This is a genomic window from Gemmatimonadota bacterium (assembly GCA_016713785.1).
GTDB lineage: Bacteria > Gemmatimonadota > Gemmatimonadetes > Gemmatimonadales > GWC2-71-9 > JADJOM01.
The window spans coordinates 906,859-960,981 of the sequence record JADJOM010000001.1 but is presented as its reverse complement, the minus strand read 5'-3'; the positions used below and the strand labels follow the sequence as shown (position 1 = coordinate 960,981).

The window sequence follows — 54,123 nt, the reverse complement described above, 5'->3', positions numbered from 1 at the left end:
CAGCTGGGCGATCTCGGCGAGGACCAGTTCGAGATCCTCCAGCAGGGCGCGAAGCCGTACGTCTTCGGCCACCGGAGAATCGAGCAGCAGGCGCGCGGTGCCGAGGAGCCGGCGGGCCTCGGTCGTCACGTCCTGGTCGGGCTGCCCCGTGCGGGCGGCCACCCGGAAATCAGTGAGGAACGCCTCGGTGCGCCCGAGGTACTCGGCCGCCACCAGGCGGTGGGCGGGGCTCGTGGGGCGGCGGCCCGGCTCGGTGGCGGGTGCCTGCGCCACCGGGGTGGGCTCGGGCGCCGTGAGGCGTCCGATGCCGAAGGCCAGCGCGAGCAGCGCCGCGATCCCCACCGGCCAGGCCAGCGGCGCCCAGCGCCGCTCGACTGCCGGTACCGCCGTTACCGCCCCGACCGCCTTGCCCTCGCGTGCGGCCTGGATCCGCGCCCACAGCTCTTCCCGGGGGACCGGGGGGGGCTGGAGCTGGTCCTGCGCCAGGCGGCGGATCATGGCATCCCGTTCGTCGTCGTTCATGGTGTCCTCAGGCGAAAGCCGCGAGGGCTTCGCGGAGCCGGGCGCGGGCGCGGGAGAGGCGGGCCTTGGAGGTCCCGGTCTCCACGCCGAGGAGCCCGGCGATCTCCTCGTGGGTATAGCCTTCGACATCGTGCAGCAGGAACACCAGCCGGTAGTGCTCGGCCAGGTCGGCGACGGCCGCCTTGAGGCGGGCGGCCAGGTCCGGGTCGGCGCGCCGCTCGGCGCGGGCCGGGTGATAGTCCTCGAGCGGGGTCTCCCGCTCGCTCCGTCGCTTGACCTGCCGGAGGCCGGTCAGGGCCACCGAGATCGCGATGGAGCCGATCCAGGTGCCGAGGGCGGCCTCGCCGCGGAAGTCGCGGAGCCGGGCGAAGACCCGGACGAAGGTCTCCTGGGTCCAGTCGGCGGCGCGGTCGGTGTCGCCGGCCATCCGGTGGACCATGCCCCACACCCGGTCCACGTGCGCGTCGTACAGCGCGCGCTCCGCCGCCGGGTGGCCGGCCAGCACCCCCTCGATCATCTCGCGTTCGGTCACTCGGGTTCTCCGGGGGCGCCCACGGCGGCGCCGGTTCGGATGCTCTGACGCGGGTCGGGCCGAAAGGGTTGCCGGGGCGTCGGGGCGAGGTCGGGCCGCCCAGCCGCCGGGCCGCGGACCCCCTGCTCTAAGTTGTTGCCCGGGCGCGATTTGCGGCGGCTGCGGGCGATTGCATCCCGGCCCGGGTACGGGCTATATTTGTGCCTTCATCGGCGGCCCGCCGACCCGACCCACCCTGACAAGACGGACCCGCATGACCGGCCCCTCCCAGCACGAGCGTATCCTGCCGCGTCTCATTGAAGAGGAGATGCAGCAGTCGTTCATCAATTATTCGATGAGCGTCATCGTCTCGCGCGCGCTGCCCGACGTGCGCGACGGCCTCAAGCCCGTGCACCGGCGCATCCTCTACTCCATGAGCGAGCTGGGCCTGATCCCGGGCCGGCCGTACAAGAAGTCGGCGACGGTGGTGGGCGACGTGCTGGGCAAGTACCACCCGCACGGCGACAGCTCGGTGTACGACGCGCTGGTGCGCATGGTGCAGGACTTCTCGCTGCGCTACCCGCTGGTGGATGGGCAGGGGAACTTCGGCTCGGTGGACGGCGACCCGGCGGCGGCGTACCGGTACACCGAGGCGCGGCTGACCGACATCGCGGTCACCATGCTGGAGGACATCGACAAGAACACCGTCAACTTCCAGCCCAACTTCGACGACCGGCTGCAGGAGCCGTCGGTGCTGCCGTCGAAGGTGCCGAACCTGCTGATCAACGGCTCGAGCGGCATCGCGGTGGGCATGGCCACGAACATCCCGCCGCACAACCTGCGCGAGGTGGCCAAGGCGGCGCAGGCGCTGATCGACAATCCCGAGCTGACCATCGCGGACCTGGCCCGGCACATCAAGGGCCCCGACTTCCCCACCGGCGCCTTCATCTACGGGCGCCAGGGCATCAAGGAAGCCTACGAGACGGGCCGGGGCCGGATCCAGATGCGGGCCCGGGCCCGCATCGAGGAGAAGGAGTCGAGCGGCCGCAGCCAGATCGTCATCACCGAGATCCCCTACCAGGTGAACAAGGAGAACCTGGTCAAGAACATCGCGGAGCTGGTGATCGACAAGAAGCTGGAGGGGATCAGCGGGGTCAACGACGAGTCCGACAAGGACGGCATGCGGATCGTGGTGGACCTCAAGCGCGACGCGATCCCCAACGTGGTGCTCAACCAGCTGTACAAGCACACCGCGATGCAGTCCACCTTCGGCGTGATCATGCTGGCGCTCGACAACGGCGCCCCGAAGGTGATGGACCTCAAGACCATCCTCTCCCGCTTCATCGACCACCGCCACGAGGTGGTGGTCCGTCGCACCCAGTTCGACCTCGACGCCGCGCAGGCGCGGGAGCACATCCTCGAGGGTCTCAAGATCGCCGTCGACAACATCGACGAGGTGGTCGAGATCATCAAGCAGTCCAAGGACGTGCCCGACGCCGATGCCCGGCTGCGGAAGCGCTTCGGGCTGTCCGAGAAGCAGGCCGACGCCATCCTCAACATGCGGCTGGCCAAGCTCACCGGCCTCGAGATCGAGAAGCTGGAGGCCGAGCTCAAGGAGGTCCGGGCGCTCATCAAGGAGCTCAAGGGCATCCTGGCCAGCAAGCCCCGGCGGATGGAGATCCTCAAGGAGGAGATGGACGAGGTCGTCAAGAAGTTCGGCGATGACCGGCGCACGGAGATCGTGGCCGACCAGGGCGACTTCTCGGTGGAGGACCTGATCGCCGAGGAGGACATGGTCATCACCATCTCCCACACCGGCTACATCAAGCGCATCGCGGTGAGCACCTACCGCCGGCAGCGGCGCGGCGGGCGGGGGCTGCAGGGGGCCACCACCAAGGAAGAGGACTGGATCGAGCACCTCTTCATCGCGAGCACGCACGACTACCTGATGTTCTTCACCAACACCGGCCAGGTGTACTGGCTCAAGGTGCACGAGATCCCGCAGGGCGGGCGGGCCAGCCGGGGCAAGCCGGTGGTGAACTGCATCAGCATCAAGCCCGACGAGCACGTGGCGGCCACCGTGGCGGTGCGCGAGTTCAGCGCCGAGCAGCACCTGATCTTCGCCACCAAGAATGGCACGGTGAAGAAGACCAGCCTGGCGGAGTACGGCAACGTCCGCTCCACCGGCATCCGGGCCATCAACATCGAGGATGGCGACGAGCTGATCGACGTGCAGATCTGCGACGGCGCCAGCGACATCGTGCTGGCCACCGCCGACGGCATGAGCATCCGGTTCCACCACGGCGACGTGCGCGAGATGGGCCGGGTGGCCACCGGGGTCAAGGGCATCGAGCTCGAGGGCCAGGACGCCGTCATCGGCATGGTGGTCATCCGCCGCGACGCCACCATGCTCGTGGTCTCGGAGAAGGGCTTCGGCAAGCGCTCCGAGCTCTCCGACTACCGGGTGCAGAAGCGCGGCGGCAAGGGGATCATCACCCTCAAGAAGACCGACAAGACCGGCGCGCTGGTCAAGCTGCTCGAGGTGCAGCCGGAAGACGAGCTGATGCTCATCACCAAGCACGGGGTGATCATCCGGCAGCCGGTGGGCGGCCTGCGGGTGATCAGCCGCAACACCCAGGGCGTCAAGGTGATGAACCTCGACGGGGGCGACACGGTGGTGGACGTGGCCCGGGTGGTGAAGGAAGACGAGGAGGGCGCCGAGGAGGCCCCGGCGGCCGAGGCGGAGGAGTAGGCGCGCGGTTGTTGTCCACCACTCTTGGGGGTAGAATAGCGCCGTGACCGTTCCGCCGGCCGCCGTACCCACCGTCTCCCTCCAGGACATCCGGGAGGCTGCGCGCCTCCTCGACGGGGTGGCGCTCCGGACGCCGATGGTCGAGGTGGCCGGCCATCCCCTGTTCCTCAAGTGCGAGCACCTGCAGCCCATCGGGGCCTTCAAGGTGCGCGGCGCGCACACCGCCATCGCGCGGCTGGCGCCCGGGCGCCGTGCCGCCGGGGTGGTCACCTCCTCGAGCGGCAACCACGGCCAGGCGGTGGCCTGGGTGGCGCAGCGCTTCGGGGTGCGCAGCGTGGTGGTCATGCCGGAGTCGGCGCCGGCGGTGAAGGTGGCCGGGGTCCGGCGCCACGGCGGCGAGGTGGTCTTCGCCGGCCGCACCCGCTCCCCCGAACAGCAGGCCCGCGCCGACCAGTACGCCGCCGCCGACGGGCTCGCCATGATCCCGCCCTTCGACCACCCCGACGTGATCGCCGGGCAGGGCACCGCCGGGCTCGAGATCCTGGAGCAGGTCCCCGCCGTGGCCACGGTGCTGGTGCCGGTGGGCGGCGGCGGGCTGCTCTCCGGGATTACCACCGCCATCAAGGCGCTGGCCCCGGGGGTGGAGATCATCGGCGTGGAGCCGGCCGGCGCCCCCAAGCTCGGCGCCGCCCTCGCCGCCGGCCGCCCCGCCACGCTCACCGAGACCGCGAGCGTGGCCGACGGCCTGCTCACCCGGTCCATCGGGCAGCTCCCCTGGGCGCTGATCCAGGCCCACGTGCATCGCGCCATCGCGGTCACGGACGAGGAGATCGCCCGCGCGGTGCGCTACCTGTACGAGCGGCAGGGGCTCCGGGTGGAGCCCTCCGGGTCGGTGACCGTCGCGGCATGGCTCGCCGGCCGGGTGCCGGCCACGGGCCCGGTGGTAGCGGTGCTGAGCGGAGGCAACGTGGACCCGGACCTGTTCGCGCGCATGATCGCGGGATGACCCACCAGCCCCGGATTCTCGTCGCCGACGACGACCAGGCGCTCACCCGCACCCTCTCGTGGATCCTCAAGGAGCACGAGTACGACGTCGTGGTGGTGAACAGCGGCGAGTCGCTGCTCGACCGCCTGGCCGCCGAGCCGTACGACCTCCTGATGCTCGACATCATGATGCCGGGCTCCGACGGGCTGGTCCTGCTCGAGCGGGTGAAGGCCGACCCCCGCGTGCGCGACGTGCCGGTGCTGATGATCTCGTCCATGCCGCCCGAGGAGGCCACGGTCCGGGCGCTGGGCCTCGGCGCCGCCGACTTCATCTCCAAGCCGTTCCGGGTGCGCGAGCTGCTGGCCCGGGTCAAGGCGCACCTCCGGGTGGGCCGCGAGCTCAACCAGGCCCGCGCGGAGGCCCGCAGCCGCTCCGAGATGGTGGACATCCTCCAGGAGGTGACCGCCTCCCTCAAGCCGGAGGAGATCTACCACATCCTGGTGCGCCGGGTGGCCCGCGGGCTCAAGATCTCCAAGTGCTCGCTGGTCTTCGCCAACCCCGGCGAGGAGACGGCGGTGGTGGTGGCGTCGTACGAGAACCCGATGCTGCGCGACCTGCCCATCGAGCTCCGGCGCTACCCCGAGATCCGCCGCGCCCTCGACGCCCGGCAGACGGTGCTGGTCACCGACGTGGCCACCGACCCGCTCTACGCCGAGGCGCGGGAATCGTGGGAGACCGGCGGGGTGGCGGTGCCTACCCGCTCGGCCATCGCCATCCCGTTCGTGATGCGCGACCAGCGGGCCGGGGTGTTCTTCCTGCGGACCACCGCCGAGGACACCCCGCTCAACCAGTCGGACCTGACCTTTGCCGAGCAGGTCATCCGCGCGGCGGTGCAGGCCCTCGAGAAGGCGTACGACCTGGAGAGCGCGGTGCTCGGCCGCGAGCACATGAAGACCCTGGCCGAGACCGACCCGCTCACCGAGACGTTCAACCGGCGGGCGCTGGCCGACAAGCTGGTGCAGGAGATCGAGCGCGCCAACCGCTACGGCACCCAGCTGGCGTGCCTGATGGTCGACGTCGACAACTTCAAGCAGATCAACGACGCCCACGGCCACCTGGCGGGCGACGTGGTGCTGCGGCAGCTGGGCGGCATCCTCCGCCGGGAGCAGCGCGCCGTCGACATCGTGGCCCGCTTCGGCGGCGAGGAGTTCGTGGTGATCCTGCCCGAGACGGTCTCCGGCGGCGCCCGCATCTTCGCCGAGCGCGTCATCCGCAAGGTGGCCGGCCATCCCTTCGGGGAGGGCGGCCAGGCCATTCACGTGACGGTGAGCGTGGGGATCGCCTGCTACCCGGACGACCGGGTGCAGGACTCCGAGTCCCTGCTCAAGCTCGCCGACCAGAACCTCTACAAGGCCAAGCAGGACGGCCGCAACCGGTACCGCGATTGAGCAGCCGACGCTGTCCCCGCTGCAACCGGATGTACGCCGACCCCGCGCGCTTCTGTCCCCAGGACGGCAGCCCGCTGGTCGAGGTCGCCGGCGGCAAGCCCGCCTCCGAGACCAGCGCGGGCCTCCGCACCATGGTGCGCCAGGCCGCCAAGCGCGGTCCCGGCATGGACCGGGCAAGCACCCTCAGCAACACCCTGCTCGACGAGCGCTACGAAGTGGGCAAGCGGCTGGGCGAGGGCGGCATGTCCTACGTCTACCTCGCCAAGGACCTCTCCAACGCGGAGACCGTGGCGATCAAGGTGCTCACCCCCAAGCTCAAGGAAGACAAGAGCTCGGTGGAACGGCTCCGGCGCGAGGCGGGGCTCGCCATGCGCCTCGACCACCCCAACGTCTGCCGCATCTTCCGCCTCGGCGAGACCGAGGACGGGCTCATCTACCTGGTGATGCCCTACCTGGCCGGCGAGCTGCTCTCCGACCGCGAGGTGCGGCAGGGCGCGCTCCCCCTCGACCTCGGCGTGCCGCTCCTGGTGCAGATGACCCGCGGGCTGCAGCACGCCCACGACCTGCAGATCATCCACCGCGACCTCAAGCCCGAGAACGTCATGCTGGTCCCCGACGACCAGGGGCCGGGCGGGGTGCGCGCGGTGGTCATGGACTTCGGCCTGGCCAAGGAACGCCGCCAGGAACCCGAGGTGGCCAAGCTCACCGCGACGGGCATCGTGCTGGGGACGCCGGAATTCATGAGTCCCGAGCAGATCCGCGGCAAGCCGCTCGACGCCCGCAGCGACATCTACGCCCTCGCCATCGTGGCGTTCGAGATGTTCACCGGCCAGCTCCCCTTCCAGGGCCGCAACGCGCAGGAGATGATGATCGCCCGCCTGCGCGGCAAGCCCAAGATGCTGCGCGAGGTGAAGCCCGACCTCCCCGGCCGCCTGGAGCAGGTGCTCACCAAGGCGATGGCCCTCGATCCCGCCGACCGCTTCACCACCATGGGCCAGTTCGCGGAGGCCCTGGAGGGTGCGGAGGACAGCGGAGTGTTCGCCAAGCTCTTCCGAAAGTAGGTTCGGTCGCCGACCACGGAGCCACGGAGTGCTCCGTGCCTCCGTGGTCGGCCCCTCAAGGGAGCACCTCATGCGCCGCGGAGCCGTCCCCACCCTCCTCATTGCTGCCCTGGGCATCGCCCTCGGCGCGGCCGGAGCCGTTGCCCTCAACGCCGGCCGCCGTGCCGCCGAATCGCCGAGCCGCCAGGTCACCACCCACGGCGAATGGGTGAAGATCGCCAGCCCCTCGGGTGATTCGCTCCGCGCCTACGTGGCTTACCCCGAGCGCAAGGACAAGGCGCCGGCGGTGATCGTGATCCACGAGATCTTCGGCCTCACCGAGTGGGAGCCGACCGTGGCCGACCGGCTGGCCGGCGCCGGGTATGTGGCCATCGTCCCCGACCTGCTCTCGCCCCGCTTCGGCGTGACCCCCGCCTCCCCCGACAGCGGCCGCAAGCTCACCGCGCTGCTCGAGCCGGAGGCGGTCAACCGGGACCTCGACGCCGCCTACGCCTACCTCAACACCCTGCCGGCCGTCCGGAAGGACCAGATCGGCACCATCGGCTTCTGCTGGGGCGGCGCCCGGAGCTTCCGCTACGCCACCCACAACCCGGCGCTCAAGGCCGCGGTGATCTGCTACGGCAGCGCCCCCGACTCCTCCCTCATGCCGAACATCCGCGCCCGGCTGCTCGGTGTCTATGGCGAGGAAGACGCCCGCATCAACGCCGCCCTCCCCGACGTGGAGCGCCGGCTCGCCGCGGCCAAGGCCCGCTTCAGCTACACGATCTACCCTGGCACCGGCCACGGCTTCCTCAAGCCCGGCCGCAAGGGCAGCGACACCCCCGCGGTGGACTCGGCCTGGGCGGATGTGCTCGGGTTCTACACCGAAGCGTTGCGGTAGGGCGTCCATGATCCACCACATCGTCTGCTTCCGATTCAAGCCGGGCACGCCCGACGCCGCCATCGAGGCCGCGGGTGCGGCGCTGCGCGGGATGCAGGGGCAGATCCCCGAGGTGCGCGAGGTGCGCTGGGGACCGAACCTGGCACCGAGTGCCGGCGAATACCCCTGGGTGCTCATCGTGCTGCTCGACGACATGGACGCCGTGGAGCGCTACACCCTGCATCCGGTCCACCAGCAGGTCGTGGGTGAGTTCCTGGCCCCGGTGCGCGAGGCGCGGCTGGCGGTGGACGTGGAGGTCTAGGAGGTTGGGGAAAAAAGGGAAAGGGGAAGAGGGAAACGGGAAGGGGAACAGCCAACTACCGAACCGCCGAACCGCCGAACCGCCGAACCACCGAACCGCCGAACCACCGAACCGCCGAGCCGCCCAACCCCCTACATTCCCCCCATGCTGACGCTCCTCCTGGCCCTCCAGGCCCCGCTCGCGGCACGGGCCGACACGATCCCGTCCCGCCATGACGCGCTGCACCACGACATTACCATCGTCCTCGGCGACACCGGCCGGCACATCGTCGGGGTGATGACCACCACCTGGCGGCTGGCCTCCGCGGAGCCGGTGGAGGTGCAGCTCGACAGCGCCTTCCGGGTGGTCCGGGTGCTGACCGACGGTGAAGGTGAAAGCCGGATGGCGCGAATCACCTTCGCGCGCAACCCGGGCGGCGGGGTGTACATCCCGCACAAGAAGGGCGCCGGCGACACCCTTCACACCACCATCCGCTACCACGGCCCGGTGCGCGACGGGCTCATCATCACCGACGACTCCGCCCGCGGCCGCACCTGGTTCGCCGACAACTGGCCCGACCGCGCCCACCGCTGGCTGCCGCTCGAGGACCAGCCGGGCGACAAGGCGACGGTGGACTTCCACGTCGAGGCGCCCCCCGGCGTGCGGGTGATCGCCAACGGGGTGCCGGGCAAGGTCGACACGCTGCCCCGCGGTCGCGCCCTGTGGCACTTCCGGCAGCGCCAGGCGATCCCGCCCTACGGCATGGTGCTCGGCGCCGGGCCGCTCGTCACCACCACCCTCCCAGACGCCGCGTGTGAGACTCGGTGCGTGCCGCTGGCGGTGGTGACCTTCGCGGAGGATTCCGCGTGGGCCGTGACGGGGCCGTTCCGCCGGGCTGGCCACATGCTCGACTTCTTCTCCCGCTACGTCGGGCCCTTCCCGTACGACCGGCTGGCCCACGTGCAGTCCACGACGATCTTCGGCGGGGCCGAGAACCCGACGGCGATCTTCTACGACTGGAAGGCGTACCGGGACCACCGCCTGGGCGAGCAGACCGTGGCGCACGAGACCGCGCACCAGTGGTTCGGCGACGCGGTGACCGAGGACGACTGGCACCACCTCTGGCTCTCCGAGGGATTCGCCACCTACTTCGCCGCCCTGTGGCGCCGGGAGGCCGACGGCGACAGCGCCTTCCGGGCCGAGATGCAGCGCCAGGCCCGATCGGTGTTCGGCTCGCGCGCCACCGAGCGACCCATCCTCGACACCGCCGCCACCGACCTCATGGGGCTGCTCAACAGCAACAACTACCCCAAGGGCTCGTGGGTGCTGCACACCCTGCGGGGCCTCATCGGCGACGCCCCGTTCCAGGCCGGCATCCGCGAGTGGTACGCCACCTACCGCGACGGGTCGGCGCTCAGCAGTGACTTCGCCCGGGTCATGGCGAAGGCGGCCGGCCGGGACCTCGAGTGGTACTTCCATCAGGCGCTGCTGCAGCCCGGTTACCCGAAGCTCGACGTCCGCTGGCGGCACGCCGGACGCCGCCTGCTGGTGACCATCCGCCAGGTGCAGCCGGCGGGGTGGGGCACCTTCCGGATGCCCGGACTGGTGCTGCGGGTGGATGGGCGGGACGTGCCGGTGGAGGTGACCGGGCAGGAGACGGCGGTCACGATCGAGGACGTGCGCGCCGCGCCCAAGGGTGTCGAGGTGGATCCCGCCGGCTGGTGGCTGCTCGAGGCCACCGTGGCGGAGGGCCGCTGATGCGCCGCGCCACGCTCGCCGGGATGCTGCTCTGCCTGGTGGCCTGCCGGGGGACCCTCTCGCCGCTCTCCAACAAGCTCAAGGTGGGTGAGGAGGCGTACCTGGTCTTCAGCGCCCCGGGGGAGGACGGCGTGGGCGACCTCTTCGCCTCCGCGACCGTGGGGGGCGCGATCCACCAGGTCACGTTTTCCCGGGTGGATGAGCGGCTCCCGGCCCTCGCCCCCGATGGGGTGATGCTGGCCTTCACCCGCAGCCGCCTCCCCGGCGATACCGTGGGCGTGCACGTGGTGGTGATGAACCTGCTCAACGGGAAGGAACGCCGGATCGAGGGGGAGCTGGGCGGGCCGCCGGCCGCGCTCGCCTGGAGCGACGACGGCGCCACGCTCTACGCCCGCCCGCCGTCCGGCGTGCAGGCGGTGGCGGCGCCGCCGGCGGCGGGCACCTGGCAGGCGTCGCCGGTGGGCGATTCCGTGTTCGCGGTGCGGGTGGGGCAGCCGGTGTTCGGCGTGGTCACCGGCTGCGCGGACAGCGCGCCGGGCGGCGCACTCTGCATCCGCCTGCCAAGCGATTCCCTGGTGCCGCTCGCGCCTTCGGGCGTGGCACCGGCGCGGTGGCGCGGGGATTCGGTCGCCTATCGTGACGGGGACGACTGGGTGGTGCGGCCGCTCGCGGGTGGCAAGGCGCGGCTGCTCCGCTGGACCCGGACGATCACTCCGCCGGCGGCGCTGACGGTCTATCCGGGGCCGCAATAGCGTCCCACGCCGCATGGACGGTGAGGGCCAGGTTGCCGCTGTCCGGCGTCCAGTCGCCGGCGGCCACCCGGCTCACCCCGAGCTCGATCACCGCGAGCCACACCGCGGCCCACACCTCCGCCGGCCCCGACCTCACCAGCCCGTCCGACTTCCCCATGGCCATCAGCTGCACCAGCGCGTCGCCGAAGGCCCGGCGCAGCCCGCGGGTGGGCTCATCCAGGAACGGTTCGTGGTCCTCGGCGAAGAGCACGCGGATGGTGGGCGGGTGCTCGGTGGCACGGGCCACCAGCTCCCCCGCGAACGCCGCGAGCCGCTCGGGAGTCCGGGCCCCGCGCTCCCCCTCCGTGCCCTTGAGCGCCTCGATGGCCCAGGTGGCCGTCAGGCGGTGGCACTCCGTGAGCAGCGCGTCCTTGCTCTTGAAATGACGGTAGATCGTCCCCTCGGCGATCCCGGCGTGGGCCGCGAGGGCGGGGGTGGTGGTGCGGAGGAACCCGGTGGTGGTGAACAGCGTGAATCCCGCCTCGAGCAGGCGAGCCCTGGTGGCGGCCCCGGTGCGGGGTCCCGGCGTGCTGTTCATGGTTTCAATCTAAGTGCCCCGACCTGCACCCGCCGTTCATGGGAACTTTATGGGCTGGTGCTAGATTCCCGCCCCGTATGGAACACCATTCTCGGGGGTCGGACATGCAGATGCGGGACTACTGGGAGCTCGGCGTGCCCTTCGCCGAGTTCGTGCAGGCGGCGGCGCCGGAGCATCGCGGGCTGTGGGATGGGCTCTACCGCACCGCGCGGGCGCCGGCGTGGGCGGCGAAGCCGCTCGCCGCGCCGCGCAACCTCCTGGCCATCGCCGAGGACTGGTGCGCCGACACCTCGAGCGCGCTGCCGGTGCTGGCGCGCTGGGCCGAGGCGGCGCCTGGCCTGGTGCTCCGGGTGATCCGCCGCGACGCCCACCCCGAACTGATGAACCGCTACCTGACCCTGGGCACCCGCTCCATCCCGGTGATCATCGTGCTCGATGCCGACCTCCAGGAGCTGGGCCACTGGGGCCCGTACCCCGCGCCGCTCGAGGAGTGGGTACGGGGCCACAAGCCCCCGGCGATGCCCAAGGAGGAGTTCGTGAAGGGGAAGCGGAGCTGGTACGCCAAGGACCGCGGGGAGACGATGCTGCGGGAGCTGGGGCCACTGGTGGGGGTGTAGATGGCCGAGAAGCGGGAAGCGGAACCATGTCTTCCGCTTCCGGCCTCTCGTCTGTCAGAACGACCACCCGCTCCCGGCCGTGAACTGGAAGCCGTCGGGGCCGGTGGCGAAGTTGAAGGTCCAGATGGTGAAGCGCATCAGCCGGATGGCCAGCCCGCCGCCGCCACCCACCTGCATTCCCTTGGTGGTCAGCGCGAAGTCCCGCCCCTCGAACACCCGCCCCGCATCCACGAAGCCGATCAGCGTGAAGGCGCCGAGGTCGCCCAGGTTGAGGAGGTCGTGGCGGACCTCGGCGCTGCTCACCAGCACCCCGCGACCGATCAGCCGCTGGTAAGCCAGGCCGCGGTTGGAGTAGGCGCCGCCATACACCGCGGTGGCGCCCTCCCAGGTGGGCACGTCGAGCCGCGCGTTGAGCGGGGCGTCGGCGCTCACGTTGGAGCCCGCCACCCGCACCGCCACCACCGTCCCCTCCCGGAGCGGCAGGTACCCGCGCACGTCGCCGGTGACGCGGGTATAGCCGTCGCCGCCGGAGCCGGTGCCCACCGAGCCCTGGGCGTAGACGCCGCGGGCGGTGTTGAACTCGTTGTCGCGGGTGTCGACCACCAGGGTCAGGCGGCCGGTCACGTCGGTGTCGGTGAGGTCCCCGGTGCCGAACTGGGTGCGCCACAGCGAGGGCTTGCTGAGGTCGCTGAAGTTGCTGCGGTCCACCGCGCCGCTCAGGGAGAGGTACACCGGCCCCGCGACGTGGCGCGACACATCCACGCCGCCGAAGTAGCGGGAGCGGCTGGCGCGGTACCAGTGGGGCTGCTGGTCGGTGACCAGCGATTCGTCGAACGCGGCGCCGTTGCCGAGGCCGTACCAGCCCAGCCGCGACTCGCGGGTGGCGCCGGCGGTGACCGCCAGGCGCCAGTCCTTCTTGAGCAGCGGGGCGTGGAGCCGGCCCACCAGCATCCGGGCGCCGGTGAAGCCGAGCCCGGCGTCCACCGTGAGCAGGCCGGCGTAGGGGGTGCGGGCGAAGTAGTCGCCCGGGCGCCGCTCCTCGAAGTGCAGGGCGATCAGGGGGAAGTTGTTGCCGAGCGAGGGGAAGAAGGGATAGAAGCTGTCCTTCCACGGTCCCGACGGGCCTTTCCACTCGCTGCTCCCCTGCGCCGCGAGCGGGGCGCCGGCGGCGATCGTGAGCAGTGCCGCGCCACCAACCAACCGCCGCAGGGCCGAACCGACCTGGGATCGCATCACGTCGCCTTGTCAAAGAGAAACGCCGTATCCAGCTCCACGGCCTCGGTGCCGGTGAAGGTGGCGTACTTGCTGGGATAGATCGAGGCCGCGCCCGACACGCCCCGCTTGTTGAGCGCGTAGAAGTTGAGCTGGAACTTCGGCCGGCCGTTGGGATGCAGCCAGCGCGCCGGCGCCAGCGCGATGACCCGCTTCAGGGTCTCGAGGGCGGCGTCGGTGGGCTTCTTCCCCTGGCGCATGTGCTCCACGGTGAGGAACCCGCCGCAGGCCATGATGTTCGCCTCGCCCAGGCCAGTGGAGCCGGCGGCGCCGATCTCGTTGTCGGTGTACTGGCCGGCACCCACGATGGGGGAGTCGCCGGCGCGGCCCGGGATCTTCCACGCCAGCCCGCTGGTGGTGGTCACCGAGGAGATGTCGCCCTGGGCGCTGACCAGGTTCAGGTTGCAGGTGCCGGTGACCCGCGCCATCGCCGGCTCGCTGAGCGGCACGTCCACCCAGTCGTCTTCCGCCCCGCGGTTGGCCCGCCAGCGCAGCCACAGCTCCCGGGATTCCTGGGTCAGGAGCTCTTCCTCCTTGAAGCCGTAGCTCAGCGCAAAGCGCTTGGCGCCCTCACCCACCAGCAGGATGTGGTCGGTGTACTTGAGCACCAGCCGCGCCACCTCGCTCGGCGTCTTGATGCCTTCCAGCGCCGCCACCGCACCGGCCCGCCGGCTCGGGCCGTGCATGCAGGAGGCGTCGAGCTGGACCACGCCCTCTTCGTTGGGGAGACCGCCGTAGCCGACCGAATTGTCGCTCGGGTCGAGCTCGGTGATCTTGACCCCCTCGACGATGGCGTCGAGGGTATCCGCCCCCCCCGACACCAGGCCGGTGGCGAGCGCGATGCCGCGCTTGGCATTGCTCGAGCCGACGGCCATGAGCTTGGTGGGACCGCGGAGGTGCAGGGCCGGGGCGCCGGGGAATGCCGTGGCGGCCGGGGTGAGGAGGCTGCCGCCGGCCAAGGCGGCGCTGGCGGTGCCGAGGAAATCGCGCCGGGAGAAGGCGTCAGACAACGGGGCCGAAGACCTTGTCTAAGGGAAGGGGAAGGTTAAACGGGGGCGGGAGAGGCGGTAAAGGCGGTAGGGGCGGCCCCCGTTCCCGCTTCCCTCTTCCCTCATCCCTCTTCCCGCTTCCCGCTTCCCTCTTCCCCGTTCCCCTGCTACTTCGCCGCCGGCTCCTGCCACAACACATGGCGGATCATCCAGCGGCCCTCGTACCGCCCCAGCAGGAAGTAGTCGGTGCCCCACCAGGCCCGGACCTTGGCGGCGGCGGTCTGGTCCTGGACGTCGAGAATCGTCACGTCCTTGGGGGCGTTGGGGGGCGTCTTGATCTTGCCCGCGCGGACGTTGCGCGCAAAGCCGAAGAACTGCTCCCAGGTGAACGGGCCGCCCTTGTAGGTGCCGTCCTTGTCGTGCCAGAAGCCGAACTTGTCCACCTCGGGGCGGACGCTCCGGAGGAAGCGGGTGGAATCGCCCTCGTAGAAGCCCTCGACGTAATCGAGGACGGCGAGGCGAACCCCGGCGGTATCAGGCGCGGCCTGGGCGCTGGCGCGGGTGCTGAGGGCCAGCAGGCTGAGTCCGGCGGCGAGCAGGGCGGGGCGGAGGTGCATGGATGGCCTCGAGGGGGACGGTGGAGGGGCTGCGGCCGCTGGCCGGCCCGGGATCGGTACGGGCTGTGACGTGGCGGAGTTTCCGTCACCCCGGCCCGTGCTCCGGCGCCGCCGCTTCCCGTTTCCCGTTTCCCGCTTCCCCCCAATTACTCACCGACCCCGACTCGCACCGCCACCTCCACATCCCTCCGCGCCTCCACCCGGGCTACGCTGGTGGCCTGGGCCGCCAGGGAGTCGGGCGGCCCGCTGACCTGCAGCGTGTAGGTGCCCGGGGGGACGACCAGGAAGAAGTTGTCAGTGGGGCAGCGGCTGTCGCTCGTCTCCACCGGGTGGCCGGTGCTGTCCGTGGCCAGCACGCGGATCCGGGCTGCGGGATGGCTCGTGCAGATGGAGGCGCCATCGGGGCCCAGGATCGGTCCGCTGATAAGGACGCGGGCGGCGGGATCGGCGGCCGCTCCAGGGCCGACCCGACAGGCCGGGAGGAGGATCCCGGGGAGCAGCAGGGCGTGGACGAAAACGCGACGGCGCCGCGATCGGGGCATGGTCACTCCGGAGGGGAGGGGAGGGGGACGATCCGGAGGCAATATCTAGGAGGGGTGCGTCAGGCAGGCGTCAGGCAGGTGTCAGGCGGTGGCCGGGGAGGGGCGCCCGCCCTGTCGCGAACCCCGTCGCCTATCTTCCGCTCCGTCCCCTGTCCGGCTCCTCCCGGGCAGTCGCCGCTGGAGGCGACGCCGGGGCAGGGAAACCTCACCCGATCTTCCCACCACCTGGAGCGGGCCAAGATGCGAGTGCCGTGGTGCCGGTTCCCCGCGTGCCTGACCTGGCTGCTGCTGCACTCCGTCGCGGCCACTGGTCCCTGCAGCCTGGCGGCACAGGTTCCCGCGACGACCGATACCTCCGATCGCGGGGACCGGGTCGAGGACAGCGTGCCGGTCCTCATCGCGCACCTCTCCCCCGCGGAGGTGCCGCCCCCCCCCCCCCCCCCCCCCCGCCCCCCCCCCCCCCCCCCCCCCGGCGCCCCCCCCCCCCCCCCCCCCCCCCCCCCCCCCCCCGCCCCCCCCCCCCCCCCGCCCCCCCCACCCCCCCCCCCCCCCCCCCCCCCCCCCCCCCCCCCCCCCCCCCCCCGCCCCCCCCCCCGCGCGCCGTAGGGGGCCGTGCATGCGCGGCCCGCCGGCCACGCCGCCGCTAGCGCGCGCCGCCCGTGTTATCCAGGTGCCACGAGGTATGCACCCACCGCCCGCCGTTCCGCACGAACACCTCGGTGGCGCGGCCCGCCTGCTGGAACCGGGTGGTGTCCTGGCCCAGCTCCAGCGCGTAGTGCGAGAACATCACCACCACGTTGTCCATCCGGTGCACGGTGGTGGAGTCGAACCGGATGGACAGCAGCCGCCCGCCGCCGGCCGCGAACCCGGCCGATCCGGCGAGGGTCTGCTCCAGTCCCTGCCAGTGCGGCCCATCGGGGCTGATGGCCACCAGCTCGGGGCCGAGCACCCGGCGGAGCGCGGCGGTATCGCCGGCAAACCAGTGGATCCAGACGTCGTGGCGGAGTGCCTCGAGCGCGCGGAGCTCGGCGGCGGGGAGGGTGGTGGCCACCCGCGGCGCCGCCTGGGCGGCGAGCGGGGTGGCGCTGGCGGTGGTGGCGAGGGCGAGCAGGAATGCCGGGACCTTCATCGAAGTCCTCCGTTGAGGGAGCGGAGAAGCTAGGGGCGGCCACGCAGCAGCGCTTGCACTTTCCGTCGCCGTTCGGGGAGGGGCAGGGAGCGCCACTGCGACGCCCGCGTGCCGAAGGCGCGCTGGAAGGTGCGGCAGAAGTGGCTCAGGTTCTCGAACCCCGAGCGCCAGCAGCTGTCGCTCACCGGGGCACCCTGGTCGAGCCGCGCGGCGGCGTCCGCCAGCCGCCAGCGCACCACGTACTGGTGCGGCGAGAGGCCCAGGTAGCGCCGGAAGGCGTGGGTGAGTCCGGGGCCGGTGCACCCCACCGCGCGGGCCCGGTCGGCGATGCTCCGGCGCGCGGCGGGCTCGGCCTCGATGGCGTGGCAGGCGGCGGTGACGGCGTCCAGGTCGGCGCGGCGTGGGGCGTAGGGCCCGCGCCCACGACCACCGGCCGCATCGGCGGCGAGGGCGGCGAGGCCGGCCAGCGCCCAGCGCTCGAGCTCGAAGGCGTCCTGCGCCCTGGCGGCGCCCGCCAGGCGGCGCTGCACGTAGGCCAGGCGCGGGGTGGGCACCCGGCGCGCGGCCCAGCCCGCGCGGGTCCAGGCGTCTTCCGACCCCGTCACCGCCTCCGGCGCAAAGCCCACCGCCAGGCAGACGTCGTCGGGGCAGGGGCCGTCGTGGGCACAGCGGAAGGCGAGGCCCGGCCGGGTCAGGAAGATGCTCCCCGCCACCAGCCGTTCGCGTGCCCCATGGACTTCCACCCCGAACGCCCCCGCGCGCACGAACGCGATGCCCCAGCCCTCGGCCACCTCGCGCTCGGGATCCTGGTGCGGCTGTCCCGGCGGATGGTCGAAGTGGCGGACGGCGCAGTCGTCGGTCTGGTGCAGCGCGGCGATGCGGTTCAGTGGCGGATTCCGGTCGGGGGTGGGCGGGCGCAACTCTGGAAAAGGTAGGGCGCGGCGCGGACGGTGCCAACGCCCGCACCGGACGGCGGGGCCTCGCGGCGGGTTTCCCGGGACGCCTGACGCGGGCTTGTCCGCGCCCGCCCGGGAGGTACCTTGGCGGGGCCATGCCACCCGCCGCCCAAGCCACGCCGACTCGCGTCCAGCTGAGCCTCTACGTGCCGCCCGCGGCGGCGACGATCCTCGAGGCGGTGCGGCGGCGGGTGGACCCGGTGCAGGCGCGGCTCATCCCGGCGCACGTGACGCTCTGCCGCGAGGTGGAGCTGGCGGGGCTCGATGCCGCGGCGCTGGCCGCGCGATGCGCCGCGCCGGGGATCGCGCCGCTCACGCTGTCGTTCGGCCACCCGGAGACGTTCCACGGGCACGGGATCCTGCTCCCGTGCATCGCGGGGGAGCCGGCGTACCACGCGCTCCGGCAGCGGCTGCTCGGCGGCGGCGCGATCCGGCACGCCGAGCCGCACCTCACGCTGGCGCATCCCCGGAATCCCAAGATGCCGGCTGACACCCTCGCCATCGCGCAGACGCTGCCCGAGGGACTTTGTCTCACCTTCGACGTGGCGCGGCTGATCGAGCAGGAGCCGGGAGGGCCGTGGCGGGTGCTGGCGACGTTCCCGCTCGGTGCGCCGCCGACTTCCTGAAGCCCTCGACCCCGGGAACCGCATGTACGCACCCGAGATCACCGTCTCCCCGGCGCCCCTCGACGCCATCCTGCCGCTCCGGGAGGCGTACCGCCGCGAGGTCGCGTGCCAGATCATCAAGGATGCCTGGCACGGGCGCGGCTTCACCACGCCCTGGCTGCTGCACCTCGACGGCGCCGTGACGGGCTACGGCGCCACCGGCGGCGGCCCCGGCGAGCCGCACGACACCCTGATGGAGTTCTACCTGGTACCCGAGGCGCGGGGCGAGGGGCGGCGGCTGTTCGAGGCGCTGCTCGCCGCGAGCCATCCCGCCTGGATCGAGGCGCAGACCAACGACCCGTTCCTCCACCTGCGAGTCTACGACGCCGGCCGGGAGTGGACCGCGCCGACCATCCTCTTCGCCGACCAGCACACCACGCACCATCCGGCCCCCGGGGTGACGCTGCGCCGCCTGACGGAGGCTGACCGGGCGGGGGCATTTCCCCACACCACCGAGCCGGTGGGGGAGTGGGGGCTCGACCGCGAGGGGCGGATCGTGGCCACCGGCGGGCTCTTCTATCACTACAACCCGCCCTACGGTGACCTCTACATGGAAGTGGATCCCGCCTTCCGCGGTCGCGGCTACGCCACCTGGCTGCTGCAGGAGCTCAAGCGGATCTGCCGTGAAGGGGGCCACGTGCCGGCCGCGCGCTGCGATGCCGGCAACGCGGCCTCCCGGAGGGCCCTGGAGCGGGCAGGGATGTGGCCCTGCGGCCGGGTGCTCCGGTCGCGGATCTGACGGATCGGCGTATCTTCACACCCGGCCCCTCCCCCTGGGGCCCGGCCGCGGTGCCCCTCGCGCCGCGCGGCCCAGGTGCTCCTTCTCCCTCAAGGAGGTCGCCAATGCGCTGGCTCGACGCCAGCATCAGGTGGATCATGATCGTGGCGGGGCTGCTCACCGCCACGATGTTCCAGGCCGCGGTCGATTCCCGCGGCGCCCTTCGCGCCAACTTCGGCGAGACGCTCGAGGGCCCCGTGGCCGAGATCGTGGTCCGCAACTGGGGCGCGCTCATCGGGTTCGTCGGAGTGTTCCTGGTGTGCGGCGCCCTCCGGCCCGCGGTGCGCCGCGTTGCGCTGCTGATGGCCATCGGCAGCACGACGGTGTTCATCGGGCTGCTGCTGTCCATCGGGCGGCCGTTCCTGCATGATGGCGCGGGCATCGCGGTCATCGTCGACGCGATTCTCGTCGTCCTGTTCGCGGCCTACCTGCTCACCACTCCGTCCGGCGCACGGGCCACCGCCTGATGCCCCGCCACAGCATCCACGCCGGCGGCTGGGCCCTGGTGCTCGGCGCCGCGGCCTTCCTGGCGGTGTTCAGCTACCTCGCCGCCAGCTTCGACTATCCCGCCATCCTCGACGGCCCCGCCGACACGGTGCTGCCGCGGCTGCTCGCCACCGGCACGGCGGGCCGCGCCGTCTGGGCGGCGTACGCCTTCCTCCCGCTGCTGTGGCTGCCCGCGGGCGTCGGCGCCTACCGCGCGCTGCGCGACACGCACCCCGGCGGGATGCTGCTCGCCCTGCAGTGCGCCGGCCTCGGCGCCCTCAGCATGATGCTCGGCCTGATGCGCTGGCCCTCGCTGCAGTGGCGGCTGGCGGAGCTCCACGCCACCGCGGACGCCACCCAGCGCCCGCTGCTGGCCGCCACCTTCGACGGCTACAACACCTACCTCGGCAACTACCTGGGCGAGTTCCTGGGCGAGCTGTCGGTCAACGCGTTCTTCCTCCTGACGGCACTGGCCTGGCGCGCGGCCGGGCGCAGCCGCTGGCTCGGGTGGCTGGGCGTGGTGACGGCCGTGGCTGGATTCACGGGGATGTTCCGCAACGTGACCGGACTGGTGGCGCCGGTGGCCGCGGTCAACAATTACCTGCTGCCGCTGTGGATGATCGTGCTCGGCGTGGCGCTGATCCGCTGGCCGCCCGCCATGGAGGCGCGCCGCGCATGAGGCCGAGGCGATGGCTCCCCGTGGTGCTGGCGGCGTGCCTGGCGCGCGCGGCGGTGGCGCAGGCGGCGCCGGCCTTCGAGGTGCCGGCGTGGGCATTTCCGATGGTGCCGGCCGCCGCGGCGCCGGGGCGCGACCCGGCGGCCCTCCACACGGTGCCGGGCAGCGCCATGCAGTACCCGCGCTCGCGGGTGGTCGACGTGTTCCAGCCGCCCGACTGGTTCCCCGACAGTCACCCGCCGATGCCCACGGTGGTCGCGCGGGGGCGGCGGCCGGCGGTCATGGCCTGCGGCTTCTGCCACCTGCCGGACGGACGGGGCCGGCCGGAGAACGCCAGCCTCTCAGGGCTGCCGGCGGCGTACATCATCGCGCAGGTGCGCGAGATGCAACGCCGCGAACGCCAGACCGCGGCGCCCCTGCCGTACCTCCCCGCGACCTTCATGACGACCGTGGCCGACGCCGTGAGTGACGAGGAGCTGGCGGAGGCCGCGGCGTACTTCGCCGCGTTGCCGCTCGCGCGCCGCCACCGGGTGGTGGAGGCGGAGACCATCCCCAGCCCGGTCGCGGTGGTTGGCCTGTACCGGGCGGGCCCGGGCACTGAGCCGCTGGGCCAGCGGCTGATCGAGATGGCCGACGACGGGGAGCGACATGAGCTGCGCGATCCGACGCTGGGGTACGTGACCTACGTGCCGCCGGGGAGCGTGGCGCGCGGGGCCGCGGTGGCGCGGGGCGGTGCGGCCAGCGCCTTGAGCGCCTGCACCACCTGCCATGGACCGGCCCTCCGGGGGATGGCGCCCGCGCCGCCCTGGCCCCCCCCCCCCCCCCCCCCCCCCCCCCCCCCCCCGCCCCCCCCCCCCCCCCCCCCCCCCCCCCCCCCCCCCGCGCGGCGGGATGGACGGCGGGCCCGCTCGCCGACATGATCGCGGTGGCGGCGTACGCCGGGTCGCTGGAGCCGTGATGACACTGCCGCCGGATCCCACCCGCGGCTACGAGCGGCACGCCGCCGCGTTCCTCGCCGGGCGGAACCGCCCCGGCGCGGCCATCGGCGCCGCCGAGGTGCGCGCCTGGGCGCGCGACCTGCCGCGCGACGCCGCCGTGCTCGACGTCGCCTGCGGCTCGGGCGTCCCGATCACCCGCGCGCTGGTGGAAGAGGGGCACCAGGTCTTTGCCCTCGATGCCTCGTCCGCGATGGTGGCGGCGTTCCGCGCCAACTTCCCCCGGATTCCCGTGGCCTGCGAGCCGGTCGAGACCACGGCATTCTTTGACCGCACCTTCGACGGCATCGTGGCCTGGGGGCTCGTCTTCCTGCTGCCGGAGGAGGCCCAGCGGGTCGCGATCCGACGGATGGCCTCCGCCCTGGGGCCGGAGGGCCGGCTGCTCTTCACCGCCCCGGCGCCGGCCTGCGCGTGGATGGACGCGGTCACCGGCGAGCCGTCGCGCTCCCTCGGCGCGCCGGCGTATCGCGACCTGCTGCACGCGGAGGGGCTCGCGGTGGTCGGCGAATACGAGGACGACGGGCAGAACCACTACTACGATGCGGTCCGCCGCCGCGGCACGGGGCGCTACAGCCGGCCCGCCAGCGTGCTTCCGTAGCGCCGCTGACACCCGCCCGCCAAACACCCCGGCTGGGTGTCCCACGCCATTGACAGCCGCGCGCGCGCATCCCACCGTGGCGTGCGGGCGCGCCGCATGGGCGGTCCCTCCCCTTCCCTTCCTGTCAGAGGCCACGATGGCTGTCGCTGCAAAGACCCGGCGTCCCGACGTGGACGAAAAGGCATTGGTGCGCGTCTACCTCGCCGCGCAGCCGCCCGCCCAGCGCCAGGCGCTCAAGGCCATCCAGGCCGCGATCCGCGCCGCCGCCCCCGGCGCCACCGATGCGTTCAGCTATCGGATCCCCGCCTACCGGCTGGAGGGGAAGCTCCTGATCTGGTATGCCGCCTGGAAGGCGCACGTGAGCCTCTACCCCGTCACCGCCCCGGTGAAGCGCGCGCTCGGTGCCGCCATCAGGGGCTATGAGACCTCCAAGGGCACGCTGCGGCTCCCGCTGGAGCGTCCGGTCCCGGCAGCGCTCGTCAAGAAGGTGGTGAAGGCGCGGCTGGCCGAGCTGCGGAAGCCGACGCGGGCATCCCGAACCCGGAGGGACCCATGACCGGCACCGGCCTCACCGCCCCGGCGGAGGAACTCATCCGCTTCGGGCCTGGGGCCGACCTGAGCGTGGAGCTCACCTGCGGCGAGGCCCAGATGGGGACCTACACCCTGCGCCTGTGGACGCCGGACGGCCTCTCGGTGGTCCGCAAGGCGCGGGGCTCCTTCATGGACGAGGTGGAAGACCGCTATGCGCTGCTTGCGCCGCCCGACGCCAACGCCGAGCACCTGCTGCAGTGCCGCGCGCGGGTGTGGCTCATCCAGGGGCACCGGAAGTACGCGGTGTTCATGACCGTGAAGCAGGGCGCCACCGTGATCGGCGAGGCCCGGGAGGCGAGCCAGACCGATGAGCCCACGGTGGTGGTGGACCTGCGCGCCCGCCTGCGGCGGGCCTGAGCGTGCCCGCCCCGCGCGTGCGGCTGGCGGGCGCGCTGCTCGCGCTCGCGTACCTGGCCCCGGGCGCCGCCCGGGCACAGGTGCCGTCGCAGGTCGACAGCCTGGCCCGGGCCTACCGGGTGGACTACGCGGTGCCCGATGCCCCGGCCCTCACGCTGGTGGATGGCGACGCCGGCGACCTGGTGCGCCCCACCACCGTGCGGGAGCTGGCGGTGGTGCTGGCCGGTTTCACCGGCGACGGCGGCCTCTCGCTGCCGCGCGCGGCGGCCCTGGAGGTCTCGCCGGGGATGCTGTTCTTCGGCCGACGGCTCACCCTGCAGCGCTACCAGCGCTCGCCGGCGCTCTACCGGCTGCGGCTCTCGGTGGCCACCCGGCGCCGGGAAGAGGACGGCCCCCAGACCGCGCTCGCCGTGGCGGTCCGCACCAGCTTCATCGACGGCGCCGACCTGCGCACCAACCCGGCGTTCCTCGCCGCCGCGGCGCGGATCATCGAGCAGGTGGCCGCCATCGACGCCGCCGCGGAGGACGCGGCGGAGGCCGGCGGCGTCGACGCCCCGGTGGTGTACACGCCCGGGCAGCTGGCGGAGCTCGAGCGGCTCACCGCCGAATACCGGGCGCTCCCCGAGGCCGTGGCCGACACTGCCTGGAACAAGCGGGTGTTCGATGCGGCACTCGGCGTGGTGGCCGTGGGGGATTCCGCCGGCAACAACCTCGAGGCGCGGCAGTACGCCGCGTGGCTCAGCTACGGCGGCGGGATCGGCACCTGGGGGCAGCTGGTGGTGGGCGCCCGGATGGCCTCCGACCGCGACTCCACCAGCGGGAAGTTCGCGATGGCGGGGAGCGCGGTGGCCCGGTTCTACGGCGGCACCAATCACCAGAAGGTCTACCTCGACCTGCAGCTCTCCAAGCGGGGCGACGCCGACGCCGCGATGGTGCTCTCCGGCGGCTCGGAGCTGCGGGTGGCCCGCGGGCTGTGGGCCACGCTCTCGGTGGGCGCCCAGTGGGACGGCGCCGGGAACGACGGCCGCCTCCGGGCCCGGTTCGCTTTCAAGTCGGCCTTCCCCAACTGAGCCCGGTGGCGGGCGGCGCCGCGCGGGTTAGAATCCCGGCTCCCCCTCCCCGGCGGCATGCGTGGCGCGCTACTCCTACCAGGTCTGTCAGCAGCAGCAGAACCACATCACCTTCGTGAACGGCGAGTGGACCGGCACCATCCCCCTGGGGGGTGCCGACACCGAGGCCATGCTCGAGTCCTGCCCGATGTGCTGGGACTACCTCGCGGCGGCGGGGAAGGGGGGGTGGGAACTGGTGTCGGTGATGCAGGCCGGGAGCCCCGAGGCGCGGTTCGAGCTGCTCTACCTCAAGCACACGGCGTAGCGGACCGGATCCCGCGGGTGACGCCGGTCACCAGGCGCCCGCGGGGGCATGGACGGTGCCGGGACGACGGCTAGCTTGGTGCAGGAAGCTGCCTGTCGCCGTTCACGTCACCCGGGATGGCCCCATGCGCCACGCAACCCTTGCCTCCCTGTCGCTGCTGCTGGCTGCCTGCGGCGGCGGCCCCTCGGATCCTCCCATGATCCCGGAGATTCCGCCGGGGCAGGTCGTGACCACCGACGCCACCGTCCGCCTCCTCCCGCTGGAGGGCGGATGCTGGGTGATCGAGGTGGCGCCGGACCAGCGCTACGAGCCGGTGAACCTGTCCCCGGGATTCCGCACCGATGGCCTCAAGGTGCACGCCGTGCTGCGCGACGCACCCAACAACGCCAGCACCTGCATGGTGGGTCCGCTGGTCTTCGTCGACAGCATCGGTGCGTCGTAGCGCCGCCACGCGCACCGGCCCATGAGCACTCCCGAGGTGCCAACCCCCGCCGGGGTGGTGCGGTACCTGCTGCCTGGCGACTGGCGGGTCTTCGCCGGCAAGACCGACGCGGCCAACGAGGAGCTGAGCCTCCGCTTTGCGCGGCCCCGCGACCTGTGGTTCCACATCCATGGCCTGCCGGGAAGTCACGTGGTGCTCCAGGTGCCGGAGGGCCGGGAGCCGGAGAAGGGGGCCGTGGAGCTGGCGGCCTCGGTGGCCGCCTACCACAGCAAGGCGCGCGCGGCGGGGACCGTGGCGGTCAGCTGCACCGAGGCCCGCCACGTCTCCAAGCCCAGGGGGGCGAAGCCCGGCACCGTGGCCATCACCCGCGAGCGAATGATCAAGACCCGGCCGGCCACCGACGAGCTCATCGCGGCGTGGCGGGTGCCGGGGTGATGGGCGACCCCACCGTCCGCCTGCGGGGCCTCCTCCCCCAGACGGCCTCGTCGGCGCCGGTGCGCCCCGACGGCATGCCCTAGCATCGCTGGCCCGGCCCGCGACGCCACAGTAGTTTGTCGCCTGCGCTGGCCCCACGCCGGATCCGCCACCCCTCTCGCGTCAGGACGAGCATGACCTCCTTCTACTCTCCCGCGCAGCGCGCCCTGCAGGACCGCTTCGGCGCCACGAAGCTGGCCGACCTCATGACCCAGGCCATCGTGCACGCCGAGGTTCAGGAGGACGAACGGGCGTTCATCGAGTCACGGGACATGTTCTTCCTGTCTACCGTGGACGCGGCCGGTCAGCCGACCTGCTCCTACAAGGGTGGCGACCCCGGCTTCGTGCGGGTGGTGGACCTGCGGACGCTGGCCTTTCCGGTCTACGACGGCAACGGGATGTACCTCTCGGCCGGGAACATCGCCGCGACTGGCAAGGTGGGCCTCTTGTTCATCGCCTTCGACACCCCGCACCGCCTGCGGGTGCAGGGCACGGCCACGGTACAGGCCGAGGACCCGCTGCTGGCGGCGTATCCCGGCGCCGACCTCATCGTGCGGGTGGCGATCGACGCGATGTTCGTGAACTGTTCGCGGTACGTGCACCGACACTCGCGGGTGGCCGCCTCGCCCTACGTGCCCCGGACGGGCTGCGAGACCCCATACGCCACCTGGAAGCGGATCGACCTGGTGCAGGAGGCGCTCCCGCCCCGGGATGCGGGCAAGACCGTGCGGGCGGGCGGCACCATCACCATGGAGGAGTACGCGGCGAAGCTCATGGCCGGGGAGGCCTAGTCACCCGGCCCGCCGCGCGGCCGCCCCGTCCCCCCGCCATGGATCTCGATGCCGTGAGCGCCTCACGCCGCGCCTTCCTGCAGGCGCTCACGGGTGCCGCGGTGGGCGGGGTGCTTCCCCTGCCCCCCGGGCGTCCGCTCCCGCCGCGCGGCCTCGCGCCCGATCCGGCCGACTTCCTGTTCGATCCCGGGCTGCACTACCTGCAGACCGGCTCGCTCGGGCCCACGCCACGGCCGGTCCTGGAGCAGGCGGTGGCCTTCTGGCGCGACCTCGAACGCAACCCGACCGCCGTGGGCTACGGCGCGCAGGAACAGGCGATGGACGCCGTCCGCGCCCGCGCCGCCACCTTCCTGGGCTGCGCCACCGATGAACTCGTGCTCACCCGCTGCACCACCGACGGGATGAACCAGGTGGCGCAGGGGCTCCGCCTCGGCGCCGGCGACCGGGTGCTCACCACCGACCAGGAGCACCCGGGGGGCCGGTCCGGCTGGGACTACCTGGCACGTACCGCCGGTGTGGGCATCGACGTGGTCCCGATCGCGCCGGAGGAGCACGATCCCACCGTCCTCGTGGCCCGCTTCGCGGAGCGGATCACCCCGCGCACCCGGGTGCTGTCGTTTTCGCATCTGCTCTCGTCCACGGGGCTCCGGATGCCGGTGCGGGAGCTCTCCCTCCTGGCGCGGGACCGGGGCTGCCTGGCGGTGGTGGATGGCGCGCAGGCCGCCGGCGGCCTCGCGGTGGACGTGAAGGCCCTCGGCTGCCATGCCTACGCCACCAGCGGCCACAAGTGGATGCTCGGCCCCAAGGGCACCGGCCTGCTCTACCTGAGCGCCGAGCTGGGAAGCCGGGTGGACCCGATCCAGCTGCAGGGCGGGCGCGCCGCCTACAGCGCCTCGAGCGGGGTCACCAGCCTGCCGAGCGTGCTGGGACTCGGCGTGGCGATGGACTACCTCGACGCGATCGGCCTCCCGGCGATCGAGGCGCACAACCTGGCGCTGCGCGAGCGGGTGCGCGCCGGCCTCGCACGGCTGCCGCGCGTCACGGTCGTGGGGGCGCCGGAGGGAGCGCAGGCCGCGCCGCTGCTGAGCTACCGGCTGCCGCCCGAGGTCGAGGCCCACCGCCTCTCCCAGGCGCTGCTGCAGCGTCACCAGGTGATGGTGAAGGTGGTGCCCGGCGGCTGGTTCAACGGCCAGCGCATCTCCACCCACCTCTTCAACACCGCCGCCGATGTGGATGCCCTGCTCGCGGCGCTGGCCGCGGAGCTGGGTGGCTCCTGAGTAGACCCCCGCCCCGCCGCACGGTAACTTCCCGGTCCCTCACCACCAGGCGCCGCCGGGACCGCCCTCGCGCCGCCAGCCGATCGAAGGGACACCGCGTGGCCATCCGCCACACCATGCAGGTCGAGGGGGATACCCTCGTGGTCCAGGCCTCCGGGTTCGACGGGAGCCTGGCCGAGGTGGAACGATACGGGCTCGCGGTCATCGCGGCGTGCGTGGAGCACGGGGTGACCCGGGTGCTCTGCCTGGAGCAGGAGCTCGAGTACCGTCTGGGCACCATGGACACCTTCCGGGCGGCGGAGTTCATCGCCGCGCAGGCGCCGAGGGTGGGGCGGGTGGCCGTGGTCTGCGCGCCCGGCGCGTTGCCCGACGGCCAGTTCTGGGAGAACGTCGTGGTCAATCGCGGCCTGACGGCGTCGGTGTTCGTGGATGAGGAGGCCGCGGTCCGCTGGCTGCGGGCCGAGCCGGGCTCGGCGGAGTGGGATGGACTGTCGCAGCCCCGGCACGCCGGATGACCGACGACCAGGTGGCGGCGGTGGTGGCGGCCGATCTCGCGGCCCACGACGACCCGGCGGCGTCGCGGTCGCTCGGGATGCGCTGGTCGACCCAGCGGGCGCGCGCGGAGCTGGCGGCGCTGCGCCGGGCGCTGGTGCCGCCGGAACAGGCCGAGTTCGAGCTGCGCGACGCGTCGATCCTCATCACCTCCGGCGAGCCGGAGGTGCGGGAATACTGGGTGGTGGCGCAGGAGCCGGAGGGCACCATCGTCTTCTACGACGAGGACGAGGAGGAGTTCGGGCTGGCCCAGCTCACCCGGCGCGGCACCCGGGAGACCACCGGGATCCGGGGCGAGCTGGTCGACGTGTTCATGGCGCGCTGAGGGAGGTGGCGGTGGGACCCAGGTATTCGGCCGCGCTCGCCTTTGCGAGCGAACTCCACGGCAGCCAGCTCCGCAAGGGCACCGCCGTCCCGTACATCGCGCACCTGCTCTCGGTCTCGGCGCTGGTGCTCGAGGCCGGCGGCGACGAGGATGCCGCCATCGCGGCGCTGCTGCACGATGCGGTCGAGGACCAGGGCGGCCGCCCGATGCTCGACCGGATCCGGGCCCGCTTCGGCGATGGCGTGGCCGACATCGTCGCGGCCTGCACCGACGCGGAGGTCACCCCCAAGCCGCCGTGGCGGCAGCGGAAGGAGGCCTATCTTGCCTCCATTCCCCACAAGCCGGCCCCGGCGCTGCTGGTGTCGATCGCCGACAAGGTGCACAACGTGGGCGCGATCCTCCGCGACTACACCCAGCTGGGCGAGGCGGTGTGGGCCCGCTTCGCCGGCGGGCGCGAGGGGACGCTCTGGTACTACCGGTCGCTGTCCGACGCCTTCCGGGGTCGCGCCCCGCAGCCGCTGTGGGAGCTGCTGGAGGAGCGGGTGGCGGCGCTCGAGGCGCGGGCGCGCATCGCCGGCTGAGCCGCGGAGGCGCCTTGTCCCCGCCGCCTGGCCGCGGCATCGTTGGGCATCACCGATCGGGAGGCCGGGTGCGGCTACGGGTGTACAACCGGAAGGGCGAGCTGGTCGGGCCGGTGGAGCTGGCGCCGGTGGTGAAGACCGACGCCGAATGGCGGGCGCAGCTCACCCCCGCGCAGTTCCAGGTGGCGCGCGGGAAGGGCACCGAGCGCCCCTTCTGCGGCACGCTGCTCGACAACCACCGCGCCGGCACCTACAGCTGTGTCTGCTGCCGGCTGCCGCTGTTCGGCGCCGACGCCAAGTTCGAGTCGGGCACGGGGTGGCCCAGCTTCTTCCAGCCGGTGGCGCCGGAGAACGTGCGCGAGCACACCGACCGGAGCCACGGCATGGTCCGCACCGAGATCCTCTGTGCCCGCTGCGGCGCGCACCTGGGCCACGTCTTCGCGGACGGCCCATGGCCCACCGGCCAGCGGCACTGCGTCAACTCCGAGTCGCTCGCCTTCACCGACCAGGCGGACCTCGCCTCGCTCGCCGACGCCGCGGGCGACTGACCCCACGGTCCAGGGAGGATCCCATGGGCATCCTGATCCCGCTCTTCGCGCTGGCGATCCCCCTGCTGGTGATCGGGTTCAACGGCATGCAGAAGGTGCAGCGGCTCCGCATCGAGGAGCTCAAGCTGCGGGCCGGCGACGGGGGCGACGGCGCCGCGATCGACGAGTTGCGGGGCGAGGTCGATGCGCTCCGCCAGGAACTGGCCGAGGTGCATGAGCGCCTCGACTTCACCGAGCGGCTGCTGGCGCGGCATGCCGACGGGGGCCGGCTCCCCGGCGCACCCACCGCGTAACCGTGTCGCCACGGAGACCCAGATGGCCGTGACGCTGTCCCACGACGATCGGAAGCAGGCGCTCACCTCGATCCGGCGCTTCTGCCGGGAAGGCCTCGAGCTCGAGGCCAGCGACCTGCAGGCGATCGCGCTGCTGGAGTTCTTCCTCAAGGAGATCGGCCCGTCGGCCTACAACGCCGGCGTGGCCGACGCGCAGGCGTTCCTGCGGGACCGGGTGGCCGACCTCGAGGGCACCTGCTCCGAGCCGACCTTTGCCTACTGGCCCAAGGGGGCCTCGGTGCGGCGCAAGTGAGCCCCGAACAGCTCGCGCCGGTGGTGGCGGTGCCGCTGGCGCTGCTGCTCTTCGCCGGCTTCTGGGTCGCGGTCACGTCGCTGCTGGCGCACCTCACCGGCTGGCCGGCGCTCGCCGCGGAGTACCCGGGCGGCGAGGAGCCGCAGGGGAGCGGCTGCGGGGCATGGTGTACGGGTTCCGCCGGGTGAACGAGAACCGCGTGACCACGCTCGTGGCCACCCCGAAGGGGCTCTACCTCACCCCATGCGCCTCTTCCGGCTGGGCCGCCCCCCCGTGCTGGTGCCGTGGAACCGGGTGCGCTACGAGGCGGAGCGCTCGTTCCTGTGGGGCCGGTGGCATGACATCGACCTAGCGGGCATCACCACCATGCGGGTGGCGCCGGCCCTGCTGCCGGTGCTGCGGCGGCACGGCGTCTCCATCCCCGGCACGGCGCTCGCCTGATGCTGCTCCGCTGGCTGCTCGCCTCGCTGCACCTGCTCGGGCTCGGGATCGGGCTGGGCGCCATCTGGGTCCGCTCGCGGGCGCTCGCCGGCGCCCCGGATCCCGCGTGCGTCCGCCGCGCGCTCCGGGCCGACGCCTGGTGGGGGGTGGCGGCGCTCCTGTGGCTCGGCACCGGCCTGCCACGGCTGCTGCTCGGCCTGGAGAAGCCGGTGGACTACTACTTCGGCGGCCGGATCTTCTGGCTCAAGCTCGGGCTCTTCACCCTGGTGTTCCTGCTCGAGCTGGGCCCGATGGTGGGCCTCACGCTGTGGCGCATCGCGCTCAAGCGCGGCACCCCGCTGGACACCCGCAAGGCGGCCCAGTGGGCCACCACCGGGCGGGTGCAGGTGGCGCTGATCGTGGTGCTGGTCTTCGTGGCCACCGCCATGGCGCGGGGGTTCGATTTCTGATGTTCAGGGCTGGACCAACCAACCTGTACCGCCCCTCTTGACCTGACCGTTACATCCGGGACCTGACCACCCCCCAATCGAATCGTAGCTTCACACATACCTCACGCCGCGTTGCCCGCCGCGCGGCTACCCTTCGGTGCGTTTCCTCCCTTCCCTCAGGAGTGGAGCATGCTCCGCGAAGCCCAGCTGAAGCCCGCCTACGCGACTGCCTACCCAATGGTCACGCCCGGGCGGTGGTACACCGCCGCCGCGCTGGCCGGCCAGCTGACGGCCGCGCGCATCGTCCATGACGGCGCCGCGGTCCGCTTCACGGAGCGGGTGCTGCACCCCGCGCACTTCGAGTTCCGCGGCAGCGGACCGCGCACGGGAAGCTGGGTCGGCCTGCGGACCCGCCGGGAAGACCGGCACGTCCAGCGCGGCCCGGCGCACCGGCGCTCGCTCGCGCTGCTGCACTCGGCCTGATCCTCAGGGGCCCGCCAGGCCCCTGTCGTCCGTCGGGTCCCTTGCCGCGCCGGGTGGCTGCAGGACGGCCCTCCGGCGCACGCCTGCCCACTTCCGCTGCCGGTGCTCCACCAGGGGCGCGCGTGGACGTTCCCGAAACCAGCTACGGTTCCGACAAGCACGGTCTGGTATGCGCCTACCAGTTCGGCGCGGGCCAGGGCGCGGCCATGGTGGACGCCGAGCAGCTTGCGGCGCTCCTCGATCCGGCCACCGGACCCCCGGAACGCTTCTTCTGGCTTCACTTCTCCCTCTCCAATGCCGCCTCGGAACGCTGGATGCGGCGGCACCTGTCGCTGCCGGAGGCGTTCTACCAGGCCATCACGGCGCCGACCAGTTCCACTCGCCTGGAGCAGGACGGGGACGCGCTGGTCGCGGTGATCCACGACGTGCTGTTCGACTTCACCTTCGACCCCGAAAGCGTCTCGACGGTCCACCTCTGCCTGGAGCCGCGGCTGCTGGTGACCGCGCGGCTCCGCCCCGTGCGTTCGGTGGACCTGCTCCGGAACGCGGTGCGGGGTGGGGCGCCGTTCCGGTCTCCCGCGGAGATGCTGGCCCAGCTGCTGCACCACCAGGCCAACGTGCTCGCCGACATCGTCCGCGCCACCACGGTCAAGGTGGACGCGATCGAGGACAAGCTGCTGGCCGACCGGGTGGCCACCAGCCGGCGGGAGCTCGGGACGCTCCGCCGCACCCTGGTGCGGCTGCAGCGCCTGCTGGCGCCCGAGCCGGCCTCGCTGTTCCGCCTGCTGAGCCGGCCGCCCGGCTGGATCGGAGGCGAGGACGTGCAGGACCTGCGGGAGTCCGCCGAGGAGTTCTCGGTGGCGGTGGCGGACGCCGGCACCCTGGTGGAGCGGGTCAAGTTGCTGCAAGAGGAACTGGGCGCCCTGGTCGGAGAGGAGACCAGCCGGACGCTGTTCGTGCTGACCGTGGTGACGGTGCTGGCGCTGCCGATCAACCTCGTGGCGGGGCTCTTCGGGATGAACGTCGGGGGGATCCCCTTCGCGGCGCATGGCAGCGGCTTTGCGCGGGTGGTGGCGGCACTGGCGCTGTTCACCGTGGTGGCCGCCTGGTTCGCGCTGGGGCGGCGCCGGGAGTGACGGCCGCGAGGCCGCAGCGGACCGGCTAACTTTGGGCGCAGCCGCGCCGCCTGTCCGCCGCCCGCACGGGAGCCCCCGATCATGCTGTCACCGTTTGCCCCCGCCGACATCCTCCGCATCATCCAGGGGGCCATCGCCCCCGTGGTGCTGATCTCCGGCGTGGGCCTGCTGCTGCTTACCCTCACCGCGCGACTGGGCCGGATCGTGGACCGCACCCGCATCCTCGCGGCGGAGCGGCGCGCGGCGCACGCGGAGGAGCGAGCCGGCCTCGACGCCCAGCTCGCGATCCTCGCGCACCGCGCCCGGCTGATCCGGCTGGCCGTGGCCCTCGGCGCCTCGTCCGTCGCGATGATCGGCGTGCTGATCGCGGTGCTCTTCCTCGGCCTGCTGCTGGGCTGGAACGTGGCGCTGGCGGCCGCGCTCCTGTTCGTCGCCAGCCTGCTCAGCCTGGTGGGCGCGATGCTGGTGTTCGTGCGCGAGTTGTTCCAGGCCCTGACCGCGCTGCACCTCACCCTGCAGCCGCCCGCGGACGAGGAGTCTCGGTCGCCGCCCCGGTGACCGATCCGTTACGCGACCGTCGTACGCTCTCCTCCCGGCTCCGCCGACCGACGGGGCCCTGCCGGTCCCAACACCAGCATCCGAGGAGTGGTCCATGTCCGAGCCAGAACCGGTGCGCATCGTCCTGACGCCGGAGCAGCGTGAAGTGGTCCGGCGCCTGTCGGGACAACACGTCGAGGCGATCGAACTCGACGCGGATGACCAGGAACAGAAGGGCGGTCCGCTGCGCTTCCGCTGGCGGCTGTCGGCCGCGACGGGCATCCCGCGCCAGGGCTGGGTGCACGACGAGGAGCCCGGGCCCACGCCGGATTCCACCGGCTGAACCGCGGGCGGGCGTCGCGGTCCGGGGGCCACACTTCCGCCGGCCCGGCGCCGCGGGTAACGTGTGCCGGGCACCCATGCCCATGCCTGGGGGGCCCGGCCCCCGGGTCCGGCCCTCCGCGCGGAGTCCGCTCCTGATCACCCTCGCCCCCGTCACCCTCGAAGGCCACGGCGTGCGGCTCGAGCCGCTCGCCGAGGCGCACCACGACGGCCTCCAGGCCGCCGCGGCCGATGGCCGCCTCTGGGAGCTCTGGTACACCTCGGTGCCACGGCCGGAGCAGACGGCGGCCTACATCGCCACCGCGCTCGAGGGCCAGCGCGAGGGCCACATGCTCCCGTGGGTGGTGCGCGAGCTCGCCGCTGGGACCATCGTCGGCAGTACGCGCTATCACGATATCCTCCCCCGCGTGGACCGGGTGGAGATCGGCTGGACCTGGTACGCCGCCAGCCGGCAGCGGAGCCACGTGAACACCGGCTGCAAGCTGCTGCTGCTGGGGCATGCGTTCGACGCGCTGGGCTGCCAGGTCGTCGGGCTGCGCACCGACAACTTCAACCTCCGCTCCCAGCGCGCCATCGAGGCGCTCGGCGCGCGGAAGGACGGCGTCATCCGGCACCACCACATGCGCCCCGACGGCTCGGTGCGCGACAGCGTGATGTACAGCATCCTCGCCGCGGAGTGGCCGGACGTGCGGAAGCACCTGCTGGGGCGCCTGGCGCGCGGCGCCGGGCCGCGCTGAGCGACGACGTGCTGCCGGGACGGGTGATCCGGCGGTGGCTGGGGTTCCTCCTCGTCGCCGCGCTGCCGCTGGGCGTCCTGGGGCTTGCCGGCGGTGGCGCCGGCGGGACCACGCCCCTGTGGCTGGTCCGGTTGCTGGGAGGCGCGGGGGCACTGCTCGCCTCGCTGGCCGGCCTGGCCATGCTGGGGATGGGGAGCGTCATGGCCATCCGCATGCGATCCCTCCCGACCCTCGCCGCGGCGCTGCTCTTTGGCGCGGCGGGGGCCGGCCTGGTCTGGGTGTACCTTCAGCGCGTGCCCTGGTAGTCCTCCTCCCCCTCACCGCCGACGGAGTCGCCCGATGCCGACGCTCTGGGATCCCGAGACCCGCGCCGCGCTGGTGCGCCGGGTCGCCGCGCTCTCGCCCGCCGCCACGCCCCGATGGGGTACCTTCACCGCGCCGCGGATGCTGGCGCACCTGACGGATGCCCTCCGCATGGCCACCGGGGAACTGCCGGTGGCGCGGCGGCCGGTGCCGTGGGTCCTGTACACGCCGCCGTTCAAGCAGCTGATCATCCACGTCCTGCCCTTTCCCCGCGGGGCGCCGACCGCGCCCGAGCTGGTGGCGCGGCTGCTCGGGTCCGATCCCGTGGAGCTCGATGGTGAACGCGCCGCGTTTGCGGGAGCCCTGGATCGGTTCGCGGCGCGGGGGTGCGCGGGGGTCTGGCCGGACCATCCGGCCTTCGGGCCGCTGCGCGGGAGCACCTGGGGCGTGCTGCAGGCCCGGCACGCCGATCACCACCTGCGTCAGTTCGGCGTGTAACCCGCGCCCGGCGGCGCGGCCGACCATGAAGGGCGGGCGAAGCTCCCTTCATTGTGAGGCGGCCGCGAAACTCCCTTCACGGAGGTCCGTCCCGCTTGACCCGGCCTGGCCGCCGCTGATCTTTGGGGTGTGCCTCGCCGCGTACGCTCGCCCCCGGCGGCGCGCGGCGGCACCTGGAAGGCCGTATGTCTCGCCCCTGCAGGGCGTGCCTCACGCTGGTCCTCCCCATCCTGGCGGCGTGTACCGCGCCGATCGACCCGACCTCCCCCGGTCTCCCCGCGGTCCATGCCCCCATCACCAGCACCGGTTTCACGCCGATGCTCGACGCAGGGCCGGGCGAGCGCTACCTCGACTGGTTCGCCGTCACCCTCTATCCCGGTGGCAACGCCGTGCCGGCCAGTCACGACGCCGCGGCCCGGGCGGCCGCCCGCGCCATCGTCCCCCGGAACGTCAGCGGGCTCGGGTATCCGGGCTGGGGCAGCGGCAAGGTGGTGCTGCTCAGCGCCGGGCCGAGCAACGCCTCGAAGGAATGGTGCTCGGCGGCCACCGCCACCAGCTGGCCCACCTGCACCTCGTGGAGTTTCACCGGGCGCGCCACCGTCGATGCCGCCGTGCAGAAGAACCGGCTGGCGATCATCAATGGCGCGATGGGTGGCGCCCCGATCAACCAGTGGACCGCGTCCGGCAACGCGGTGTACACCACCATCGCCACCCGGCTCAAGTCCCGGGGGCTGAGCGAGCGGCAGGTGCAGGCGGTCTGGCTCAAGCCGGCGCACAACCTCCCGCAGCACAGCCTGCCGGATGCCGGTGCCGATGCCTTCGTGGTGATCCGGGAGACGGCGCAAGCGCTCCGCGCCATGCGGCAGCGGTATCCCAACCTGCAGCTGGTGTTCCTCGAGACGCGCACCTACGCCGGTTACTCGATCACCGACCAGAGCCCGGAGCCGTTTGCCTACGAGACGGGCATCGCCGTGCGATGGCTGATCCAGGCCCAGATCGTCCAGCGGGAAACCGGCGCGGTCGACTCGATCGCGGGCGACATGCTCACCGGCGTCCCGGTCGTCACCTGGGGCGCGTACCTCTGGACCGACGGCCTCGCGGGCCGCGCCGATGGCCTGGTCTGGACCGTGGCCGACGTGATGAGCACCGATGGGATGCACCCGAGCACCAGCGGTCAGTCCAAGGTGGCCAACCTCCTCATGACCTTCTTCAAGGGGAGCCCCTACACCCGCTGCTGGTTCCTGGCCGCCCGGCCCGCCTGCTGAAGCGGCGGAGGGCGCGCCGCGCACGCCCTCCCTGCCGCGGGCTCGGGGGGTGAGGCTACTCTTCGGGCGAGCCGCCATGCCCCGCGCCCCCCACCTCCCTCGCCACGCGCGGCGCCCGTGACCTACGGGCGCCACTTCCTCGCCACCGTCGCCGACGTCCACCCGGACCTGCGCGCCATCCTGCAGGACGAAGCGCCGTTGCCGCCGGCCGCCCTGACCCAGGTGCTGGCGCGCGCCACGCTCCGGCTGCGCGCCCTCTTCCGGACCGCCGAACCGGTGCTGACGATCCCCGGCTCCGCGGCCCTGGTGCGCGAGATCGGGCTGCAGGCGGTGGTGGAGCACCGGGCCCTGGTGGTGGTGGCGGGCGCCGAGAGCGATGCGCTGGCGGCCGCCGCGGAGGCGCTGGGGAAGGAAGTGATCCGCGTGGTGGTGCACCCGGGACAGGTGCTCGAGCCCGCCCACCTCACCCGATTTCTCTGCGGGCCGGAGGTGGACAGCGTGGTGCTCTCCCACGTCGACCTGGCCACCGGGGCGCTGGCGCCGCTGGCGGACCTGGCCCGCGTGGTGCGCGCCCGCCGTGAGGTACTCCTCTACGTCGACGCGGTGGGCACCCTCGGCGCGACCCCGCTCGAGACCGACCAGTGGGGTCTCGACTTCGTCGTCGGCAGCTCCGAGGGGCCGCTGGGCCTCCCGCCGGGGCTGGCGTTCGCCGCGGCTTCCCCCCGGCTCCTCGCGCGGGTCCGTACCCAGCCGGGGCGGGGGATGCAGCTCGACGTCGCCGCCCACCACGCCGCGGCGAGCCGGGGCCAGACCCTGGGCCCCGTCCCGGCGGCACTGGTGCGGGCACTCGACCGGCAGCTGGAACGGATTCTCGATGGGGAGACCCTGGAACGGCGCTGGGCGCGCCACGCGGCGCTCGCCGCCCAGGTGGATGACTGGCTCGCTGGCCAGCCGGGGGTGCGGCTGCTGGCGGCGGCCGGGCGCCGGGCCAGCGCCTGCTCCTGCCTGGAACTCCCGCCGGAGCTGGCGGCCGTCACCGTCGTGGCGGCGCTGGCGGAGGAGGGGTGGTTCGTGACCCCGGCGACGGTGAGCGATCCGCGGGTGCTGCGCATCGGCCACCAGGGCGACATGACGTCGGAGCACCTGGCCGGCCTGCTCGACGCCCTGGGGCGGCGGCTGGGCCGGTAGCCGGACCGGGGACCGCCCCGGTCAGCGGCTACTCCACCTTGAAGCGCCCCACCTGGGTCAGCAGTCCCTGCGCCCCCTCGGCCAGGGCGTGTGCCGAGCCCGCCACCTGCTCCGTGCTCGCCGAAAGCTGTTCCGCGCTCGCCGCGATCTCCTCCGCGGCGGCGGCAACATCCTCGGTGCCGCCGGACACCTCCTGCATCCGGCTGGCGATGCCCTCCACGAGGCCCCGCACCTCGGTGGTGGACTGGCTGATCTGCCGGCTCCACTCGTCCGTCTGGTGGGCCTCGTCGGCCACGCGGGCCAGGCCCTCGGAGGCCTGCTGCGCGGTGGCGCGCGCCGCCTCGCCGCCCCGCGCCAGCCGCAGCAGCCGCTCCCGCGCGGTGGCCACCCGCTCCTGCACCAGGTGCACCGTCTCACTGGTGAGCGTGGCGGCCTGCGCGGCGTGGCCGGCCAGCTTCTTCACCTCCTCCGCCACCACGGCGAACCCCTTGCCCTCCTCGCCCGCGCGGGCCGCCTCGATGCCGGCGTTGAGCGCCAGCATGTGGGTCTGCCGCGCGATGGCCTTGGTCTCGGTCACGAACTGCTCGATCTGCTCCGACGCGGTGGCCAGCGCCGCCGCTTCCTCCGCGCCCCGCGCGATCTCGTCCGCCAGCCGCCGCAGTTCGCTGGAGCTCGCCTGCAGCTGGTCGCGGTGGTCGCGTGCCAGCTGGGCCAGGGCGGCGTTGCGGGTCGCGGCCTCGCCGGCGCTGACGGCCAGGGTCTGCGCGATCTCGAGGATCCGGTGGGCGTCCTCCGCGGCACTGCGCACCAGCGCCGCCTGACGGGTGGCCCGGTCGGTGAGGTCGTTGCAGGTGCCGGAGACCTCCTGCGTGGAGGCGCTCATCTGCTGGGTGGAGGAGGAGATCTGCTGCGCCATGGAGGCCGCCTCCTGCGCGCTCCCCCGGATGGCGCTCACCAGGGTGCGGAGCTGGGTGAGCATGGTGGCCACGGCGGTGGTGAGGCCGTCCGTCTCCTGGGAGCTGATGGCCGAGACCGCCACGGAAAGGTCACCCTGCGCCACCCGGCTGGCGACCACCACGGTGTTGCCGAGGGGGCGGAGGATGTTGCGGACCGTCCAGCTCACCAGGAACGTCGCCACCAGCATGCCGGCCGCGACGTACACCGCCATCGCCAGCGCCAGCGCGGAGAGGAACCCGGGCCCGCTGTCGGTGCGGCCGTAGCCCAGCCAGACGATGCCCGCGAACAACAGCCCCATCGACACCACCAGCAGGGTGGCGACGAGGTACATCCGGCGGACGAACATCTGGCGCTGTGAGGCCATGAGCGATGTGGTGGAGGGAGTGGAACGTAGGCCGGTCGGGAGGCGAGGGGCAAGGGCGGCGCACGGCGTGCCGGGGCCCCTGCGACGGGCGCGCGTGGCCATGGTTGGCCGGGGGCCGCCGCGTGGTCGCGTTTCCCCGGGTTCTGCGTAGATTCCCCGGCCTATGACCGACATGAACGACGGCTACCGCCCCGACGAGGTCGAGGCCAGGTGGCGCGCCCGGTGGGCCGAGCGCGGCACCAACCAGCCCGACCTGGATCACCCGAAGCGGCCCTTCTACAACCTCATGATGTTCCCCTACCCCTCGGCCGAGGGGCTGCACGTGGGGAACATGTTCGCCTTCACCGGCAGCGACGTGTATGGCCGCTACCAGCGGCTGCGGGGGTACGACGTCTTCGAGCCGATCGGCTACGACGCCTTCGGCATCCACAGCGAGAACTACGCGATCAAGGTGGGCCTGCACCCCGCCGAGCTCATCCCGAGGAACATCGCCAACTTCCGCCGCCAGCTGGAGCGGATCGGCGGGATGTTCGACTGGCGCCACGCCCTGAGCACCACCGACCCGGCGTACTACAAGTGGACCCAGTGGATCTTCCTCCAGCTGTTCAAGGCGGGGAAGGCGTACAAGAAGAAGGCCGCGGTTAACTGGTGCCCCAACTGCAAGACCGTGCTGGCCAACGAGCAGGTGGAGAACGGGCTGTGCGAGCGGTGCAAGACACCGGTCGAGCAGCGCTTCCTGGAGCAGTGGTTCTTCCGGATCACCGAGTACGCCGAGCGGCTGCTCCGGAACCTCGACACGCTGGACTGGTCGGACACCACCCGCACCGCGCAGCGGAACTGGCTGGGGGAGGAGTGAGGGCGCGGAGATCACCTTCACGGTCCCCGCCGAGCCGTCCGGCCGCCGGGACGCCGAGGCCATCACGGTCTTCACCACCCGCCCCGATACGCTCTTTGGCGCCACGTTCATGGTGCTGGCGCCGGAGCATCCGGCGGTGGCGCGCCTGACCACCCCGGACCGCCGGGCGGAGGTCGAGGCCTACGTGCAGCGGGCCGCTGCGATGGACCTGGTCGCCCGCAAGGTGGGCGACAAGGACAAGACCGGCGTGTTCCTCGGCGCCTACGCGACCAATCCCGCCACCGGCCAGCCGGTCCCGGTCTGGATCGCCGACTACGTGCTGATGGAGTACGGCACCGGCGCCATCATGGCGGTGCCGGCGCACGACGAGCGCGACTTCGCCTTCGCCACCCAGTTCGGGCTGGAGATCGTCCGGGTGCTGGCCGGCGAGGGGCAGGCCGCCGGCGCGCCGCTCGCGGCCGCCGAGACCGAGGTGGCCGGCTTCCGGCTGGTCAACTCCGGGCGCTTCGACGGACAGGAGGCCGAGGCGGCCAAGCAGGCGATCACCGCCTGGCTGGCGGCGCAGGGGCTCGGGAAGGCGGTGGTGCAGTACCGGCTGCACGACTGGTGCATCTCGCGCCAGCGGTACTGGGGCCCGCCGATTCCCATCATCTACTGCGACGCCTGTGGCCCGGTGGCCGTGCCGGAGCGGGACCTGCCGGTGATCCTGCCGCCGATCGAGGACTTCCGGCCCGACGACAGCGGCGTCTCGCCCCTGGCGCGGCACGAGGAATGGTACTTCGTGCCGTGCCCCGCCTGCGGCGCGCGCGCCCGGCGCGAGACCGACGTCTCGGACACCTTCCTCGATTCCGCCTGGTACTACCTGCGCTACCCGAGCACCGAGTTCGCCGACCGCCCCTTCGACCCGGCGCGGACCCGGGCCTGGTGCCCGGTGACCACCTACATCGGTGGCAACGAGCACGCGGTGCTGCACCTGCTGTACAGCCGCTTCCTGGCCATGGTGCTCAAGGACCTGGGCCACATCGGCTTCGAGGAGCCGTTCACCCGCTTCCGGGCCCACGGGCTGATCGTCAAGGACGGCAGCAAGATGTCCAAGTCGCGGGGAAACGTGGTGATCCCTGACGAGTACATCGCGCAGTGGGGCGCCGACACCTTCCGGATGTACCTGATGTTCCTGGGGCCGCTGCAGGAGGGGGGCGACTTCCGCGACGCCGGCATCAACGGCCCGCGGCGCTTCCTGGAGCGGGTGTGGGTGATGGTTGCCGAGGCCGAGGAGTCCGGGGGCGAGCTGCGCAAGGACCTGGTCACCCGGTGGCACGCCACGCGGAAGAAGTGCGCCGAGGACATCGAGGGGCTGCGCTACAACACCGCCATCGCCGCGCTGATGGAGCTGGTGAACCACATGAAGGACGCCGGCTGCCGCGACACCGCGATGGTGCGCGACCTGGTGGTCATGCTGGCGCCCTTCGCGCCCCACTTCAGCGAAGAGTGCTGGGAGCGGCTGGGGGGCACGGGCAGCGTGTTCGACGCCGGCTGGCCGATGTGGGACGAGGCGCTGACCGTCGCCGACGAGATCGAGCTGCCGGTGCAGGTGAGTGGCAAGACCCGCTCGAAAGTCTCCGTCGCCCGGAACGCCACCGAGGCCGACGCGAAGGCGGTCGCGCTCGCGGACCCGACCGTCCGCCGCTTTACGGACGGCAAGGAGATCACGAAGGTGATCTACGTGCCCAACCGGCTGCTCAACATCGTCGTCGCGGGTTGAACCACGAAGGCACGGAGTCTCCGGGTACTCCGTGCCTCCGTGGTGAATCTCCTGGGAGGTCTGGCATGCGAGTCGCCGCTGCATTCGTCGCCGCACTCCTGGCGGCCCCCCTCACCGCGCAGGGCACCGCCGATCCACGCCTGGCCGACGCCATCGCCGAGACCCGACAGGCCATCCTCGACTCCATGGCCGCGCACCGCATCCCCGGGGCGCAGATCGCGGTGATCCGCGACGGCCGCCTGCTCTGGAGCGAGGGCTTTGGCCTGGCCGACGTCGAGCAGCAGGTGCCGGTTACCCCGCTCACCCGCTTCCGCATCGCGAGCATTTCCAAGGCGGTCACCGCCGTCGGGCTCGGCCTCCTGGTGCAGGAGGGCCGGGTGGACCTCGACAGCCCGGTGCAGCGCTACGTGCCCTACTTCCCCGTGAAGCCGTGGCCGGTGACGGTGCGGCAGGTGGCGGGGCACATCGCGGGCATCCGCCACTACCGGCCCGGCGAGTTCGAGAGCATGCGGCGCTACGATACGGTGCGGGACGGGGTGGCCATCTTCGCCGATGACACCCTGCTGTTCGAGCCCGGGACGCGCTACAGCTACTCGTCTTACGGCTGGAACCTGATCAGCGCGGTGATCGAGGGGGCGAGCGGGGAGGAGTTCCTGGCCTTCATGCAGCGGCGGGTGTTCGGACCCATGGGCATGACCCGTACGGTGCCGGAGTGGCCCGACAGCCTCATCCCGTGGCGCGCCCGAGCCTACGTCCACGCCGACTCGGTGAGCCCGGCGCAGAACGCGCCCTACGTCGACAACAGCTACAAGTGGGCCGGGGGAGGATTCCTGTCCACCGCGGAGGACCTGGCGCGGCTGGGCCGCAACCTGCTCGACGGCAAGCTGCTGTCCCCGGAGACGCGGGAGGTACTGTGGACCCCGCAGACCCTGGCCGACGGAAGCCGCACCCGCTACGGCATCGGCTGGGGCAGCTACACCGACGCCCACGGCCGCCGGCTCGCGGCCCACACCGGTGGGGCCATGGGTGGCACCTCCCACCTGGTCATCTTCCGCGACCAGCGCCTGGTGCTCGCGCTGATCGTCAACAGCGATGAGACCTTCATCGGCGCCCTGCCCACCCTCGGCGAGCGATTCCTGGCGGTCGAGTAGCTTCGCCCCGCTTCCCGCTTCCCGCTTCCCGCTTCCCGCTTCCCGCGTCCCGCCCGCGTCCCGCGTCCCGCGTCCCGCCTAGGGGCACGCATACCGGTATGCGTCATCCAGCGCCACCGGCAGCACCAGCGTCCGCAGTCCCTCCGCCTGCGCCGCCAGGCACAGGGAGTCCCGCGCGATGGCGTTGGTGGCCCAGCGATTACGGTACTCGGCGTTGAGCACCGGCTTGCCTGCGGTGGTGAACGGGACGTAGGCATCGCACTCGTCGTACTCGTGGCACTGCTCGTTCACGGCGAAGTCGAAGTACTCCACCAGTTCGGGGATCTGGTCCAGGTCGTTCTTGAGCGCGATCGCCAGGCCGCGATCGTGGGCGGCGTTGGCGAGCCAGCGGTTGTAGGCGCGCTGGTCGGTGGCGGTGAGCGGGAACCCGGTGTGCGTCTGGAAGTTGTGGAGCCAGTCCGGTTCCACCCCATCGCACCCCTTGGCGGCCGCCGTGTCGAGCCGCGCCAGCATCACCGCCTGCACGTTGGCGGAGCGGATGTCGAGCCAGCGCTCCCCGGCCCAGTCGGGGACGCTCTTGCCGAGGTCCGTGGGGAGGAACGATCCCTTGTCGGGGCGCCAGTTCTCGTAGGAGCCGGCACTGAAGTAGCAGATGAGCGCCTGGCCGGCACCGTGTACCGCCGCGACCGTGGGGGCATCCACCTCGAAGAGGTCGAGGTCGTACAGGTCGACCGCATAGCCGAGGTTGGGCGTGCCGTCGAGCTGCCACTGCCAGGTCACCCCTGTGCCGGGGTGGTACCAGGAGCCCACGGTCACGGGCGGGACGTCGGGGTCGAGGTCGCCGGGCGGCGAGGGCTCGGCGGGGTCACTGGCGCCGTTGGCACAGGCGGCCAGGGCCAGCAGCAGGGTGAGGCGGGAGAGGCGCGTCATGCTTCCAAGCTGGCCCCGCGGCGGTGAAGATGCCGTGAGGCGAGTCACCCCGGAGCGCTCAGCGCGGCGGGCGGTGCATCTCCCGCCAGTCCTCCTGCAGCGCCGTGGCCGCATTGAAGCCCGGGGTGTCGGAGAGGATGTACTCCCCCTTCCCGTTGCTCCACGCGCTGGTATAGCCCCCCACCAGCTCCACCCGCTCGTTGCTGCGCGGGTCGATGTACGTCTCCACGCCGCGGATGGTCTGGCCGAACTGCTCCGCCAGCCGGTCCTGGACCGCCTGGTTCTGGGCGTAGGTCTGCTGGATGCTGCTGCTGATGGACTGCTGCGCCTCGCGCCAGATCCGCTGCCGGTCCATGGCCGCCTGCTGCTGGATCCGGCCCACGGTGCCGAGGAACTGGGCCACCGCCGCCTGGTACTGCGGGTTGGGTCGCGTGGAGGCGAACATGGTGGCGAACAGCTTGGCCTGGCGGTCCAGCTGGCCCCGGGGCGCCCAGGCCCCCACCACGTTGTAGGCCATCAGCTGGTAGTTGGTGGCGGTCATCGCGGTGCCGCCATTCATGAGCGCGGCGCTGTTGGCGCTCGGCGCCGCGATCGTGGCGATGGTGGCGGTGATCCACTCCTCCACCGGCTGCCCGTTCAGCGTGTGCTGCACCCGCACCCGCCCCGCCTCCGCCCGCACCCCGCGCAGGTACCCCTGCTGCACGATCGGGCCATAGGTCCGGTTGAGCCCCTCCTGCTCCGCCCGGCTGACGGCGGGCAGCGGCTCCGCGGCGATCACCCGCGCCTGCTGCCGCGTCCGGGGCACCACCATCTGCGCGAGGAAATCGGCGGGACTCATCACGGGGTAGGCGTCGCACGCCATGTTGTTCGCGGCGCTCTGCTGCATCATCTGCTGCTGCATCGGGTCGTCGGACCAGACCCAGCCGTACTGCGGCAGGACCTCGATGCCGCTGCCGCCATCGGGGGAGCGGGCGCGCCAGCGGGCCTGGATGATGTTCTGGGGGCAGCGCGCCATGTTCTGCGCCCACTGGATGCCCCCTTCGTCCTTCCAGTCGGACGGGATCAGCAGCCGCGCCACCTCCACCGGCTGCCCCCATCCCTGCGTGTCCATGATCTTGACCAGCCGCATCCGCATGACGCCGCTCCCCAGGGCTGCCCCCGCGGCCGGCCGGGGGCGCTGCTGTTGTGCCGCGACCGCGCCGGGCTCCATGAGGGAGGCCGCGAGGCCCAGCAGGACCACCTGCACCAGTGTCCGCACGCGCGCTGCCTCCAGGTGGGGTGCCGCTACTCTTCCGGCGGCCGGCCCAGCCGGACCCGCACGATGCCGACCTGCCCTTCACGCAATACCTGGAGGCTGAGCAGGTCGCCGGCGTGATGCCGTCCCACGAGCGCGATCAGTTCCGCGGGCGTCGTGATTGCGGTGCCGTCGGCGCCGACCACGAGGTCGCCGGCCCGGATCCCCGCGGTCTCGGCCGGGCCACCGGGGTAGGTCTGCGTGACCACGGCGCCATGCGGCTCGGTGATCTTGAGCCGCCGGAGGTCGGCGGTCTCCACCGGCCGCGCTCCGATGCCGAGGAATCCCCGGCTGGCGACTGGCGCCGGTTCAACCAGCGGCGGGCCCGGTGCCGGTTCTGGTCCTGGTAGTGGTACCGGCGCCGGTGCGGGGGTGGGCGCCGGACTGGCGGCGACGGGTGGGCCGCCCGGCGCGCCGGTGAACCGGATGCCGGACTCGATGAGGCCCACCTCCGCCTCCAGGCCGTCGAGGCCCTCCTGCGGCAGGTTCTCGATGAACGTGATGACCCCGCCGGCCGGGGCGCGCAGCGCCACCACCTTGAGATACACCGCGACACCCAGGGTACTGCGCGCGCTGGCCAGCGCAAACGCCCCGGGCTGCCCGCCGAGCGTCACCGGGCCCTGCCGCTCCGCGCGGAACTCCCCCCAGTAGCCGGCGAAGGTGGCCATCGTCTCCTCGACCACCGTGGCGGGTTCGGCGTCGCGCCCGGCACCGACCGTGATGGTGGCCGGTTCGCGGGTCAGGACCACCGCGGCGTCGAGGACGGTCCGGGCGGTCCAACGTGCCGGGACCGGGACCGTGAACCGGCCCTGCGGATCGGCGAACGGCTCCTGCGCGGCCAGCGGGGCGCTCGTGGCCGGAAGTGCCAGCAGGAGGGTGAGCCACGGCACGCGGCCGGAGCGGAAGGGCATGGGTGTGGGGGCAGGGGGTTGTCCCTACACTAGGCGAGGGCGTGGGGGGGCGCAACGGCACCCGTCACGTTCACAGCAACCGGGTGATCCACTCCCCCACGACGTATCCCACCGCCGCCACCCCGAAGCCGACCAGAAACATGTCCAGGCCGCTGCGGAAGATGCTCCGGCCGGTGAACACGCTGCGCGCGGCGCCCACGCCGAAGTGCGCCAGCATCGACAGGGTGAAGCTGGTCCAGATGGCCCATGGCCCCGTGGTCAGGAGGAACGGCGCGACCGGGATGAAGGCGCCGATGCCGGTGGCGGTGCCCGTGATCCACGCCTCCCGCATGGGGGAGCTGGACGGCTCGCCGATCTTGAGTTCCTCGCGCACCTTCTCCTGCAGGGCGCGCTCGGGGTCGGCCATGACCTGCCCGGCCAGCGCCTCGGCCTGGTCGCGCGGGATGCCCTTGGCCTGGTAGAGCAGCGCCAGCTCCTCGCGCTCGAGGTCGGGCATGAGGCGGATCTCCTCCCGCTCCATCGCGATCTCGTACTCGTGCACCTCCCGCTCGCTCTTGGCGGCGAGGTAGCCGGAGGAGCCCATCGACAGGGCGTCGGCCACCATGCCGGCGATGCCGGCGACCACCACGGCGTGGCCCGAGAGGTTGAGTTCCCCCTGCGCGCCGAGCATGCCCGCCACCAGCCCGAAGTTGGCGGTGAGGCCGTCGTTGAAGCCGTACACCAGGTTGCGCAGCAGCCCGCCGGCCCCGGTCTTGTGCCACGGCTCGGCCGGGCTGCCGGAGAGCCCCGCGAGCGACTCGGCATGCTCCGCCGATTCCCGGGCCAGGGTGAGCGCCGTGGGGCCAGCCGGCCCGTCGGGCGCCTGCCGGTGCAGCTCCAGGTAGCCCTTCACCTCCCGGCCCTCCTCCTCGAGGAGCATCGGGGCCAGGAACCCCGGGCCGAACCGCCTGGCCAGCCAGGCCATGGTACGAGCGCGGACCGACGGGGCGTGGGCGGGGAGCGAGTGGCCCTGCTGGCGCAGCAGCTCCTGCCACATGGCCACATGGCGTGCTTCGATGCCGGCGAGCTGGCGGTAGACCCCGGCGCGCGCGGCGTCGGGCTCGAGGCCGGCGAGGACGCCGTAGAGGTACGCGGCGTCGGCCTCGTCCTGGAGATGGTGCAGCCACTCGTGCGGCGCCTGAGGGGAAGCGGTCGCAGTCATGCCCGGAATGTAGCGCCCCTCCCGCCGGCCGCACTCGGCCCCTGACTTGACGCCGGTTCCCGTCCGGCCGCATGTTGGCCCGTTCCGCGTGTCCCGACACGATCCCCGACCGCTCCCCCTCTTCGAGGAAGCCCATGTCCCGTCTTGCCCGCCCCCTGGGGGCACTGGCACTCGCCGGCGTCGCGCTGCTCGGTGCCTGCGCCGAGCCGATGGCCACGCCCGACGCGGCCCCGGTGCGCACCGTGCACCTCGCCGCGCCGGCCACCCTCTCCGGCCGCTACCTGGTCAGCTTCCGCAACGCGGAGCCGGCCGACTTCGCGGCCTCCGTGGCGGCGCTCGGGGCCACCATCGAGCGGCGGCTGCCCTCGGTCCGCGCGGCCATCCTGCGCAACGTGAACCCGACCGCGGCCGCCGCGCTTGGCGCCCGTTCCGACCTTGAGGGGATTGCCGGCGATGTGGGCGCCCAGATGATCCCGGCCCCCGTCGCCACCCAGCGACTCAGCTTCGCCGGGTCCACCGCGCCACGCGCCAACGGGACGGACCAGAGCGGCGCGTTCTTCTACCCGCTGCAGTGGAACATCCGGCAGGTCAGTGCGGACCAGGCCTGGGGGGCCACGCCGGCGGGCCAGGGCAAGCTGGTATGCGTCCTCGACAGCGGCATCGATCCCGACCACCTGGACCTCGCCGGCCGGGTGGACCCGAGCCTGATCACCTCGTTCGTCTCCGACACCTCATTCCCGGGCAACCAGGACGGGATCGACTACAACGCCCACGGCACCTCCACCGCGGCGTACATCGTCTCCAACGGGTTCGGGGTCGCCTCGGTTGCGCCCGATGCCCGGCTCTGCTCGGCCAAGGTCCTCGGCGTCACCGGCTTCGGCAGCTACATCGACATGGTCGTGGCCATCCTCTGGGCCACCGAGACCGCTCAGGCCGACGTGATCAACCTGAGCCTCGGCGGTTACTTCGACCAGGAACTGCCGGGCGCCCTGCAGCTGCTCAACATCATCCAGCGCGCCATGGACCTGGCCACCAGGCGCGGCGTGGTGGTGGTGGCCGCCGGTGGCAACATGGCGCTCAACCTCGACGAGGACCCGCGGCGCTTCCTGTTCGTACCGGGCCAGCTCCGCAACGTGATCAGCGTGGGCGCCACGGCCCCGTTGAACCAGCAGAACTTCGACGGGCTCGCGAGCTACTCGAACTACGGCGGCCGGACCGGCATCGACCTCGTGGCGCCGGGCGGCGACTTCGTGGTGGGCGGGGTGGTGGAAGACCTCGTGCTGTCCGCCTGCAGCCAGTATCAGGTGACCCTGCCGTTCGCCTGCAGCGCGGTGGACTACCTGTTCAGCGCCGGCACCAGCGAGGCGACCCCCCACGTCTCCGGGGCGGTGGCCGTCATTGAGTCCCAGAAGGCGACGCAGGTCAGCCCGGCCACCCTCACGCGCTGCATCATCCAGGGCACCGATCCGGTCGGTCCGACGAGTATCTACGGCGCGGGTCGCCTGAATGTGCTGAAAGCGGCTGGATGCTGACGCGCTGGTGTCGCTTGTGGGGCAGAATTGGTATCCGGCCGAGACGGCATTTCATAAGATGTTGTCCTGATTAATCTTATGTTGCTGATTCGGCCGGGACAGCATCTCTATCTCGGGAGCGGTTTGGCCGGCTGACGGCTGGGGTCCTGGGTCTTGCTCAGCAGGGGGCCCCCCCTGCAACCCTGCCCCGCGTTCCGGCATCTTTCCCACGTCATGAACGACGCCTACCTGCTGACCGACGCTGACGTTATCCTCGCCCAGGCTCGGGCCGGCGACCCCGCCGCGCTCGAGCGGCTGTATCGCGCCTACGAAGCCCCCGTCTACAACCTGGCCCGCCGGATCTGTCGCACCGTCGAAGATGCCGAGGACGTCCTGCAGGAGACCTTCTTCGAGGTCTGCCGCAGCATCGGCCGGTACCGGGGCGATGGCAGTCTCTGGGGGTGGGTCCGCACCATCACGGCCAGCAAGGCGCTGATGCGGCTGCGCCGGAACAAGTATCGGGACACCGACGAACTCGACGAGGAGTTCCATCCCCCGACCATGAAGGTCGATGGCGGCCTGCGGATGGACCTCGAAGCGGCGCTGGAACGGCTGCCGGAGACCAGCCGGGCGGTGGTCTGGCTGCACGACGTCGAAGGCTACACCCACGAGGAAATCGCGGGGATGATGGGCAAGACGGTCAGCTTCTCCAAGTCCCAGCTGGCCCGGGCCCACACCCGGCTGCGGCGCTGGCTTGGCGAGGAGCGGGTGCCCGCATGACCCATCTCACCACCGAGCAACTGCTGGAGCTCCGCGAGCCGGGGGCCGAACCCGGTCTGGCCGCCGCCCGCGAGCACCTGGGTGCCTGCCCCGCCTGCCAGGCAGAGCTGCGCCAGGTGGACCAGCGGGTGGCCCGGCTCCGGGCGCTGCCCGCGTTGCGCCCGGCGCGGGACCACTGGCCGGTGGTGCGCGAGCGGGCGGTGGCCACCCGGCGCCTGCGCCGCCTGCGCTGGGCCGGCATCGCCACGCTGGCCACGGCGGCCGCGCTCGCGGCCGTGGTGGTCTCCCGCCGCCAGGCCACCGCGGAAGTCACCACCGCCGTGGCGATCAACGACGTCATGACCCGCTCCCACCAGCTGGAGCGCGTGCTCGAGGCCTACAATCCCGATGCCCGGGTCACCGACGGCGTGACCGCGCGGGTGGCGGGTGAACTGGAAGACCGGATCGCGGTGGTCGACCGGCGGCTCGAAGTGGCGCAGATGCTTGATGTCCAGCAGCGCGATGCCGCGCTGCTGCACCTGTGGCAGGAGCGGGTGGGGTTGCTCGACGCGCTGGTGGACGTCCACCTCACGCGCGCGAGCGACGTGGGATTCTAGCCCGCCATGCGCGCCGTCCTGTCGCTGCCCATCCTTGCCGTCGTGGCGCTCGCGCCCGCGGCCCTCGCCGGCCAGGAGCCCGCCCGCCGCCCCGAGTCGGAGCGGGTCTTCGTCAAGCGGGCCCCCGCCCCCGAGCAGGAGCTGATGGAGGCCCAGATCCAGGTCATCGCCACCCGCCGCGCGCGGGTCGGGATCTCCCTGGACCTCCGTCCCCGGGACGACGACTCGGTTGGCGCCCTCGTCCAGAGCGTCACCCCCAACGGCCCCGCCGCCCGGGCCGGGCTCCGCTCCGGCGACGTCATCACCAGCGTCAATCGGCAGAGTATCTCCATGCCGCTCAGCAGCCTCTCCCGGGACGTCTCCGCCTCGGGGCTCCGGCTGATTGAGCTGATGTCCGACTTCAAACCTGGCGACACCCTGGCGGTGGAATTCCGCCGTGGGCGGGACCGGCGCAACGCCGCGGTGGTCTGCGGCGAGGAGCCGGTCATCACCTGGCGCGGGCCCGACGGCAGCTTCGGCTTTTCCGTGGGCGAGGAGGAGAACCCGATGGCGGCCGAGGCGCTGCGACGGACCCTCGAATCCCCGTGGCGCATGCAGCCCGATGGTCCGCCCTTCCGCCCCGATTCCGTCCGGGTGGCCTCGCCCATGCGCATGCCGGCCCCGATGTACGTGCTCGGGACGCCGCTCGCCGACCTGGAGCTGGCGCCGATGAACCCGGAGCTGGGGCGGTACTTCGGGGTGGGGGAGGGGGTGCTCGTGGTGAACGTGCCGCAGGGCTCGCGGCTCGGCCTCAAGCCCGGCGACGTGGTGCTCTCGGTGGACGGGCGGGAGCCCGACGGCCCGTCCCACCTGGTGCGGATCCTCCGCAGCTACAACGGCCGCGAGTCCTTCACGCTGCAGGTCATCCGCATGCAGAAGCGGAAGACCATCACGGGGCAGGTGGCGGAGTAACCTCCCGCATCGCCTCCGCCGCCACGCGGTGGAGGTACCGCACGAACTCGTACAGGTAGTCCATCCCCGCCTGCCGCGCCTCGCTGTGCCACGGGTTCATGACCGTGGAGCGCAGCACGAACAGCCCCTCACGCGCATAGGCGTCCGGCCGGACCTCCAGCTCCCCCAGCAGGTGGGTGAGCGTGGCGCCGCGGTACTGCCGTTCCTCGAACCGGGTCCGCGACACGAAGAACGGCTGCGCCGCCGAGAGCCGGTGGTGCGAGCGCGAGCCGGGAATGCTCGCGGCATTGAAGATGAGCTCGTTGAGCCGGTTGATCGTGCCGAGCGCCACGGGCGCCGGGACCATCTGTCCGTCCCGCCACGCCATCGGCCGCGCCACGAAGCAGACCAGGTTGGTCTCCGGCTCCGCGATCGGGAAGAACGTGAACGGCGCCGGGGCGGCCGGCTCCGGGGCACGCTCCCGCTCGAACTTGAAGAACAGCTGGTGGTGCCGGGTGAGCAGGCGGGCCAGCCGGCGGGCGTTGAGCAGCGTCACCCGCACGATCTTCCCGTGCCCCTCGGCGGTGAGCGGGATGGTCCGGTGCGCCAGCCAGCACGAGAGCGCGGCGGCCCCGGGCTTCGATCCCTCCAGGATGAGCGGGCCCATCGAGGTCACCTGCAGCGGGTCGTCCACGGCGCCGACCCCCAGGTCGGCGTCGCCGAGGTACTGCGCGCGCTGGGTGATGAACTCCGTCACCCGGCAGTCGCGGAAGGCCACCACGCCGGCGGGGTAGGGGATGTAGCCCATCTTGTGCGGATCCACCGTGGTCGAGTCGCTGTCGGCCATGGCCAGGAAGGCGGCGTAGGTCTCCCGGTCGCTCCACCGGATCTCTTCCACCCGCCGATCCGGCTGCTCCAGTCCCACGTCCAGGTCGAACCGCTCCTCCAGCTGCAGCGCGGCGGCGTAGGCGTCGCAGACCGCCTCGAGGCCGGCGCCCGCCGGCGGCTGGGCCACCGACACGCCGCAGAACAGTGCCCGCAGGTAGCCGCCCCAGGCGGCGTCCACGTGCAGCCAGAACGACCGGTTGGCCTCGCGCTCCCAGGCGGCGCGGAGGTCCCGGATGCGGTGGATGGGGTCCACCGCTCCCTCCTCCGTGGTGCCCACGATCCCGATGACCGCCGCCACGTACTCCTCGGGGCGGAGCCCCGCGATCGCGGCGCGCAGGCCCTCCATGTCCATCTGGAACCGGTCGTTGACCGGGACCAGCCGGGCGGCGTCCTCGCCGTAGCCCAGGACGTTGCAGGCCTTGGCAATCGAGTAGTGCGCCGCCGCGGAGGCCAGCACCACCGGGCGGAGCCCGGTCTCCGCCAGGATCGGCCCGAGGCCCCGGCGCGCGAGATTGTAGCGGCTGCCGGCCACGGCCTCGTTGACCGCCGCCAGCGCCGCCACGGGGCTCAGGCCCCGCTCCCGCTCCAGCGCCGCCGCGAGCCCGCGCAGGATGCCGGTGGCGGTGTCGGGCGTGAGCGAGACCAGCGTACGGTCGTCCAGGCCGGTGACGGGCGCCTCGGTGCCGTTGGGGAGCCGGACCCGGAACCCGAGGCCCGATGCGCGGCAGTACTCCCGCGCGATGAGCGGCGCGAACTGCACCGCCCGCGCGGCCCACAGCGCCTCGATGTTGGCCAGCGTGCCGCCCGAGCAGATGTGCGCCCAGGAGCGCCGGGGATGGTAGCCGAGCATGCCGGCCACCATGCGGCCCACCTCGAGTTCCAGCGCCACCGTGATCGGGGCGGCCTCGCCGGTGACGTTGTTCGGGTTGTAGAGCAGCCCCGCGAAGTACCCCAGCACCGCCGGGAGGCTCTGCTCCGAGATCATGTGCGCGTTGTAGCGCGGGGAGTGCATCGGGAAGTGGTACTTGAGCTCGCTCAGGATGGCGTCGAGCTGGCCGGTCAGCGCGTCGAGCCACGACTCATGCTCGGGGCTGCGGCGCCGCAGCCGCCCCACGATCCAGGGATCGGCGGGGAAGTAGTTCCGCCGCCAGTGGATGTAGTCCTGGAAGATGTGGTCGAAGAGCTCGGTCCAGACCGGGGCGTTCTCCGCCCGGGGGCCGAGGAACCAGGCCGTGAGCGGGTAGGCGGCGTCCCCCTGCAGGTGGGGAGCGGTGTCGCCGGAGTGCGGGGTGGTCATGCAGGGAGCTTCGGCGCGGATCCCCGGCTTGGCAAGGGGCCGGGCCGCGATGTCCGACTCCACGGCCTCCCTACCGCCCCTTGAACAGCCGGTACCACTCCTCCCGTTCCTCCGGCGTGAACACCCCCAGTTCCTCGAAGATCTCGCGGGCAAACTCCAGGGCCCCGAGCCCGCTGGCGGTGATCAGGCCGCGGTCGCGCACCGCCAGCGATTCGACATACCCTTCCGCGCCGGCGTAGCCCGGCGCCTGCTCGGCGAGGTAGTCGGGGCCGTTGCTGGTGTGCTTCCGCCCGGCCAGGAACCCGCCCCGCGCCAGCGCCACCGTGGCCCCGCAGATGGCCGCGACCGGGGTCCTGGCCCGGATCAGCGTGGCGAGCAGGGCCTGCAGGTGCTCGTCGGGGGGCGCGGTCTCCCAGCGGTCGCCCCCGGGCAGGATGAGCAGCCGGACCTGCTCCGGGTCCACCTCGGCGATGTCCTCGTCGGGGAGGACGGTGAGCCCGCCCATGGAGACCACCGGCTCCCCGGTGAGGCCCAGGGTGAGCACCTGGTGGTGGCCGGAGCGGCGGAGCTCGGCGATCGCGAAGGCCGCCTCCCAGTCGGCAAAGCCATCGAAGACCAGCAGCGCGGGCATCGACCGCATCAGGCGCCCACCGGTTCCAGGGCGCGGATCTGGGCCGCCAGCCGAGCAAAGGTCGGCACGTCAAGGCTCTGGGCGCCATCGCTCAGGGCGTGGTCGGGGTCGGGGTGGACCTCGATGATCGCCCCCTGCGCGCCGGCGGCCAGCCCGGCCAGGGTGAGGGCCGGCACGATGCTGCGCACCCCCGCGGCATGGCTCGGATCGGCGAGCACCGGGAGGTGGGTGCGCTCCCGCACCAGCGCCACGGCGTTCAGGTCCAGGGTGTGCCGGGTGGCCCGCTCGAAGGTGCGGATGCCGCGCTCGCACAGCACCACGTTGGGGTTGCCATGGGACAGAATGTATTCGGCCGCATGCAGCCACTCCTCGAGCGTGGCGCCGCCCCCGCGCTTGAGCAGGATCGGCTTGCCGCTCCGCCCCGCGGCCCGCAGCAGCGCGAAGTTCTGCATGTTGCGCGCGCCGATCTGCAGCATGTCGGCGTAGCGTGCCACCAGTGGCACCTCCTCCCAGCTCATCACCTCGGTGACGACGGGCAGGCCGGAGCGCTCCCGCGCCTCGGCCAGGAACTTGAGCCCCTTCACGCCCAGTCCCTGGAAGTCATAGGGCGAGGTGCGCGGCTTGAAGGCGCCGCCGCGCAGCATGTCCGCGCCGGCCTGCGCCACCAGCTCGGCGGTGCGGAGGATCATCTCCTCGCCCTCGACGGAGCAGGGGCCGGCGATGAGCACCGGCCGGGCGCCGCCGATCTCCACCGCCCCGACCTTCACGATCGTCCCCTCGGGCTTCTGGCGCCGGTCGAACAGCGGCAGGTCGGGCTTGGGCCGCAGGTGGGGCGGGCGCGCGGCCACGGGGCCCACCACCGCGCCCTCCCCCTGCCACGCGGCGTAGCTCCCCAGGATCACGATCCGCGACGCCAGCGCCTCGATGGCCTCCAGCGCCTCCTGCAGCCGTGGCTCCAGCCGG

63 protein-coding genes and 1 pseudogene (1 of these 64 only partly in view) are annotated in these 54,123 nt (G+C 72.6%); 47 read left to right on the top strand and 17 right to left on the bottom strand.

Features of this window, described 5'->3' with window-relative positions; all coding sequences use genetic code 11:
* Positions 1 to 522 carry the 5' portion of a hypothetical protein gene (locus tag IPJ95_04320; protein ID MBK7922844.1) on the bottom strand. 126 nt of this gene lie to the left of the window's left edge, so only the first 522 of its 648 coding nucleotides appear in the window; its start codon is at positions 520 to 522; the stop codon falls past the left edge of the window.
* A 7-nt stretch (positions 523 to 529) separates the two neighbouring features.
* Positions 530 to 1,054: an RNA polymerase sigma factor gene (locus IPJ95_04315; GenBank protein ID MBK7922843.1), complete on the bottom strand. Its 525-nt coding sequence runs from the start codon at positions 1,052 to 1,054 to the stop codon at positions 530 to 532.
* A 253-nt stretch (positions 1,055 to 1,307) separates the two neighbouring features.
* Between IPJ95_04315 and gyrA the strand changes: the two genes are divergently transcribed.
* From gyrA to IPJ95_04275, 8 genes are all read left to right on the top strand, one after another.
* A complete protein-coding gene (gene gyrA, locus IPJ95_04310; protein MBK7922842.1) occupies positions 1,308 to 3,785 on the top strand; it encodes a DNA gyrase subunit A in 2,478 nt (825 codons plus the stop codon).
* Positions 3,786 to 3,921: 136 nt separating this feature from the next.
* Positions 3,922 to 4,791, top strand: a complete 870-nt coding sequence (locus IPJ95_04305; GenBank protein ID MBK7922841.1) for a pyridoxal-phosphate dependent enzyme — start codon at positions 3,922 to 3,924, stop codon at positions 4,789 to 4,791.
* Entirely contained in the window at positions 4,788 to 6,218 is a 1,431-nt protein-coding gene (locus IPJ95_04300; protein MBK7922840.1) for a diguanylate cyclase, read from the top strand. Before IPJ95_04305 ends, IPJ95_04300 begins: the two co-directional genes overlap by 4 nt.
* On the top strand, positions 6,215 to 7,279 hold the full coding sequence (locus IPJ95_04295; protein ID MBK7922839.1) for a serine/threonine protein kinase: 1,065 nt from the start codon (positions 6,215 to 6,217) through the stop codon (positions 7,277 to 7,279). Before IPJ95_04300 ends, IPJ95_04295 begins: the two co-directional genes overlap by 4 nt.
* A 70-nt stretch (positions 7,280 to 7,349) precedes the next feature.
* Entirely contained in the window at positions 7,350 to 8,159 is an 810-nt protein-coding gene (locus IPJ95_04290) for a dienelactone hydrolase family protein (GenBank protein MBK7922838.1), read from the top strand.
* Between the two features lie 7 nt (positions 8,160 to 8,166).
* Positions 8,167 to 8,460, top strand: a complete 294-nt coding sequence (locus IPJ95_04285) for a Dabb family protein (protein MBK7922837.1) — start codon at positions 8,167 to 8,169, stop codon at positions 8,458 to 8,460.
* Between the two features lie 144 nt (positions 8,461 to 8,604).
* The gene (locus tag IPJ95_04280) at positions 8,605 to 10,197 is read left to right on the top strand and encodes a M1 family metallopeptidase (protein ID MBK7922836.1); all 1,593 of its coding nucleotides are present in this window, start codon (positions 8,605 to 8,607) and stop codon (positions 10,195 to 10,197) included.
* A complete protein-coding gene (locus IPJ95_04275; protein MBK7922835.1) occupies positions 10,197 to 10,949 on the top strand; it encodes a hypothetical protein in 753 nt (250 codons plus the stop codon). Before IPJ95_04280 ends, IPJ95_04275 begins: the two co-directional genes overlap by 1 nt.
* On the opposite strand, the gene IPJ95_04270 is transcribed toward IPJ95_04275, so the two are convergent.
* The gene (locus tag IPJ95_04270) at positions 10,906 to 11,526 is read right to left on the bottom strand and encodes a TetR/AcrR family transcriptional regulator (protein ID MBK7922834.1); all 621 of its coding nucleotides are present in this window, start codon (positions 11,524 to 11,526) and stop codon (positions 10,906 to 10,908) included. The genes IPJ95_04275 and IPJ95_04270 overlap by 44 nt on opposite strands.
* A 110-nt stretch (positions 11,527 to 11,636) precedes the next feature.
* On the opposite strand from IPJ95_04270, the gene IPJ95_04265 reads away from it, so the two are divergent.
* A complete protein-coding gene (locus IPJ95_04265; GenBank protein MBK7922833.1) occupies positions 11,637 to 12,143 on the top strand; it encodes a thioredoxin family protein in 507 nt (168 codons plus the stop codon).
* Between the two features lie 54 nt (positions 12,144 to 12,197).
* Here the strand turns inward: IPJ95_04265 and IPJ95_04260 are convergent, their stop codons facing one another.
* The 6 genes from IPJ95_04260 to IPJ95_04235 all read right to left on the bottom strand — a co-directional run bounded on the left by IPJ95_04260 (position 12,198) and on the right by IPJ95_04235 (position 17,612).
* Positions 12,198 to 13,376: a BamA/TamA family outer membrane protein gene (locus IPJ95_04260; GenBank protein MBK7922832.1), complete on the bottom strand. Its 1,179-nt coding sequence runs from the start codon at positions 13,374 to 13,376 to the stop codon at positions 12,198 to 12,200.
* On the bottom strand, positions 13,376 to 14,425 hold the full coding sequence (locus IPJ95_04255; protein MBK7922831.1) for a N(4)-(beta-N-acetylglucosaminyl)-L-asparaginase: 1,050 nt from the start codon (positions 14,423 to 14,425) through the stop codon (positions 13,376 to 13,378). Before IPJ95_04255 ends, IPJ95_04260 begins: the two co-directional genes overlap by 1 nt.
* Before the next feature lie 146 nt (positions 14,426 to 14,571).
* Entirely contained in the window at positions 14,572 to 15,021 is a 450-nt protein-coding gene (locus tag IPJ95_04250; protein ID MBK7922830.1) for a nuclear transport factor 2 family protein, read from the bottom strand.
* 146 nt (positions 15,022 to 15,167) lie between these two features.
* Positions 15,168 to 15,563 (bottom strand): hypothetical protein, encoded by a 396-nt coding sequence (locus IPJ95_04245; protein MBK7922829.1) that lies wholly within the window; start codon positions 15,561 to 15,563, stop codon positions 15,168 to 15,170.
* Between the two features lie 643 nt (positions 15,564 to 16,206).
* A complete protein-coding gene (locus IPJ95_04240; protein MBK7922828.1) occupies positions 16,207 to 16,692 on the bottom strand; it encodes a nuclear transport factor 2 family protein in 486 nt (161 codons plus the stop codon).
* Between the two features lie 29 nt (positions 16,693 to 16,721).
* Positions 16,722 to 17,612 carry a helix-turn-helix transcriptional regulator gene (locus tag IPJ95_04235; protein MBK7922827.1) on the bottom strand — a complete coding sequence of 297 codons (891 nt, stop codon included), beginning with the start codon at positions 17,610 to 17,612 and terminating at the stop codon, positions 16,722 to 16,724.
* 131 nt (positions 17,613 to 17,743) lie between these two features.
* On the opposite strand from IPJ95_04235, the gene IPJ95_04230 reads away from it, so the two are divergent.
* The 32 genes from IPJ95_04230 to IPJ95_04075 all read left to right on the top strand — a co-directional run bounded on the left by IPJ95_04230 (position 17,744) and on the right by IPJ95_04075 (position 37,101).
* Positions 17,744 to 18,274 carry a 2'-5' RNA ligase family protein gene (locus IPJ95_04230; protein MBK7922826.1) on the top strand — a complete coding sequence of 177 codons (531 nt, stop codon included), beginning with the start codon at positions 17,744 to 17,746 and terminating at the stop codon, positions 18,272 to 18,274.
* 22 nt (positions 18,275 to 18,296) lie between these two features.
* Positions 18,297 to 19,052 carry a GNAT family N-acetyltransferase gene (locus tag IPJ95_04225; GenBank protein ID MBK7922825.1) on the top strand — a complete coding sequence of 252 codons (756 nt, stop codon included), beginning with the start codon at positions 18,297 to 18,299 and terminating at the stop codon, positions 19,050 to 19,052.
* 104 nt (positions 19,053 to 19,156) lie between these two features.
* Positions 19,157 to 19,558, top strand: a complete 402-nt coding sequence (locus IPJ95_04220; GenBank protein ID MBK7922824.1) for a hypothetical protein — start codon at positions 19,157 to 19,159, stop codon at positions 19,556 to 19,558.
* Complete coding sequence (locus IPJ95_04215; protein MBK7922823.1) at positions 19,558 to 20,256, top strand: DUF4386 family protein; 699 nt, start codon at positions 19,558 to 19,560, stop codon at positions 20,254 to 20,256. The genes IPJ95_04220 and IPJ95_04215 overlap by 1 nt, the downstream gene beginning before the upstream one ends.
* Positions 20,253 to 21,173 carry a hypothetical protein gene (locus tag IPJ95_04210; GenBank protein MBK7922822.1) on the top strand — a complete coding sequence of 307 codons (921 nt, stop codon included), beginning with the start codon at positions 20,253 to 20,255 and terminating at the stop codon, positions 21,171 to 21,173. The genes IPJ95_04215 and IPJ95_04210 overlap by 4 nt, the downstream gene beginning before the upstream one ends.
* A gap of 37 nt (positions 21,174 to 21,210) precedes the next feature.
* Entirely contained in the window at positions 21,211 to 21,846 is a 636-nt protein-coding gene (locus IPJ95_04205) for a class I SAM-dependent methyltransferase (protein MBK7922821.1), read from the top strand.
* A gap of 136 nt (positions 21,847 to 21,982) precedes the next feature.
* Complete coding sequence (locus IPJ95_04200; protein MBK7922820.1) at positions 21,983 to 22,402, top strand: DUF1801 domain-containing protein; 420 nt, start codon at positions 21,983 to 21,985, stop codon at positions 22,400 to 22,402.
* On the top strand, positions 22,399 to 22,794 hold the full coding sequence (locus IPJ95_04195; GenBank protein ID MBK7922819.1) for a hypothetical protein: 396 nt from the start codon (positions 22,399 to 22,401) through the stop codon (positions 22,792 to 22,794). Before IPJ95_04200 ends, IPJ95_04195 begins: the two co-directional genes overlap by 4 nt.
* A gap of 2 nt (positions 22,795 to 22,796) precedes the next feature.
* Positions 22,797 to 23,864, top strand: a complete 1,068-nt coding sequence (locus IPJ95_04190) for a hypothetical protein (GenBank protein ID MBK7922818.1) — start codon at positions 22,797 to 22,799, stop codon at positions 23,862 to 23,864.
* Between the two features lie 61 nt (positions 23,865 to 23,925).
* A complete protein-coding gene (locus tag IPJ95_04185; GenBank protein MBK7922817.1) occupies positions 23,926 to 24,168 on the top strand; it encodes a hypothetical protein in 243 nt (80 codons plus the stop codon).
* Between the two features lie 196 nt (positions 24,169 to 24,364).
* Entirely contained in the window at positions 24,365 to 24,610 is a 246-nt protein-coding gene (locus IPJ95_04180) for a hypothetical protein (GenBank protein MBK7922816.1), read from the top strand.
* A gap of 21 nt (positions 24,611 to 24,631) precedes the next feature.
* The gene (locus IPJ95_04175) at positions 24,632 to 25,045 is read left to right on the top strand and encodes a DUF814 domain-containing protein (protein MBK7922815.1); all 414 of its coding nucleotides are present in this window, start codon (positions 24,632 to 24,634) and stop codon (positions 25,043 to 25,045) included.
* A 173-nt stretch (positions 25,046 to 25,218) separates the two neighbouring features.
* Positions 25,219 to 25,875, top strand: coding sequence for a pyridoxamine 5'-phosphate oxidase family protein (locus IPJ95_04170; GenBank protein MBK7922814.1), 657 nt, complete (start codon positions 25,219 to 25,221; stop codon positions 25,873 to 25,875).
* A gap of 53 nt (positions 25,876 to 25,928) precedes the next feature.
* Positions 25,929 to 27,152, top strand: a complete 1,224-nt coding sequence (locus IPJ95_04165; GenBank protein MBK7922813.1) for an aminotransferase class V-fold PLP-dependent enzyme — start codon at positions 25,929 to 25,931, stop codon at positions 27,150 to 27,152.
* Between the two features lie 116 nt (positions 27,153 to 27,268).
* A complete protein-coding gene (locus IPJ95_04160; protein ID MBK7922812.1) occupies positions 27,269 to 27,667 on the top strand; it encodes a hypothetical protein in 399 nt (132 codons plus the stop codon).
* Complete coding sequence (locus IPJ95_04155; GenBank protein MBK7922811.1) at positions 27,664 to 28,029, top strand: hypothetical protein; 366 nt, start codon at positions 27,664 to 27,666, stop codon at positions 28,027 to 28,029. Before IPJ95_04160 ends, IPJ95_04155 begins: the two co-directional genes overlap by 4 nt.
* A gap of 5 nt (positions 28,030 to 28,034) precedes the next feature.
* Entirely contained in the window at positions 28,035 to 28,610 is a 576-nt protein-coding gene (locus IPJ95_04150) for an HD domain-containing protein (protein ID MBK7922810.1), read from the top strand.
* Between the two features lie 119 nt (positions 28,611 to 28,729).
* Positions 28,730 to 29,158 carry a peptide-methionine (R)-S-oxide reductase MsrB gene (gene msrB / locus IPJ95_04145; GenBank protein MBK7922809.1) on the top strand — a complete coding sequence of 143 codons (429 nt, stop codon included), beginning with the start codon at positions 28,730 to 28,732 and terminating at the stop codon, positions 29,156 to 29,158.
* Between the two features lie 23 nt (positions 29,159 to 29,181).
* The gene (locus IPJ95_04140; GenBank protein MBK7922808.1) at positions 29,182 to 29,451 is read left to right on the top strand and encodes a hypothetical protein; all 270 of its coding nucleotides are present in this window, start codon (positions 29,182 to 29,184) and stop codon (positions 29,449 to 29,451) included.
* Between the two features lie 22 nt (positions 29,452 to 29,473).
* Positions 29,474 to 29,743, top strand: coding sequence for a DUF2164 domain-containing protein (locus IPJ95_04135; GenBank protein ID MBK7922807.1), 270 nt, complete (start codon positions 29,474 to 29,476; stop codon positions 29,741 to 29,743).
* A complete protein-coding gene (locus tag IPJ95_04130; protein MBK7922806.1) occupies positions 29,740 to 29,931 on the top strand; it encodes a hypothetical protein in 192 nt (63 codons plus the stop codon). The genes IPJ95_04135 and IPJ95_04130 overlap by 4 nt, the downstream gene beginning before the upstream one ends.
* A 55-nt stretch (positions 29,932 to 29,986) precedes the next feature.
* A complete protein-coding gene (locus IPJ95_04125; protein ID MBK7922805.1) occupies positions 29,987 to 30,184 on the top strand; it encodes a hypothetical protein in 198 nt (65 codons plus the stop codon).
* On the top strand, positions 30,184 to 30,633 hold the full coding sequence (locus IPJ95_04120) for a DUF2214 family protein (GenBank protein ID MBK7922804.1): 450 nt from the start codon (positions 30,184 to 30,186) through the stop codon (positions 30,631 to 30,633). Before IPJ95_04125 ends, IPJ95_04120 begins: the two co-directional genes overlap by 1 nt.
* A 168-nt stretch (positions 30,634 to 30,801) precedes the next feature.
* Entirely contained in the window at positions 30,802 to 31,095 is a 294-nt protein-coding gene (locus IPJ95_04115; GenBank protein ID MBK7922803.1) for a hypothetical protein, read from the top strand.
* Positions 31,096 to 31,217: 122 nt separating this feature from the next.
* On the top strand, positions 31,218 to 32,231 hold the full coding sequence (locus IPJ95_04110; GenBank protein MBK7922802.1) for a transporter: 1,014 nt from the start codon (positions 31,218 to 31,220) through the stop codon (positions 32,229 to 32,231).
* Between the two features lie 81 nt (positions 32,232 to 32,312).
* Complete coding sequence (locus IPJ95_04105) at positions 32,313 to 32,789, top strand: DUF2721 domain-containing protein (protein ID MBK7922801.1); 477 nt, start codon at positions 32,313 to 32,315, stop codon at positions 32,787 to 32,789.
* A 94-nt stretch (positions 32,790 to 32,883) separates the two neighbouring features.
* Positions 32,884 to 33,111 (top strand): hypothetical protein, encoded by a 228-nt coding sequence (locus tag IPJ95_04100; GenBank protein MBK7922800.1) that lies wholly within the window; start codon positions 32,884 to 32,886, stop codon positions 33,109 to 33,111.
* Between the two features lie 133 nt (positions 33,112 to 33,244).
* Entirely contained in the window at positions 33,245 to 33,847 is a 603-nt protein-coding gene (locus IPJ95_04095; protein MBK7922799.1) for a GNAT family N-acetyltransferase, read from the top strand.
* 8 nt (positions 33,848 to 33,855) lie between these two features.
* Positions 33,856 to 34,152: a hypothetical protein gene (locus tag IPJ95_04090; protein ID MBK7922798.1), complete on the top strand. Its 297-nt coding sequence runs from the start codon at positions 33,856 to 33,858 to the stop codon at positions 34,150 to 34,152.
* A 34-nt stretch (positions 34,153 to 34,186) separates the two neighbouring features.
* Positions 34,187 to 34,648 (top strand): DUF1569 domain-containing protein, encoded by a 462-nt coding sequence (locus IPJ95_04085; protein ID MBK7922797.1) that lies wholly within the window; start codon positions 34,187 to 34,189, stop codon positions 34,646 to 34,648.
* A 185-nt stretch (positions 34,649 to 34,833) separates the two neighbouring features.
* Entirely contained in the window at positions 34,834 to 35,913 is a 1,080-nt protein-coding gene (locus IPJ95_04080; protein MBK7922796.1) for a hypothetical protein, read from the top strand.
* Between the two features lie 117 nt (positions 35,914 to 36,030).
* Complete coding sequence (locus IPJ95_04075) at positions 36,031 to 37,101, top strand: alanine--glyoxylate aminotransferase family protein (protein MBK7922795.1); 1,071 nt, start codon at positions 36,031 to 36,033, stop codon at positions 37,099 to 37,101.
* Positions 37,102 to 37,129: 28 nt separating this feature from the next.
* On the opposite strand, the gene IPJ95_04070 is transcribed toward IPJ95_04075, so the two are convergent.
* A complete protein-coding gene (locus IPJ95_04070; protein ID MBK7922794.1) occupies positions 37,130 to 38,422 on the bottom strand; it encodes a methyl-accepting chemotaxis protein in 1,293 nt (430 codons plus the stop codon).
* A gap of 172 nt (positions 38,423 to 38,594) precedes the next feature.
* On the opposite strand from IPJ95_04070, the pseudogene IPJ95_04065 reads away from it, so the two are divergent.
* Positions 38,595 to 41,040 (top strand): annotated as a pseudogene (locus IPJ95_04065) (leucine--tRNA ligase).
* A gap of 65 nt (positions 41,041 to 41,105) precedes the next feature.
* Positions 41,106 to 42,191, top strand: coding sequence for a beta-lactamase family protein (locus IPJ95_04060; protein MBK7922793.1), 1,086 nt, complete (start codon positions 41,106 to 41,108; stop codon positions 42,189 to 42,191).
* Between the two features lie 78 nt (positions 42,192 to 42,269).
* Here the strand turns inward: IPJ95_04060 and IPJ95_04055 are convergent, their stop codons facing one another.
* From IPJ95_04055 to IPJ95_04040, 4 genes are all read right to left on the bottom strand, one after another.
* Positions 42,270 to 43,121: an endo alpha-1,4 polygalactosaminidase gene (locus tag IPJ95_04055; GenBank protein MBK7922792.1), complete on the bottom strand. Its 852-nt coding sequence runs from the start codon at positions 43,119 to 43,121 to the stop codon at positions 42,270 to 42,272.
* A gap of 58 nt (positions 43,122 to 43,179) precedes the next feature.
* Positions 43,180 to 44,379: a hypothetical protein gene (locus IPJ95_04050; GenBank protein ID MBK7922791.1), complete on the bottom strand. Its 1,200-nt coding sequence runs from the start codon at positions 44,377 to 44,379 to the stop codon at positions 43,180 to 43,182.
* Positions 44,380 to 44,405: 26 nt separating this feature from the next.
* A complete protein-coding gene (locus IPJ95_04045) occupies positions 44,406 to 45,326 on the bottom strand; it encodes a PDZ domain-containing protein (GenBank protein ID MBK7922790.1) in 921 nt (306 codons plus the stop codon).
* A gap of 70 nt (positions 45,327 to 45,396) precedes the next feature.
* Positions 45,397 to 46,527 (bottom strand): VIT1/CCC1 transporter family protein, encoded by a 1,131-nt coding sequence (locus tag IPJ95_04040; protein ID MBK7922789.1) that lies wholly within the window; start codon positions 46,525 to 46,527, stop codon positions 45,397 to 45,399.
* Positions 46,528 to 46,661: 134 nt separating this feature from the next.
* Between IPJ95_04040 and IPJ95_04035 the strand changes: the two genes are divergently transcribed.
* The 4 genes from IPJ95_04035 to IPJ95_04020 all read left to right on the top strand — a co-directional run bounded on the left by IPJ95_04035 (position 46,662) and on the right by IPJ95_04020 (position 50,365).
* Entirely contained in the window at positions 46,662 to 48,059 is a 1,398-nt protein-coding gene (locus tag IPJ95_04035; GenBank protein MBK7922788.1) for a S8 family serine peptidase, read from the top strand.
* Positions 48,060 to 48,272: 213 nt separating this feature from the next.
* Positions 48,273 to 48,818, top strand: a complete 546-nt coding sequence (locus tag IPJ95_04030) for a sigma-70 family RNA polymerase sigma factor (GenBank protein MBK7922787.1) — start codon at positions 48,273 to 48,275, stop codon at positions 48,816 to 48,818.
* Positions 48,815 to 49,414 carry a hypothetical protein gene (locus IPJ95_04025; protein ID MBK7922786.1) on the top strand — a complete coding sequence of 200 codons (600 nt, stop codon included), beginning with the start codon at positions 48,815 to 48,817 and terminating at the stop codon, positions 49,412 to 49,414. Before IPJ95_04030 ends, IPJ95_04025 begins: the two co-directional genes overlap by 4 nt.
* 6 nt (positions 49,415 to 49,420) lie before the next feature.
* Positions 49,421 to 50,365 (top strand): PDZ domain-containing protein, encoded by a 945-nt coding sequence (locus tag IPJ95_04020; GenBank protein MBK7922785.1) that lies wholly within the window; start codon positions 49,421 to 49,423, stop codon positions 50,363 to 50,365.
* Here the strand turns inward: IPJ95_04020 and IPJ95_04015 are convergent.
* The 3 genes from IPJ95_04015 to aroF form a co-directional block, all read right to left on the bottom strand.
* Positions 50,343 to 52,529, bottom strand: a complete 2,187-nt coding sequence (locus tag IPJ95_04015) for a hypothetical protein (GenBank protein ID MBK7922784.1) — start codon at positions 52,527 to 52,529, stop codon at positions 50,343 to 50,345. The genes IPJ95_04020 and IPJ95_04015 overlap by 23 nt on opposite strands.
* Before the next feature lie 70 nt (positions 52,530 to 52,599).
* On the bottom strand, positions 52,600 to 53,169 hold the full coding sequence (locus tag IPJ95_04010) for a glutamine amidotransferase (protein MBK7922783.1): 570 nt from the start codon (positions 53,167 to 53,169) through the stop codon (positions 52,600 to 52,602).
* Positions 53,169 to 54,119 (bottom strand): 3-deoxy-7-phosphoheptulonate synthase, encoded by a 951-nt coding sequence (gene aroF, locus IPJ95_04005; GenBank protein MBK7922782.1) that lies wholly within the window; start codon positions 54,117 to 54,119, stop codon positions 53,169 to 53,171. Before aroF ends, IPJ95_04010 begins: the two co-directional genes overlap by 1 nt.
* Between the last annotated feature and the right edge of the window lie 4 nt (positions 54,120 to 54,123).

What these genes read in the sequence shown, in the direction of transcription:
- gyrA (MBK7922842.1), top strand. Translation starts at nt 1,308, where the DNA reads ATGACCGGCCCCTCCCAGCACGAGCGTATCCTGCCGCGTCTCATTGAA.
- IPJ95_04305 (MBK7922841.1), top strand. Translation starts at nt 3,922, where the DNA reads ATGGTCGAGGTGGCCGGCCATCCCCTGTTCCTCAAGTGCGAGCACCTG.
- IPJ95_04300 (MBK7922840.1), top strand. Translation starts at nt 4,788, where the DNA reads ATGACCCACCAGCCCCGGATTCTCGTCGCCGACGACGACCAGGCGCTC.
- IPJ95_04290 (MBK7922838.1), top strand. Translation starts at nt 7,350, where the DNA reads ATGCGCCGCGGAGCCGTCCCCACCCTCCTCATTGCTGCCCTGGGCATC.
- IPJ95_04285 (MBK7922837.1), top strand. Translation starts at nt 8,167, where the DNA reads ATGATCCACCACATCGTCTGCTTCCGATTCAAGCCGGGCACGCCCGAC.
- IPJ95_04280 (MBK7922836.1), top strand. Translation starts at nt 8,605, where the DNA reads ATGCTGACGCTCCTCCTGGCCCTCCAGGCCCCGCTCGCGGCACGGGCC.
- IPJ95_04275 (MBK7922835.1), top strand. Translation starts at nt 10,197, where the DNA reads ATGCGCCGCGCCACGCTCGCCGGGATGCTGCTCTGCCTGGTGGCCTGC.
- IPJ95_04270 (MBK7922834.1), bottom strand. Translation starts at nt 11,526, where the DNA reads ATGAACAGCACGCCGGGACCCCGCACCGGGGCCGCCACCAGGGCTCGC.
- IPJ95_04265 (MBK7922833.1), top strand. Translation starts at nt 11,637, where the DNA reads ATGCGGGACTACTGGGAGCTCGGCGTGCCCTTCGCCGAGTTCGTGCAG.
- IPJ95_04260 (MBK7922832.1), bottom strand. Translation starts at nt 13,376, where the DNA reads ATGCGATCCCAGGTCGGTTCGGCCCTGCGGCGGTTGGTTGGTGGCGCG.
- IPJ95_04250 (MBK7922830.1), bottom strand. Translation starts at nt 15,021, where the DNA reads ATGCACCTCCGCCCCGCCCTGCTCGCCGCCGGACTCAGCCTGCTGGCC.
- IPJ95_04245 (MBK7922829.1), bottom strand. Translation starts at nt 15,563, where the DNA reads ATGCCCCGATCGCGGCGCCGTCGCGTTTTCGTCCACGCCCTGCTGCTC.
- IPJ95_04240 (MBK7922828.1), bottom strand. Translation starts at nt 16,692, where the DNA reads ATGAAGGTCCCGGCATTCCTGCTCGCCCTCGCCACCACCGCCAGCGCC.
- IPJ95_04230 (MBK7922826.1), top strand. Translation starts at nt 17,744, where the DNA reads ATGCCACCCGCCGCCCAAGCCACGCCGACTCGCGTCCAGCTGAGCCTC.
- IPJ95_04225 (MBK7922825.1), top strand. Translation starts at nt 18,297, where the DNA reads ATGTACGCACCCGAGATCACCGTCTCCCCGGCGCCCCTCGACGCCATC.
- IPJ95_04220 (MBK7922824.1), top strand. Translation starts at nt 19,157, where the DNA reads ATGCGCTGGCTCGACGCCAGCATCAGGTGGATCATGATCGTGGCGGGG.
- IPJ95_04215 (MBK7922823.1), top strand. Translation starts at nt 19,558, where the DNA reads ATGCCCCGCCACAGCATCCACGCCGGCGGCTGGGCCCTGGTGCTCGGC.
- IPJ95_04210 (MBK7922822.1), top strand. Translation starts at nt 20,253, where the DNA reads ATGAGGCCGAGGCGATGGCTCCCCGTGGTGCTGGCGGCGTGCCTGGCG.
- IPJ95_04205 (MBK7922821.1), top strand. Translation starts at nt 21,211, where the DNA reads ATGACACTGCCGCCGGATCCCACCCGCGGCTACGAGCGGCACGCCGCC.
- IPJ95_04200 (MBK7922820.1), top strand. Translation starts at nt 21,983, where the DNA reads ATGGCTGTCGCTGCAAAGACCCGGCGTCCCGACGTGGACGAAAAGGCA.
- IPJ95_04195 (MBK7922819.1), top strand. Translation starts at nt 22,399, where the DNA reads ATGACCGGCACCGGCCTCACCGCCCCGGCGGAGGAACTCATCCGCTTC.
- IPJ95_04180 (MBK7922816.1), top strand. Translation starts at nt 24,365, where the DNA reads ATGATCCCGGAGATTCCGCCGGGGCAGGTCGTGACCACCGACGCCACC.
- IPJ95_04175 (MBK7922815.1), top strand. Translation starts at nt 24,632, where the DNA reads ATGAGCACTCCCGAGGTGCCAACCCCCGCCGGGGTGGTGCGGTACCTG.
- IPJ95_04170 (MBK7922814.1), top strand. Translation starts at nt 25,219, where the DNA reads ATGACCTCCTTCTACTCTCCCGCGCAGCGCGCCCTGCAGGACCGCTTC.
- IPJ95_04160 (MBK7922812.1), top strand. Translation starts at nt 27,269, where the DNA reads ATGCAGGTCGAGGGGGATACCCTCGTGGTCCAGGCCTCCGGGTTCGAC.
- IPJ95_04155 (MBK7922811.1), top strand. Translation starts at nt 27,664, where the DNA reads ATGACCGACGACCAGGTGGCGGCGGTGGTGGCGGCCGATCTCGCGGCC.
- IPJ95_04140 (MBK7922808.1), top strand. Translation starts at nt 29,182, where the DNA reads ATGGGCATCCTGATCCCGCTCTTCGCGCTGGCGATCCCCCTGCTGGTG.
- IPJ95_04135 (MBK7922807.1), top strand. Translation starts at nt 29,474, where the DNA reads ATGGCCGTGACGCTGTCCCACGACGATCGGAAGCAGGCGCTCACCTCG.
- IPJ95_04125 (MBK7922805.1), top strand. Translation starts at nt 29,987, where the DNA reads ATGCGCCTCTTCCGGCTGGGCCGCCCCCCCGTGCTGGTGCCGTGGAAC.
- IPJ95_04120 (MBK7922804.1), top strand. Translation starts at nt 30,184, where the DNA reads ATGCTGCTCCGCTGGCTGCTCGCCTCGCTGCACCTGCTCGGGCTCGGG.
- IPJ95_04115 (MBK7922803.1), top strand. Translation starts at nt 30,802, where the DNA reads ATGCTCCGCGAAGCCCAGCTGAAGCCCGCCTACGCGACTGCCTACCCA.
- IPJ95_04105 (MBK7922801.1), top strand. Translation starts at nt 32,313, where the DNA reads ATGCTGTCACCGTTTGCCCCCGCCGACATCCTCCGCATCATCCAGGGG.
- IPJ95_04100 (MBK7922800.1), top strand. Translation starts at nt 32,884, where the DNA reads ATGTCCGAGCCAGAACCGGTGCGCATCGTCCTGACGCCGGAGCAGCGT.
- IPJ95_04085 (MBK7922797.1), top strand. Translation starts at nt 34,187, where the DNA reads ATGCCGACGCTCTGGGATCCCGAGACCCGCGCCGCGCTGGTGCGCCGG.
- IPJ95_04080 (MBK7922796.1), top strand. Translation starts at nt 34,834, where the DNA reads ATGTCTCGCCCCTGCAGGGCGTGCCTCACGCTGGTCCTCCCCATCCTG.
- IPJ95_04070 (MBK7922794.1), bottom strand. Translation starts at nt 38,422, where the DNA reads ATGGCCTCACAGCGCCAGATGTTCGTCCGCCGGATGTACCTCGTCGCC.
- IPJ95_04060 (MBK7922793.1), top strand. Translation starts at nt 41,106, where the DNA reads ATGCGAGTCGCCGCTGCATTCGTCGCCGCACTCCTGGCGGCCCCCCTC.
- IPJ95_04055 (MBK7922792.1), bottom strand. Translation starts at nt 43,121, where the DNA reads ATGACGCGCCTCTCCCGCCTCACCCTGCTGCTGGCCCTGGCCGCCTGT.
- IPJ95_04045 (MBK7922790.1), bottom strand. Translation starts at nt 45,326, where the DNA reads ATGCCCTTCCGCTCCGGCCGCGTGCCGTGGCTCACCCTCCTGCTGGCA.
- IPJ95_04040 (MBK7922789.1), bottom strand. Translation starts at nt 46,527, where the DNA reads ATGACTGCGACCGCTTCCCCTCAGGCGCCGCACGAGTGGCTGCACCAT.
- IPJ95_04035 (MBK7922788.1), top strand. Translation starts at nt 46,662, where the DNA reads ATGTCCCGTCTTGCCCGCCCCCTGGGGGCACTGGCACTCGCCGGCGTC.
- IPJ95_04030 (MBK7922787.1), top strand. Translation starts at nt 48,273, where the DNA reads ATGAACGACGCCTACCTGCTGACCGACGCTGACGTTATCCTCGCCCAG.
- IPJ95_04025 (MBK7922786.1), top strand. Translation starts at nt 48,815, where the DNA reads ATGACCCATCTCACCACCGAGCAACTGCTGGAGCTCCGCGAGCCGGGG.
- IPJ95_04020 (MBK7922785.1), top strand. Translation starts at nt 49,421, where the DNA reads ATGCGCGCCGTCCTGTCGCTGCCCATCCTTGCCGTCGTGGCGCTCGCG.
- IPJ95_04015 (MBK7922784.1), bottom strand. Translation starts at nt 52,529, where the DNA reads ATGACCACCCCGCACTCCGGCGACACCGCTCCCCACCTGCAGGGGGAC.
- IPJ95_04010 (MBK7922783.1), bottom strand. Translation starts at nt 53,169, where the DNA reads ATGCGGTCGATGCCCGCGCTGCTGGTCTTCGATGGCTTTGCCGACTGG.